The following is a 57,671-nucleotide window of genomic DNA, read 5'->3' as shown; positions in this document are numbered from 1 at the left end:
CCCGGTCTCCTGGCGCAGCGCGTCGCGCAGCTCCAGCGCGGTCAGCGAGTCGAAGCCCAGCTCCAGGAAGTCCCGGTCGGCCTCGATCGCCCCGGGCGAGGCGTGCCCGAGCACGGTCGCCACGTGGGCCCGGACCAGGTCGAGCAGGATCCGGTGCCGGTCGCCGACCGCGCTCGCGACGAGCCGGTCCCGCAGCAGCCGCGCCGGGTCGACGACCGGCTCGCCGGCCGGCGTCTCCTCGGCGGCGTCGGACGCCGGTCGGGGCGCGAGGTGCAGCACCGGCGGCTCCGGCCAGTACCGCTCGTGGTGGAACGCGTAGGTGGGCAGGTCCACCCGGGCGGCGTCGGTGCCGGCGAAGGGCGCGGCCCAGTCGACGCCCGCCCCGCGCAGGTCGACGGCGGCGAGCGCGGCGAGCAGGGTGGCCGCCTCCGGCTGGTCCCGGCGGCCGACGGGCGCGAACGCCGCCGCGTCGGCGTCCGGCAGGCACTCCCGGCCCAGGGCGGTGAGCGCGCCGTCGGGGCCCAGCTCCAGGAAGGTGCCGGCCCCGGCGGCGGCGAGGGTGGCCAGGCCGGCGTGGAAGCGGACGGTGTCCCGGACGTGGTCGACCCAGTAGCCGGGGTCGGTGGCCTCGGCGGCGCTCAGCGGGGCCCCGGTGCGGTCGGAGACCAGCGGCACGGCCGGCGGATGCCAGGTGACCTTCTCGGCGACCACCCGGAAGTCGGCCAGCATCGCGTCCATCCGGGCGGAGTGGAAGGCGTGGCTGACCCGCAGCGGGCGGGTCCGGTGGCCCTGCGCGGCGAGCCGTTCGCCGGCCGCCGCCACCGCGTCGGCGTCGCCGGAGAGCACCACCGACGCGGGGCCGTTCACGGCGGCCAGGGCGACCCGGCCGTCGAGCAGCGGGGCCACCTCGGCCTCGGACGCCCGCACCGCCAGCATCGCCCCGCCGTCGGGCAGGGCCTGCATGAGCCGGCCCCGGGCGGCCACCAGCGCGGCGGCGTCGGCCAGCGACAGCACCCCGGCGACGTGCGCGGCGGCCAGCCCGCCGACGGAGTGCCCGAGGAGCTGCTGCGGGCGCAGCCCCCACGCGGTGACCAGCCGGTACGCGGCCACCTCGTACGCGAACAGCGCCGGCTGGGTGAACTCGGTGCGGTCCAGCAGGGCCGCCTCGGGGGTGCCCGGCGCGGCGAAGACGACCTCGCGCAGCGGGCGGGGCAGGTGCCGGTCGAGTTCGGCGGCCACCTCGTCGAACGCGGCGGCGAAGACGGGGAACCGGCGGTGCAGCTCCGCGCCCATGCCAGGGCGCTGCGCGCCCTGCCCGGTGAACAGGAAGGCGAGCTTGCCGGCGGGGCGGGCCACGCCGCGTACCACGTGGGGGGCCGGCCGGTCCTCGGCGACGGCGCGCAGGCCGGCGCGCAGCGCGTCGGCGTCGTCGCCGGTGACGGCGGCCCGGTGCGGCAGGGCGGCCCGGGTGGTGACCAGCGAGTACGCCACGTCGGCCGGGGCCAGGTCGGGGTGGGCGGCGAGGTGGTCGAGCAGCCGGCGGGCCTGCCCGGCGAGGGCCGGGGCGGAGCGGGCGGAGACGATCCACGGCACCGGCGGGGCGGGCGGCCCGGCCGGCCGGGTGGGCTCGGCGTCGGCGGGGTCGGCCTGCTCGACGATGGTGTGCGCGTTGGTGCCGCTGACCCCGAACGCGGACACCCCGGCGCGGCGGGGCCGGCCGGTGTCCGGCCACGGGGTGGTCTCGGTCAGCAGGGTCACCGCCCCGGCGGACCAGTCGACGTGCGGGGTGGGCTCGTCGACGTGCAGGGTGGGCGGCAGCACCCCGTGCCGCATGGCGAGCACCATCTTGATCACCCCGGCGACGCCGGCTGCGGCCTGGGTGTGGCCGATGTTGGACTTCACCGAGCCGAGCAGCAGCGGCGCGGCGTCGCCCCGATCCTTGCCGTACGTGGCGAGCAGCGCCTGCGCCTCGATCGGGTCGCCGAGGGTGGTGCCGGTGCCGTGCGCCTCGACGACGTCGACGTCGGCGGCGGTGAGCCCGGCGTTGGCGAGGGCCTGGCGGATGACCCGGCGCTGCGAGGGGCCGTTGGGGGCGGTGAGGCCGCTGCTGGCCCCGTCCTGGTTGACGGCGCTGCCCCGGATCACGGCGAGGACCCGGTGGCCGTTGCGGCGGGCGTCGGAGAGCCGCTCGACGAGCAGCATGCCGACGCCCTCGGACCAGCCGGTGCCGTCGGCGGCGGCGGCGAACGACTTGCACCGCCCGTCGGTGGACAGGCCCCGCTGGCGGGAGAACTCCACGAAGACCGTCGGGGTGGCCATCACCGACACCCCGCCGGCCAGGGCGAGGGTGCACTCGCCGAGCCGCAGCGCCTGGCAGGCCAGGTGCAGCGCCACCAGCGACGACGAGCAGGCCGTGTCGACGGTGATGGCCGGGCCCTCCAGGCCGAGGGCGTACGAGATGCGGCCGCTGGCCACGGCGGCGGCGCTGCCGGTGCCGAGGTAGCCCTCGACGCCGCCGCCGACCCCGGACAGCAGGGCCGCGTAGTCGCCCTGGCTGCTGGTGGCCGCGTACACGCCGGTGGGCGCGCCGCGCAGCGTCGTCGGGTCGATCCCGGCCCGCTCGAACGTCTCCCACGCGGCCTCCAGCAGCAGCCGCTGCTGCGGGTCCATGGCGAGGGCCTCGCGGGGGCTGATGCCGAAGAACGCGGCGTCGAAGTCCCCGGCGTCGTAGAGGAACCCGCCGTCGCGCACGTACGAGGTGCCCCGGCTGGCCGGGTCGGCGTCGTAGAGCGCGTCCATGTTCCAGCCCCGGTCGCCGGGGAACGGGGCCATGGCGTCGGTGCCGGCGGCGACGAGGTCCCACAGCCGCTCCGGCGAGTCGACCCCGCCGGGGAACCGGCAGCTCATCCCGATGATCGCCACCGGTTCGCCGAGCGTGGCGGCGAGCTGCTGGTTCTGCTGGCGCAGCTTCTGGTTGTCGAGCAGGGACGCGCGCAGCGCGCTGACGACCTCGTCCAGCGAGACGCTCATTCGGGGCTCCTTGGGGCGGGCCGGGTCACGAGTCGGTGCCTTCCAGGGCCATCCGGACCAGGCCGGCGACGTCGAGTTCGCGGATCTCCGTCTCGGGGGCGGCCGGGGCGGCCGGCGCGGCCGGGCCGGTGACCGTGTGCGCGAGCTGGAGGAGCTGTTCGAGCAGGCCGGCCTGGCGCAGCTGGTCCAGCGGGATCGCGGCGAGGACCCGCCGCACCTGCTCCTCGTCGCCGGTGCCGCCCACGGCGGGGCCGGCGTCCGGCCCGGCCTCGGCGCCGAACAGCTCCTCGTGCAGGTGGTCGGCGAGGCCCGCCGGGGTCGGGTAGTCGAAGACGACCGTGGTGGGCAGGTCGTGGCCGGTCGCGGCGGTGAGCAGGTTGCGCAGCTCCACGGCGGTCAGCGAGTCGAAGCCGAGGTCGAGGAAGCCCCGGTCGGTTTCGATCGCGTCGGCGGAGGAGTGGCCGAGGACCTTCGCCGCGTCCACCCGCACCATCTCCAGCAGCGCGGCCCGCCGCTCCTGGCCGGGCAGCGACCGCAGCCCGGCGAGCAGGTCCCGGCCGGCGGGCGCGGCCGGGTCCGGCGCGGCGGCCGGGGCGGCGGTCAGCGCGTGCACGGCCGGCAGGTCGGCCAGCAGCGGGCTGGGCCGCAGCGCGGTGAACAGCGGGTGGAAGGTGGCCCAGTCGACGTCGGCGACGGTGACGCAGGTGTCCCCGGCGGCGAGGGCGTGCCGCAGCCCGGCCAGCGCCACGCCCGGCGGCATGACCCGCAGGCCCCGGCGGCGCAGCTGCTCCGGCGCGCCGTCGGAGAACATGCCCGACTCGGTCCACGGCCCCCACGCCACCGACGTGGCGGGCAGGCCCCGGCCGCGGCGGGCCTCGGCGAGCGCGTCGAGGTGGGCGTTGCCGGCGGCGTACGCGCCCTGCCCGCCGCTGCCCCACACCGCCGCGATGGACGAGAACAGCACGAACGCGTCCAGCTCGACGCCGTCGAGCAGCTCGTCGAGCAGCTCCGCGCCGACGAGCTTCGGGGCGATGACGTACGCGAGGTCCTCCAGCGTCGTGTCGGTCAGCGGCACCACCTCGCTGACCCCGGCGGCGTGCACCACGGCGCGCAGCGGCGGCCCGTCGCGGCGCAGGTCGGCGATCAGGTCGGTCATGCCGGCCCGGTCGGCGGCGTCGCACCGGGCGACCCGGCAGTCGACGCCGAGGGCGGTCAGCTCGGCCAGCAGCTCCGCCGCGCCGGGGGTGTCGGTGCCGCGGCGGCTGGTCAGCACCACCCGCTGCGCGCCGGCGGCGGCCACCCAGCGGGCCACGTGCCCGCCGAGCGCGCCGGTGCCGCCGGTGATCAGCACGGTGCCCCGGGGCTGCCACGGCTCGGGTTCCCCGGCGGTGCCGGCCGGGGCGAGGCGGCGTACCAGCACGTCGGACTCGCGGACGGCGAGCTGGTCCTCGGCGACGCCGCCGGTGAGGACGTTGCCGAGCCGCATCGCGGCCCAGCTGTCGATCGTGGCGGGCAGGTCGACCAGTCCGCCCCAGCGGGCCGGCTGCTCCAGCGCCGCCACCCGGCCCAGGCCCCACAGCGTCGCCTGCCGGGGGTTGGCGGGCGCGTCGCCGTCGCCGGTGCCGACGGCACCCTGGGTGACGCACCACAGTCGGGCCGCCGCGTCGCGGTCGGCGAGCTCCTGGAGCAGCTGGACGGTCGCGGCGAGGCCGCGCGGCAGCGCCGGGTGCTCGGCGTGCGGGGCGTCGTCCAGGCCGAGGAAGGACAGCACCGACAGGGTCCCCTCGGCGGCGTCGAGGGCCTCGCCGAGCACGTCGGCGAGCTGCCCGCCCAGCTCGTCGGGGTCGGCGGCGAGGTCGACGCCGACGGTGGTCACGTCGGTGCCGAGGGTCCAGGTGCAGGAGTCCAGGACGGGGTCGTCGACCCGGTCGGCGGGCAGCAGCACCAGCCAGTGGCCGGGCTCCTGCGGCTCCGGGGTGGCCGCGAGGGGCTCCCAGACCGCCCGGTAGCGGGCGGCGTCCACGAGGGACCGTTCCCGGCCGCGCCGCCGCCACGCCGACAGGGCCGGCAGCACCGCCCCGAACGGCTGGTCGCGGTCGACGTCCAGCTCGCGGGCCAGGGAGTCGAGGTCCTCGGCGTCGACGGCCGCCCAGAACCGGCGCTCCACCTCGGTGTCGTCGGCGTCGCCGTCGCCCGCGGCGGGGCCGGCGGTGGCCCACGGCGGCGGCTCCGGCCAGTACCGCTGCCGGTCGAACACGTACGTGGGCAGGTCGACGCGCTGCGCGCCGGTCTCGGCGTACAGGGTGGGCCAGTCGGGGCTGACGCCGTGGGTGTGCAGGGCGGCGACGGCCCGCAGCAGGGCCGCCGGCTCGGGGCGGTCCCGGCGCAGGGTCGGCGCGACCAGCGGGGCCCGCCCGCCGGCCGGGGCGCCCTCGGCGAGGACGGCCTGGGTGAGCGCGGTGAGCACCCCGTCGGGGCCGATCTCGACGTACGCGGTGGTGCCCTGCCCGCGCAGGGCCGCGACGGCGTCGGCGAAGCGTACGGCGTCGCGGGCGTGCCGCGCCCAGTACGCCGGGTCGGCCAGCTCGTCCGCGCCGACGGGCGCGCCGGTGACCGTGGAGACCATCGGCACGGTCGGTGCCTGCCAGTCCAGCCGCCCGGCGACGGCGGCGAGGTCGGCGAGCACCGGCTCCATCAGCGGGCTGTGGAAGGCGTGGCTGACGGCGAGCCGCCGCACCCGTACGCCCCGGGCGGCCCACTCGGCGGCCAGCTCCTCGACGGCGTCGCCGGCGCCGGAGAGCACCACGGCGGCGGGGCCGTTGACGGCGGCGACGGAGACCCGGTCGGCGCGGTCGCCGAGCGAGGCGAGCACGTCGGCCTCGGCGGCGGCGACGGCGAGCATCGCCCCGCCGTCGGGCAGGGCCTGCATGAGCCGGCCCCGGGCGGCGACCAGCGCGGCGGCGTCGGCCAGCGACAGCACCCCGGCGGCGTGGGCGGCGGCGAACTCGCCGATGGAGTGCCCGGCGACCGCGTCGGGCCGCAGCCCCCACGCGTCGAGGAGCCGGAACAGGGCCACCTCGACGGCGAACAGCGCGGGCTGGGTGTATTCGGTGCGGTCGAGCAGCGCCGCGTCGGCGGTGCCGGGCTCGGCGAACAGCACCGGCCGCAGCGGCCCGGGCAGGTGCGGGTCGCAGGCGGCGCAGACCTCGTCGAGGGCGGCGGCGAAGACGGGGAACGCCTCGGCCAGCTCGCGGCCCATCCCGGCCCGCTGCGCGCCCTGCCCGGAGAACAGGTACGCCACCTTCGGGCGGGGCGCGACGGCCCCGGTGACCAGCAGCGGCGAGTCGTCGCCGGTGGCGAGGGCGCGCAGCCCGGTGCGCAGGGCGATCCGGTCGGCGGCCAGGACGACGGCCCGGTGGTCCAGGTCGGCCCGGGACACCGCCGACGACCAGCCGACGTCGACCATCGGCGGGGCCTCCGGCCCGGTGAGCTGGTCGGCCCACGGCCCGGCCTGGGCGGCGAGGGCCGCCGGGGTACGCGCCGACAGCAGCACCGGCACCACCGGCAGCCGGCCCGGGTCGCCGGCCGGCGCGACCGGGGCGGGCTCGTCGGGGGCCTGCTCCAGGATGGTGTGCGCGTTGGTGCCGCTGATGCCGAAGGAGGAGACTGCGGCCCGGCGCGGGTGGCCGGTGACCGGCCAGGGCCGGCCCTCGGTGAGCAGCTCGACCGCGCCGACGCTCCAGTCCACCTGGTCGGTGGGCTCGTCGACGTGCAGGGTCGCCGGCAGGAAGCCGTAGCGCAGCGCGAGGACCATCTTGATGATGCCGGCGACCCCGGCGGCGGCCTGGGTGTGGCCGATGTTCGACTTGATCGAGCCGAGCCACAGCGGCTGGTCGGCGGGGCGCTCCCGCCCGTACGTGGCGAGCAGCGCCTGCGCCTCGATCGGGTCGCCCAGCTTCGTGCCGGTGCCGTGCGCCTCGACGGCGTCCACGTCGGCGGCGGTGAGCCCGGCGTTGGCCAGGGCCTGCCGGATGACCCGCTGCTGCGACGGCCCGTTCGGGGCGGTCAGCCCGTTGGACGCGCCGTCCTGGTTGACGGCGGAGCCCCGGATCACCGCGAGCACGGGGTGGCCGTTGCGGCGGGCGTCGGACAGCCGCTCCACCAGCAGCACGCCCAGCCCCTCGCCCCAGCTCGTGCCGTCGGCGGCCGACGCGAACGCCTTGACCCGGCTGTCCGGGGCCAGTCCCCGCTGCCGGCTGAAGCCGACGAACACGCCGGGGGTGGACATGACGGTGACGCCGCCGACGAGGGCCATGGAGCACTCCGCCTGGCGCAGCGCCTGGCAGGCCCAGTGCAGGGCGACCAGCGACGACGAGCAGGCCGTGTCGACCGACACGGCGGGCCCCTCCAACCCGAGGGTGTACGACACCCGGCCGGAGAGCACGCTGCCGGCGTTGCCGGTCATCAGGTGCCCCTCGGCGCCCTCGGCGCTGAACATCAGGTTGCGGTAGTCCTGGTAGTTGGTGCCGACGAACACGCCGGTGGGGGTGCCCCGCAGGGCCTGCGGGTCGATGCCGGCCCGCTCGATGGCCTCCCAGGACGCCTCCAGCAGCAGCCGCTGCTGCGGGTCCATGGCGAGGGCCTCGCGGGGGCTGATGCCGAAGAAGACGGGGTCGAAGTCGGCGACGCCGGTGACGAAGCCGCCCTCCCGGGCGTAGCTGGTGCCCTCGTTCTCCGGGTCGGAGTCGAACAGCCGGTCGAGGTCCCAGCCCCGGTCGGTGGGGAACTCGCCGATCGCGTCGCCGCCGGCCGCGAGGAGCTGCCACAGCTGCTCCGGGTTGTCCGCGCCGCCGGGCAGCCGGCAGCTCATCGCGACGATCGCGATGGGCTCGTCGTCCACGGGCGCGGCGGCCGGCGCGGGGGCCGCCGGCTCGGGGTCGGCGCCGGTGAGCAGCTCCGCCAGGTGCGCGGCGAGCACCGTCGGATTCGGGTAGTCGAACGCGAGCGTGGCGGGCAGCCGCAGGTCGGTGGCGGTGGCCAGGAAGTTGCGCATGTCCACGGCCGTCAGCGAGTCCAGCCCCAGGTCCCGGAACGGGCGGGTGGCCGGCACGTCGTCGGCCGAGCCGTAGCCCAGCGCGGTCGCCGCGCACTGGCGGACCAGCTCCAGCAGCGCCTCGGCGCGGTCGGCCCGGGACAGCCCGGCGAGCCGGCGGGCGAGCGCACCCGACGGCGCGTCCGCCTCCTCCTCGGCGTCCGGCGCGGCGGCCGGCCGGGCCGCCTCGACCACCTCGGGCAGGTCGCCGATCAGGGGGCTGGGCCGGACCAGGGTGAATGCGGGCGCGAACCGGGCCCAGTCGATGTCGGCGATCAGCGTCGTCGTCTCGCCCCGGCGCAGCGCGCGGGCGAGGGCCTCGACGGCCAGGTCGGGGTCCATGCCGACCATGCCGCCCCGGCGCAGCCGCTGCTGGGCGCGCTCGTTGTCGGCGGGCAGTCCGGCCCCGCTCCACGCCCCCCACGCCACGGACAGGGCGGGCCGGCCCTGCGCGCGTCGCCGCTCGGCGAGGGCGTCGAGGTAGGCGTTCGCCGCCCCGTACGCGCCCTGGCCGGCGTTGCCGGTGGTGCCGGCGACGGAGGAGAACAGCACGAACGCGTCGAGGTCGAGGTCGCGGGTCAGCTCGTCGAGGTGGTCGGCGGCGACGCACTTGGGCGCGGCGACGGTGTGCAGGCGCAGCGGGGTGGCCGTGTCGACGATGCCGTCGTCGAGGACGGCGGCGGTGTGCAGCACGGCGCTCAGCGGCGCGTCGGCCGGTGCGGCGGCGAGCAGGGTGGCGAGCTGGGCGCGGTCGGTGACGTCGCAGGCGGCGACGGTGACCCGTACGCCGAGGTCGGTCAGCTCGGCCTCCAGCTCGGCCGCGCCCGGGGCGTCGGGGCCACGCCGGCTGGCCAGCAGCAGGTGCGCCGCGCCGTGGCGGGCGGCCCAGCGGGCGAGGTGCCCGCCGAGGCCGCCGGTGCCGCCGGTGATCAGCACGGTGCCGCGCATCCGCCAACCGCCGTCGGCGGCGTGCCGGGCCGCGTCGGGGGCGGAGGAGGCGTCGCCGGCCGAGTCGGAGCTGACGGCTGCGGCCGTCTCGGCGTCGCCGGCCCTCTCGGAGCGGACCGGGTCGCCGGGGGTGGCCGGCTCGGGGTCGGTGATCCGGGTGAGCCGGCGGGCGTACACCCCGGAGTCGCGGACGGCGAGCTGGTCCTCGCCGCCGGTGTCGCCGAGCGCCGCGCAGAGCAGGGCACCGGCGTGCGCGTCGAGGCTGTCGGGCAGGTCGATCAGGCCGCCCCAGCGGCCGGGGTGTTCCAGGGCGACGGCGCGGCCGAGGCCCCAGACGGCGGCGGCCGTGGGGTGCGGCGGCTGGTCGTCGGCGGCGACGGCGACGGCCCCCCGGGTCGCGCACCACAGCGGGGCCTCGACGCCGAGCGTCCCGAGCGCCTGCACCAGCGCGACCGTCCCGGTGACGCCGAGCGGGGTGGCCGGGTGGTCGGGGTGCGCCCGCCCGTCGAGGCCGAGCAGGGACAGCACGGCCGCCGGACCGTCCGCCGGCAGCGCGGCGCGCAGCCCGTCGGCGAGGGTCGCGGCGTCGGCGGCGGCGTCCACCTCGACGGGTACGACGTCCGCGCCGAAGTTGCCGAGCGCGCCGAGCACCCCGGCGACCAGCGGGTCGTCGGCCGTGCCGGCGGGCAGGGGCACCAGCCACGTCCCGGCGAGCCAGGTCAGCGGCAGGTCGGGCAGGGCGGGCCAGGTGATCCGGTACCGCCACCGGTCGATGTCGGGCGCGGCCTCGCCCTGGGTGAGGAACAGCGGCGGGGCGGGCCAGTACCGGTGGTGGTCGAACGCGTACGTGGGCAGGTCGACGGTCGCCGTCTCGGCGAGCACGGTGCGCAGGTCGACGGGCAGGCCGATCGCGTGCGCGGTGGCCAGGTTGGTCAGCAGCCGCGTCGGGTCGTCGTCACCCCGCCGCAGGCTGCCCAGGGTGTGGCCGGTGACCCCGACGTCGTCGAGGATCGCCGTCACCGGCATCGTCAACACCGGATGCGGACTGATCTCCACGAACGTGGTGTGCCCGGCGGCGATAGCGACGCGGACGGCGGCGTCGAACTGGACGGTCTGCCGCAGGTTGTCGTACCAGTAGTCCGCCGTCATGCTCTCCGGCTCGACCCAGTCGCCGGTGAGCGTCGACACGAGCCGGACCCGGCCCGGCTGGGGGGCGACGTCGGCCAGATCGGCGCGCAGCCGCTCGGCGACGTCCTGCACCGACGGGGAATGCGACGCGTAGTCCACCGGGATCAGCCGCGCCCGGATCCCCTCGGCCTGGCAGGCGTCCACCAGGTCCGCGACCGGCTGCGGCGGACCCGACACCACCACCGTGCCAGGACCGTTCACGGCGGCCACACCCACACCCGGGAACGCGGGGAGACGTTCGGCCACCGCGTCGGCGGACAGATCCACCGACGCCATCGCACCCGTCCCCCGCAACACCGCCAGGGCCCGCGACCGCAACGCGACGGTCTTCGCCGCGTCGTCGAGGGACAGGATCCCTGCGACACAGGCAGCGCCGATCTCACCTTGGGAGTGGCCGACCACCGCCTGCGGGCTAACGCCCGCGTGCTCCCAGACGGCGGCCAGGGCGATGCCCACGGCCCACAGGACCGGCTGCACCACCTCCACCCGCTCCAACCACGACTCGTCGTCCCCCGTCAACACCGACACGAGATCCACGTCGAGATGCGGGGCGAGGGCCCGCTGACACTCGGCCAGCTTCCCGTCGAAGACGGGCGTGCGACCCACCAGGCCGGCCGCCATGCGTGCCGACTGCGCACCCTGACCCGGGAACACGAACACCGGACCCGCACCCGGCGAGGCGGCCACACCGGACACCATGTTGCCCGCCGGCACACCACTCGCCAGGGCGTCCAGACCGGCGAGCAACTCCTCGACACCCGCGCCGACCACGGCGGCCCGCTGGTCGAACGTCGACCGCGTCGTGGCAAGGGACCAACCGACCGCCGCGGTGTCCAGCACGCCGTGCTCCCGCACGTACGCGGCCAGCCGCTCGGCCTGACCAGCCAGGGCCACCTTCGACCGGGCCGACACCGACCACACCGTCACGTCCGCGTCGACCAGCCCCGGCGAGCGGGCCCCGGCCGACGCGTCGGCGGACTCGTCGGGCTGTTCGAGGATGACGTGGGCGTTGGTGCCGGAGATGCCGAACGACGACACCGCCGACCGCCGCGTACGACCCGTCTGCGGCCACGGCGTCGCCTCGGTGACCAACTCCACCGCACCCGCAGACCAGTCGATGTGCGGCGACGGGGCGTCCACGTGCAGCGTCGCCGGGACGACGCCGTGCCGCATCGCGAGGACCATCTTGATCACGCCGGCCACGCCGGCCGCCGCCTGGGCGTGCCCGATGTTCGACTTCACCGAGCCGAGCAGCAGCGGCGCGGCGTCGCCCCGGTCCTGCCCGTACGTGGCCAGGAGCGCCTGCGCCTCGATCGGGTCGCCGAGAGTGGTGCCCGTGCCGTGTGCCTCCACCACGTCCACGTCGGCGATGGACAGGCGGGCCGAGGCGAGGGCCTGGCTGATCACCCGCTGCTGCGCGGGCCCGTTCGGGGCGGTGAGGCCGTTGGACGCGCCGTCCTGGTTGACGGCGGAGCCGCGTACGACGGCGAGGACCTGGTGGCCGTGACGCCGCGCGTCCGACAGTCGCTCGACCAGCAGCCAGCCGACGCCCTCGGAGAAGCCGGCGCCGTCGGCGGCGGCGGCGAACGACTTGCACCGCCCGTCCGGGGAGAGGGCGCGTTGCCGGCTGGACCCGATGTAGAGGCCGGGGGTGGCCATGACGGTCACGCCGCCGGCCAGGGCGAGGTCGCACTCCCCCGCCCGCAGCGCCTGCACGGCGAGGTGCAGCGCGACCAGCGACGACGAGCAGGCCGTGTCGATGGAGACGGCCGGCCCTTCGAGGCCGAGGGTGTACGACACCCGGCCGGACGCGACGGCCGCCGCGCCGCCGGTCATCGAGTGGCCCTCGTCGCCGTCGGGCGACATCATCAGCAGGGTCCCGTAGTCCTGCCCGTTGGTGCCGACGAACACGCCGGTGCGGCTGCCGCGCAGCGAGGCGGGGTCGATGCCGGCGGCCTCGACGGCCTCCCAGGACGTCTCCAGCAGCAGCCGCTGCTGCGGGTCCATGGTCAACGCCTCGCGGGGCGAGATGCCGAAGAACGCGGAGTCGAAGTCGCCGGCGCCGTCGATGAACCCACCCTCGCGGGCGTACGAGGTGCCCGGGTGGTCGGGGTCGGGGTGGTAGAGCCGTTCGACGTCCCAGCCCCGGTCGGCGGGGAACGGGGCGACGGCGTCCCGGCCCTGGCTCAGCAGCTCCCACAGGTCGTCGGGGTTGCGCACCCCGCCGGGCAGGCGGCAGCTCATCGCCACGATCGCGACCGGCTCCAGTTCCTGGGACTGCGCCTCACTGAGCCGGCGGCGGGTGTCGTGGAGATCAGCCATGACCCGCTTGAGGTAGTCGCGGAGCTTGTCTTCATTGGCCATCGGGGTGCCGCTTCCTCGCAAGGGACGGGGGTGAGCCGGGCGGATCAGGAGATGCCGAGGTCCTTGTCCACCATCGCGAACAGTTCGTCGTCGGTGGCGTCGTCGAGGTGCCGGCCGATGTCGGCGCCGCCGCCGGCCTGGCCGAGGCGGGAGAGCATCGCCTGGAGGCGTACGGTGGCCCGCACCCGGGCGGCCTCGTCGCGCGCCACGACGTCGAGGCTGTCGGCGATCCGGTCGAGGTCGTCGAGGAGGACCGTCGGGGTGACCACGTCGTCGTGGGCGACCTCGGCGAAGAGGTATTCCGCCAGCGTCGTCGGCGTCGGGTAGTCGAAGACGAGGGTGACGGGCAGGGCGACGCCGGTGGCGGAGCCGAGCCGGTTGCGCAGCTCGACGGCGGTGACGGAGTCGAAGCCCAGCTCGCGGAACGCCCGGTGCTCGTCGACCGACTCGGCGGACGGGTAGTTGAGCACGGCGGCGACCTGGCCGCGGACGAGGCCGAGGAGCACGGCGAGCCGGTCGGCGGCGGGCAGCCCGGCGAGCCGCTCCTGGAGCGAGTCGGGGCCGTCGCCGGTCTCCACGGTGGCGATCCGCTCGGTCGCCTGGAGCCGCCGCACGTCCGGCAGGTCGCTGATCAGCGGGCCGGGCCGGGTGGCGGTGAAGGCGACGGAGAACCGCTCCCAGGCGATGTCGGCGATGGTGAGGAACGCCTCGCCGTGGTCGACGGCCTGGTGCAGGGCGGCGATGGCCGCGTCGGGGGCCATTTCGGGTACGCCGTGGCGGTGCAGCAGCTCGCCGAGCGGCCCGTCGGCCATGCCGCCGCCGGCCCACGCGCCCCAGGCGATGGAGGTGGCGGGCAGGCCGAGGCCCCGCCGGTGCTGGGCGAGGGCGTCGAGGAACGCGTTGCTGGGCGCGTAGTTGCCGACGCCGGAGCTGGCGACGCTGCCGGCGAAGGAGGAGAACATGACGAACGCGGACAGGTCCAGGTCGAGCGTCAGCTCGTGCAGGTGGTACGCGACGTCGACCTTGGCCTGGAGGACCCGTTCGATCTGGTCCAGCCGGATGTCGTTGATCATGGCGTCGTCGAGGACGGCGGAGGCGTGCACGACCGTGGTGAGGGGATACTCGGCCGGGATCGACTCGATCAGCGCGGCGAGGGCGTCGCGGTCGGCGGCGTCGCACTCGACGACGCTGGCCTGCGCGCCTAGCGCGGTGAGGTCGTCGACGAGCTGCTGCGCGCCGGGCGCGTTCATGCCGCGGCGGCTGGCGACGACGATGTTCTGCACGCCGCTGCGGGCCAGCCAGCGGGCGGCGTGCCCGCCGAGGGCGCCGGTGCCGCCGGTGACGAGCGCCGTCCCGTAGGGCTCCCACGGGTTGGCGGGCTGGCTGTCGCCGAGCGGCACGCGGGTGAGCCGGCGGGCGAGGAGGCCGCCGGGGCGTACCGCAATCTGGTCCTCGTCTCCGGCGGCGGTGAGGGCCGCGACCAGCAGGCCTGCGCAGCGCTCGTCGACGGCCTCGGGCAGGTCGACGAGGCCGCCCCAGCGCTGCGGGTGTTCCAGGGCGGCGACCCGGCCGAAGCCCCAGACGAGGGCCTGCGTCGGGGAGCGCAGCAGGTCGGCGCGGCCGACGGAGGCGGCGCCGGAGGTGACGGCCCACATGGGGGCGCGCAGGCCGATGTCGCCGAGGGCCTGGAACAGCGCGACGGTGGCGGCGAAGCCGCCGGGCACGGACGGGTGCAGCGGGTGGACCAGCTCGTCGAAGGCGAGCAGCGACACCACGCCGGTCACGTCGGCGGGCTCGTCGGTGCCGCCGCCGCTGGCGGCGAGGGCCTCGCGCAGCAGCTTGCCGAGCAGGTCGCGGTCGGCGTCGGTGGTGGAGACGGGCACGGCGACGACGGTCGCGCCGGCCGCCGTGACGGCCTCGACGCAGGCGTCCTGCCAGGGCTCGACGATGTCGCCGGTGGGCAGGACCACGACCCAGGTGCCGCTCATGCCCCGGTTGGCGATGCCGGTCAGCGGCTTCCAGGTGTCCTGGTAGCGCCAGCTGTCGATGTCGGACTGCCGGCGGCGCTTGCGCCGCCAGGAGGTGAGCAGCGGCAGGGCGGGGCCGAGCGCGTCGAGGGCCTCGTAGGCGGGGGTGTCGTCGGTGGCGACGGCCTCGGCGAGGGCGGTGAGGTCGCCGCGTTCCACGGCGGCCCAGAAGCCGGCGTCGTCGGGGTTGGCCGCGCCCTGGAGCAGCGCCTCCAGGTCGACGCCGCCGCTGCCGTCGAGCCAGAACCGCTGATGGTCGAACGCGTACGTGGGCAGCGGCACCACCTCGGCCTCGGCGAGGACCCTGGTGAGGTCGACGGGCAGGCCGATCGCGTGCGCGGTGGCCAGGTTGGTCAGCAGCCGGGTCGGGTCGTCGTCGCCCCGGCGCAGGCTGCCCAGGGTGTGGCCGGTGACCCCGGCGTCGTCGAGGATCGCGGTGACCGGCATGGTGAGCACCGGGTGCGGGCTGATCTCCACGAACGTGGAGTGCCCAGCCGCCACGGCGACGCGGACGGCCGCGTCGAACTGGACGGTCTGCCGCAGGTTGTCGTACCAGTAGTCGGCAGTCATCGACGCCGGGTCGACCCAGTCGCCGGTGAGCGTCGACACGAGCCGGGTGTGGCCGGGCTGCGGGGTGACGTCGGCCAGGTCGGCGCGCAGCCGCTCGGCCACGTCCTGCACGGCGGCGGAGTGCGACGCGTAGTCCACCGGGATCAGGCGCGCCCGGATGCCGTCGGCCTGGCAGGCGTCCACCAGGTCCGCGACGGGCTGCGGCGGGCCGGACACGACCACCGTCGACGGGCCGTTCACGGCGGCCACACCCACGCCCGGGAACGCGGCGAGGCGTTCGGTGACCGCGTCGGCGGACAGGTCCACCGACGCCATGGTGCCGGTGCCCCGCAGCACGGCGAGGGCCCGCGACCGCAGGGCGACGGTCTTCGCCGCGTCGTCCAGGGACAGGATCCCCGCCACACACGCGGCACCGATCTCGCCCTGCGAGTGGCCGACGACCGCGTCCGGCACGACGCCGGCCGCCCGCCACACGGCGGCGAGGGCGACGCCGACGGCCCACAGCACCGGCTGCACGACCTCGACCCGCTCCAGCCACGACTCGTCGTCGCCGGTCAGCACCGACACCAGGTCGACGTCCAGGTGGGGGGCGAGGGCCCGCTGGCACTCGGCCAGCTTCGCGTCGAACACGGGCGTGCGGCCGACCAGGCCGGCGGCCATCCGCGCCGACTGCGCGCCCTGGCCGGGGAAGACGAAGACGGGTCCCGCGCCGGAACCGGTGACCGTGCCGGTGACCAGGTTGCCGGCCGGCTGGCCGGCGGCCAGGGCGTCGAGCCCGGCCAGCAGCTCCCCGGCGTCCGCGCCGACGACGGCGGCGCGGTGGTCGAACGTGGACCGGGTGGTGGCCAGGGACCAGCCGACCGCCGCCGGGGCGAGGTCGCCGTGCTGCCGCACGTGGGCGGCGAGCCGGGCGGCCTGGCCGGCGAGGGCCGCCTTCGACCGGGCGGACACGGGCCACACCGTCACGTCCGAGTCGACGAGCGCGGCGGCGGCAGTCTCCGCCTCGGCGGCCTCCGTGTCGACGGCCTCCCCGGCGTCCGGGGCGGCGGCCTGCGGCCGGTACTCCTCCAGGATCACGTGGGCGTTGGTGCCGCTGACGCCGAACGAGGAGACGCCGCCGCGCCGGGGGCGGTCCAGCTCGGGCCACGGCTTACGCTCGGTGAGCAGGGACACCGCCCCGGCGGACCAGTCGACGTGCTTCGACGGCTCGTCGATGTGCAGGGTCTCCGGCATGACGCCGTTGCGCAGCGCCATCACCATCTTGACCATCCCGGCGACGCCGGCGGCGCTCTGGGTGTGGCCGATGTTCGACTTGACCGAGCCGAGCCACAGCGGCCGGTCGGCGGGGCGGTCCTGGCCGTACGTGGCGATGAGCGCCTGCGCCTCGATGGGGTCGCCGAGGGTGGTGCCGGTGCCGTGCGCCTCGACCATGTCGACGTCGGCGGTGCCGAGCCGGGCGTTGGCGAGGGCGGCCCGGATGACCCGCTGCTGGGAGGGGCCGTTGGGGGCGGTGAGGCCGTTGGACGCGCCGTCCTGGTTGAGGGCGCTGCCCCGGATCACGGCGAGCACGGGGTGGCCGTTGCGCTCGGCGTCGGCGAGCCGTTCGACGACGAGCACGCCGCCGCCCTCGCCCCAGCCGGTGCCGTCCGCCCCCTCCGCGAACGCCTTGCACCGGCCGTCGACGGACATGCCGCGCTGCCGGGAGAAGACGACGAAGACGCCGGGGGTGGCCATGACGGTGACGCCACCGGCGATGGCGAGGTCGCACTCGCCCCGGCGCAGCGCGTTCACGGCGAGGTGCAGGGCGACCAGCGACGACGAGCAGGCGGTGTCGACGGTGACGGCCGGGCCGTTGAGGCCGAGGGTGAACGAGATCCGGCCGGACGCGACGCTGGTGGTGTTGCCGGTGCCGAGGTACATGTCGACGCCCTCGGGGACGTTCGGCAGGCCCATGCCGTAGTTGGAGGTGCTCACGCCGACGAAGACGCCGGTGGAGCTGCCCCGCAGCGACAGGGGGTCGATGCCGGCCCGCTCGACGGCCTCCCACGACGTCTCCAGCAGCAGCCGCTGCTGCGGGTCCATGGCGAGGGCCTCGCGCGGCGAGATGCCGAACAGGGTCGGGTCGAACGCCCCGGCGTCGTCGAGGAACCCGCCGACGCGGGTGTAGCTCTTGCCCGGCTTGTTCGGGTCCGGGTCGTAGAGGGCCTCCAGGTCCCAGCCCCGGTCGGCCGGGAACTCGGTGAGGGCGTCCCGGCCGTCGGCGACGATCTCCCAGAGGTCCTCGGGTGACCGGACGCCGCCGGGGAAGCGGCAGCTCATCGAAACGATGGCGAGGGGCTCGGTGTCGCGGGCCTCGACGGTCTGCAGCTTGCGCTTCGTGTCGTGCAGGTCGGCGGTCACCCGCTTGAGGAAGTACCGCAGCTTGTCGTCGCTCATCGGGTCGCACCTGCCTCGATCCGGAAGTCGGTCATCTCAGGAGATTCCAAACTCTTTGCTGATGAAGTCGAAGATCTCGTCGTCGCTGGCCGCGTCGAGATCGGGCCGGTCCTGCTCCGCGGCGGGGCCGGCGGCGAGGTCGGTCGCCTTGGCGAGCAGGTCCCGCACGCGGGCGGTGAACCGGTCCCGGGCCGCCGGGTCGAGCGGGATGGTGGTGAGCAGGCTCTCCACGGTGTCGATGCCGGAGAAGATGGGCTGGGTGGACGGGGCCGCGTCGGCGGCGATGTCGCCGGCCAGCCGCTCGGCGAGCGCGGCCGGCGTCGGGTAGTCGAACACCAGCGTCGCCGGCAGCCGCAGCCCGGACAGGGCGTTGAGCCGGTTGCGCAGGTCGACGGCGGTGAGCGAGTCGAAGCCCAGGTCGGTGAAGAGCCGGCCCGGGTCGACGGCGTCGGCGCTGGCGTGACCGAGGACGGCGGCGATGTTGGCCCGGACCACGTCGAGCACGACCTTGAGCCGTTCGGGGCCGGCCAGGCCGGCGAGCCGCTGGGTCAGCGGCACCCCGCCGGTGCGGGTGCCGGCGTCGACCGAGCGCCGCATCGGCGCCCGGACCAGGGCCCGCAGCAGCGGCGCGAGGGCACCGGCCTCGGCTTGGGCGCGCAGCGCCGACACGTCCAGGCGCATCGGCACGACGGCCGCCGCGTCGAGCCGCCACGCCGCGTCGAAGAGGTCCAGGGCCTGCCCGGTGGCCAGGCCCGCCGCGCCCTGCTCGGCGATGCGCCGCACGTCGGCGTCGCCGAGGTGGCCGGTCATGCCGCTGGCCTGCTCCCACAGGCCCCAGGCGAGGGAGATGCCGGGCAGCCCCCGGGCCCGCCGGTGCGCGGCGAGCGCGTCGAGGAACGCGTTGGCCGCCGCGTAGTTGGCCTGGCCGGCGCTGCCCAGCGTGGCCGCCGCCGAGGAGAACAGCACGAATGCGGCGAGGTCCAGGCCGGCGGTGAGCCGGTGCAGGTGCCACGCCGCGTCGATCTTCGGCACGGCCACCGCGTCGACGCGTTCGGGGGTCAACGACTCCAGCACGCCGTCGTCGAGGACACCGGCGGCGTGCACGACGGCGGTGAGCGGGTGCGCGGCGGGCACCCCGGCCAGCAGCGCCGCGAGCGCGTCCGGGTCGGCGGCGTCGCAGGCGGCGACGGTCACCCGCGTGCCGGCCTCGGCCAGCTCGGCGACGAGGTCGCCGATGCCGTCGGCCGCCGCGCCGCGCCGCCCGGCCAGCAGCAGGTGCCGCACGCCGTGGGTGGTGGCGAGGTGCCGGGCCAGGATCCGGCCCAGCACGCCGGTGCCGCCGGTGATCAGCACGGTGCCGTCGGGGTCGACTTCGCCGGGCAGCGGCTCCACCCCCGCCGGGACCCGGCCGAGGCGCGGCGCACGCACCTGGCCGGCCCGCACCGCGAGCTGCGGTTCGCCGGAGCCGATCGCGGGGGCCAACGCGGCGGCGCTGGCCGGGTCGGCGTCGAGGTCGACCAGCTGCAGCCGGCCCGGGTGTTCGAGCTGCGCGGTGCGCAGCAGGCCCCACACCGGGGCCTGGGCCAGGTTGACCGCCGGCCGCTCCCCCGCCGCGACCGCGTCGCGGGTGACCAGCACCAGCCGGGACCCGGCGAACCGGTCGTCGGCGAGCCAGGTCCGCACCGCCGCGAGGGTACGGTGCGTCGTGGCCCGCGCCTGCGCGGCGAGCCCCGGGTCCGCGTCGTCGTTCCCGCCGCCACCGACCCCGACGATCACGGCCTCGGGCGCGGGTTCGCCCCCGGCGAGCAGGTCGCCGAGCGAGTCCAGGTCGACGTCGCTGCGCACCCGCGCGCCCGCCGACTCGCAGGCTGCGCTGAGGGTCAGGTCGTCGCCGCCGAGCACCGCCCAGCGGGTGGCCGCCGGCACCGGGCCGGTCGGCACGGGCAGCGCCGGCCAGTCCACCTGGAACAGCGACTCGTGCCGGCCGGAGCGGGCCGCGCCGAGGGAGTCACCGGAGACCCGGCGCATGATCAGGGACTCGGCGTGCAGCACCGGCGCGCCGGTGGCGTCGGCCACCTGGAAGGCGACCCCGACCTCGCCTGCCGCGCTGACCCGCACCCGCAGGGCGGTGGCCCCGGCGGCGAGCAGGGACACCCCGGTCCAGGCGAACGGCAGCCGGGGCACGGTGGCGTCGCCGCCGTCGCCCATCCGGCCGAGGAAGCCGCCGATCGACATGGCCTGCAACGCGCCATCGAGCAGCGCCGGGTGCACCCCGAACCGGCCCGCCTCGGCGTGGTGGTCGGCGGGCAGCTCCACCTCGGCGAAGACCTCGTCGCCCCGGGTCCACGCGGCGCGCAGGCCGCGGAACGCCGGCCCGTACCCGAAGACGGTCGCCTCGATGCCGGAGTAGAAGTCGTCGTTCTCGACGGGGGTCGCGCCGGGCGGCGGCCACACCCCGAGGTCGAAGGCGGGCGGGTCGGCCGGGGCCGGGGCGAGCAGGCCGGTGGCGTGGCAGGTCCAGGCCACGTCGGCGAGGATCTCGTCGGAGCCGTCCCGGTACGGGCGGGAGTGCAGCTGCACGGCCCGGCGACCGTCGTCGTCGCGTTCGGCGACGGTGAGCTGCACCTGGAGGGAGCCCAGCGCGGGCAGGACGAGCGGGGCGAGCAGGGTCAGCTCGTCCACCCTCGGGCAGCCGGCCTGCTCGCCCGCGTACGTCGCCAGCTCCACGAACGCGGTGCCGGGCAGCAGGATGTTGTCCATCACCCGGTGCTCCCCGAGCCACGGGTGGGTACGCACCGACAGCCGGCCGGTGAACACCATCCGCTCGCTGTCGGGGAAGGTGAGAGTGGCGCTGAGCAGCGGGTGTCCGGCGTCCTGGAGGCCGGCGGAGGCGACGTCCTGCGCCCGGTGCGCGGGCGGCTCCACCCAGAACCGCTGGTGCTCGAACGCGTACGTGGGCAGGTCGACGGTCGCCGTCTCGGCGAGCACGGTGCGCAGGTCGACGGGCAGGCCGATCGCGTGCGCGGTGGCCAGGTTGGTCAGGAGTCGAGTCGGGTCGTCGTCACCCCGCCGCAGGCTGCCCAGGGTGTGGCCGGTGACCCCGGCGTCGTCGAGGATCGCCGTCACCGGCATCGTCAACACCGGATGCGGGGAGATCTCCACGAACGTGGAGTGCCCGGCGGCGATAGCGACCCGGACGGCGGCATCGAACTGGACGGTCTGCCGCAGGTTGTCATACCAGTAGTCCGCCGTCATCGACGCCGGATCCACCCAGTCACCCGTCAGCGTCGACACGAGCCGAACCCGACCCGGCTGCGGGGCGACGTCGGCCAGGTCGGCGCGCAGCCGCTCGGCGACGTCCTGCACGGACGGGGAATGCGACGCGTAGTCCACCGGAATCAGCCGCGCCCGGATCCCCTCGGCCTGGCAGGCGTCCACCAGATCCGCGACGGGCTGCGGCGGCCCGGACACGACCACCGTGCCGGGCCCGTTCACGGCGGCCACACCCACACCCGGGAACGCGGGGAGGCGCTCGGCCACCGCGTCGGCGGACAGATCCACCGACGCCATCGCCCCAGTCCCGCGCAACACCGCCAGGGCACGCGACCGCAACGCCACCGTCTTCGCCGCATCCTCCAGGGACAGGATCCCCGCGACACAGGCAGCGCCGATCTCGCCCTGCGAGTGACCCACCACCGCCTGCGGGGACACGCCCGCGTGCTCCCACACGGCGGCCAGGGCGATGCCCACGGCCCACAGGACCGGCTGCACCACCTCCACCCGCTCCAACCACGACTCGTCATCCCCGGTCAACACCGACACGAGATCCACGTCCAGGAACGGGGCGAGGGCACGCTGGCACTCCGCCAGGCGCGCGTCGAACACCGGCGTACGACCGACCAGGCCGGCGGCCATGCGTGCCGACTGCGCGCCCTGACCCGGGAACACGAACACCGGACCCGCACCGTGACCCGACGCCACACCGGCCACCACATTGCCCGCCGGAGCGCCTGCGGCGAGCGCGTCCAGACCAGAGAGGAACTCCTCCACACCCGCGCCGACCACGGCGGCCCGCTGGTCGAACGTCGACCGGGTCGTCGCCAGAGACCAACCGACCGCCGCGGTGTCCAGCACGCCGTGCTCCCGCACGTACGCGGCCAGCCGCTCGGCCTGACCGGCCAGGGCCGCCTTCGACCGGGCCGACACCGGCCACACCGTCACATCGGCGGCCAGCAGCCCGGGGACGCCGGTGACGGCCGGGGCCACAGGCTCGTCGCCCTGCTCGACGATGACGTGCGCGTTGGTGCCGGAGATGCCGAACGACGACACCGCCGCCCGACGGGGCCGGTCCACCGCCGGCCACGGCCGCGCCTCGGTGACCAGGTCCACCGCGCCCGCAGACCAGTCGATGTGCGGCGACGGCTCGTCCACGTGCAGGCTCGCCGGCACCACACCGTGGCGCATCGCCTGCACCACCTTGATCACACCCGCCACACCCGCCGCCGCCTGCGCATGACCGATGTTCGACTTGATCGACCCGAGCAGCAGCGGCCGGTCGCCGGGACGGTCACGCCCGTAGGTCGCGAGGAGCGCCTGCGCCTCGATCGGGTCACCCAACGTGGTGCCGGTGCCGTGCGCCTCCACCACGTCCACATCCGACGTGGACAACCGGGCGTTCGCCAGGGCCTGCCGGATCACCCGCTGCTGCGACGGACCATTCGGCGCGGTGAGACCGTTCGACGCGCCGTCGGAGTTGATCGCGGTGCCGCGTACCACGGCGAGGACGTGCCGGCCCTGCCGGCGAGCGTCGGAGAGCCGCTGCACGAGGAGCATGCCGACGCCCTCGGACCAGCCCGTCCCGTCGGCCGACGCCGCGAACGACTTGCACCGCCCGTCGGCGGCGAGGCCGCGCTGGCGGGAGAACTCGACGAAGGCGGTGGGGGTGGCCATGACCATCACGCCGCCGGCCAGAGCGAGGTCGCACTCGCCGGCACGCAGCGCCTGCCCGGCCCAGTGCAGGGCGACCAGCGACGACGAGCAGGCCGTGTCGAGGGAGACCGCCGGCCCTTCGAGGCCGAACGTGTACGCCACCCGGCCGGAGATGACGCTGCTGGTCATCCCGGTCAGCATGTAGCCCTCGGCGGCCTCCGGCGAATACGCGAGCAGGCTGCCGTAGTCCTGGCCGCTGGTGCCGACGAACACGCCGGTGCTGCTGCCCCGCAGCGTGGCCGGGTCGATGCCGGCGCTTTCGAAGGTCTCCCAGGTGGTCTCCAGCAGCAGCCGCTGCTGCGGGTCCATGGCGAGGGCCTCGCGGGGGCTGATGCCGAAGAAGCCGGGGTCGAACCGGTCGACGCCGCGCAGGAAGCCGCCGCCGCGGGCGTAGAAGGTGCCGCTGGCGTCGGGGTCGGGGCTGTAGAGGCTGTCGAGGTCCCAGCCCCGGTCGGTGGGCAGGTCGGTGATCGCGTCGACGCCGTCGGCGACGAGCCGCCACAGGTCGTCGGGGGACCACACGCCGCCAGGGAGCCGGCACGCCATGCCGACGATGGCGAGGGGCTCGTCGTCACCGACTGCGACGCTGGTGGTGGCGGTCCGGACGGGCACCGGCGTGCCGGCGATCTCCGTGCCGAGGTGGGCGGCGAGGTCGGCCGGGGTGGGGTAGTCGAAGACGAGGGTGGCGGGCAGCCGCATCCCGAACGCGTTGTTGAGGCGGTTGCGCATCTCGACGGCGGTGAGCGAGTCGAAGCCGAACTCGCTGAACGCCCGGCGCGGCTCGATGGCGGCCGGGTCGGGGTAGCCGAGCACTGCGGCGGCCTGCCCCCGGACGATCTCCACGAGGGCGGCGACCCGGTCGGCGTCGCCGAGCGCGGCGAGCTGCTGGACCAGGGACGCGCCGGTGGTCGCGGCGGCGGCGCGGGCGGGGGTGCGGATCAGGGCCCGGTACAGCGGCGGGATGCTGCCCCCGGCGAACTGCACCTTCATCGCGGCGAGGTCGAGGCGGGCGGGCACGAGGGCGGCGTCGCTGCGGCGGCAGGCGGCGTCGAAGAGGGCCAGCCCCTCCTCGGCCTCCATGGCGGCGACGCCGGAGCGGGAGATCCGGTTGAGGTGGACGTCGTCCAGTTCGGTGGTCATGCCGCTGCGGTCGGCCCACAGGCCCCAGGCGAGGGTGAGGGCGGCGAGGCCGCGTGCCCGGCGGTGCTGGGCGAGGCCGTCGAGGAACGCGTTGGCGGCGGCGTAGTTGCCCTGGCCGGGGCCGCCGGCGGTGGCGGCGAGCGACGAGTACGAGACGAACGCCTTCAGGTCGAGGTGGGCGGTCAGCTCGTGCAGGTGCCAGGCGGCGTCGACCTTGGGCCGCAGCACGCCGTCCATCCGCTCGGGGGTGAGGGAGGAGACGACGCCGTCGTCGCGTACCCCGGCGGCGTGGACGACGGCGGTGAGCGGGTGCGCGGCGGGGATGGCGGCGAGCAGCTCGGCGACGGCGTCGCGGTCGGCGACGTCGCAGGCGGCGGCGGTGACGGTCGCACCGAGTTCGGCGAGTTCGGCGCAGAGTTCGGGGATGCCGGCGGCGGCCCGGCCGCGCCGGCTGGCCAGGACGAGATGCCGGACGCCGTGGACGGTGACGAGGTGCCGGGCCATGAGCTGCCCGAGGGTGCCGGTGGCGCCGGTGACGAGCACGGTCCCGTCGCCGTCGAACGGGGCGGCGGGCGGCTCGGCGGGGGCCGGCACGCGGGTGAGCCGGGCCCCGGCGGCGACGCCGGCCCGGATGACCACCTGCGGCTCGTCGGTGTCGACGGCGGCGACGAGGGCGGCGGCGCAGCCGGCCGGGTCGTCGACGTCGACCAGCAGGAACCGGTCGGGGTTCTCCGACTGCGCGGAGCGGACGAGGCCGATGACGGCCGCGCCGGCCAGGTCGGTCAGGTCGGCGTCGGCGGCCGTGGCGACGGCACCCCGGGTGAGCACGACGAGCCGGGAGGTGGCGTACCGGTCGTCGGCGAGGAACCGCTGCAGCACGTCGAGCGCCCGGTGGGTGACCTCGGCGACGGCGCGCGGCACGTCGTCGGTGGCCGGCGGGTCGAGGAACGGCACGACCAGCACGTCGGGGGCGTCCGTGCCGGCGTCCAGCGCGGCGGCCAGGCCCGCCAGGTCGGGGTACGCGGCGACGGCCGTCCCGGTGGCGGCGAGCGCGTCGGCGAGGCCGGCGGCGTCGCCGAGGACCGCCCAGCCAGTGGTCGACGGGCCGGCGGGCAGGGCGAGCGGGGCCCACTCGATGCGGTACAGCGACTCGGTGCCGCCGCCGGAGGCGACGCGGAGCTGGTCGGCGGAGACGGGCCGCAGCACGAGGGAGCCGACGGAGATGATCGGCGCGCCGTCGACGTCGGCGAGGAGCAGGGAGACGCTGTCGGTGCCGGTGTGCGAGACGCGGACCCGGGCCGCCGCCGCGCCGGCCGCGTGCAGGGCGACGTCGTTCCAGGAGAACGGCAGCCGGCCGTAGCCGGGCGGCACGTCCGCGCCGGACGGTTCGCCGGCCGGCGTGGTGAGGCCGAGGGTGTGCAGGGCGGCGTCGAGCAGCGCCGGGTGCAGGCCGTACCCGCCGGCCTCGGCGGCCGGGGTCTCCGGCAGGGCCAGCTCAGCGAAGAGGTCGTCGCCACGCCGCCAGGCGTTACGCAGCGCGATGAAGGACGGGCCGTAGTCGTAGCCCTGGGCGGCGAGGTTGAGGTACAGGTCGTCGGTGGGGACCTCGGTGGCGCCGGGGGGCGGCCAGGCGGTGAGGTCGGACCAGCCGGGCGGGCCGGCGGGGGCGGCCGGGCCTCCGGCGAGTACGCCGCTGGCGTTGCGGGTCCAGCCGCGCTCGCCGCCCTCGGCCGGTTCGCTGTCGACGGCGGAGTGCAGGGAGACGGACCGGCAGCCGGTGTCGTCGGCGGGGCCGATCCAGAGTTGGATGTCGACGCCGCCGGTCTCGGGCAGGATCAGCGGCGCTTCCAGGGTCAGCTCGCGGACGTGGTCCGCGCCGACGTGCGCGCCGGCCTGCAACGCCAGTTCGACGAAGCCGGTGCCGGGCAGCAGCACGGTGTCGAAGACGACGTGGTCGCTGATCCACGGGTGGGTACGCCGGGCGAGCCGCCCGGTGAACAGGAAGCCCTCGGCGTGGGCGACGCCGACGGCCGCGCCGAGCAGGGGGTGCTGGGCGGGGCGCAGGCCGACGGCGGTGACGTCGCCGGTCCACCCGGCGCCGGCCTCGGGCCAGTACCGCTGGTGCTGGAACGCGTACGTGGGCAGGTCGACGCGGGTGGCGTCGGTGCCGGCGAACCACGGCCGCCAGTCCACGGTGGTCCCGTGCACGTGCAGTTCGGCGAGGGCGGCGAGCAGGGCCTCCGCCTCGGGGCGGTCCTTGCGTCCGGCGGCGACGGCGAGCACGCCCTCGGCGTCGGGAAGGATCTCGGCGGTCAGCGCGGTGAGGACGCTCGACGGCCCGATCTCCAGGAACGTGCCCGCCCCGGCGGCGCGCAGGGCGGCGATCCCGTCGGCGTAGCGGACGGCCTCGCGGACGTGCCGCACCCAGTAGTCGGCGGTGCGCAGGTCGTCGGCGTCGGCGAGGGCCCCGGTCAGGTTGGACACGACGGGCAGGACGGGAGCGGCGAAGGTCAGCGTGGCGAGGACCGCCCGGAACTCGGCCAGCATCGGCTCCATCAGCGGGCTGTGGAACGCGTGGCTGACGGTCAGCCGGCGGGTGCGCACGCCCCGGCCCTGCCAGAGCTGCTCGACCTCGTCGAGGGCTTCGACGGCCCCGGAGACCACCACGGAGGTGGGCCCGTTGACGGCGGCGATCCCGACGTCGGCCCGACCGGCGATCGACTCCACCACCTCGGCCTCGGCCGCGTTGACCGCCAGCATCCCGCCCCCGGCCGGCAGCGCCTGCATCAACCGGCCCCGGGCGGCCACGAGCTGGCAGGCGTCGGCCAGGGACAGCACCCCCGCCACGTGCGCGGCGGTGATCTCACCGACCGAGTGGCCCCCGACGAAGTCAGGCACCACCCCGAACGACTCCACGAGCCGGAACAACGCCACCTCGACGGCGAACAACCCGGCCTGCGTGAACACGGTCTGGTCGAGCAACGCCGCCTCGGCGGAGCCCTCCGGCGCGAACAGCACCTCCCGCAACGGCTGCGGCAGCAGCGGATCCAGGTGACCACACACCTCGTCCAACGCCGACGCGAACACCGGGAACGCCGCGTACAACTCCCGGCCCATGCCGGCGCGCTGCGCGCCCTGACCGGAGAACAGCACCGCGAGCGGACCCCGGTCGGCGGCCTGGCCGACCACCGCGCCGGACGGGTCCCCGGCGGCGAGGGCCCGCAGCCCGGCGGCGAGGTCGTCGCGGCCGGCGGCGGCGACGACCGCCCGGTGGTCCAGGGTGGAGCGGGTGGCGACCGACGAGAAGGCGACGTCGAGGGGGCGCAGGTCGGCGTCGGCGTCGAGCCGGTCGGCCCAGCGGCCCGCCTGCGCGGCGAGCGCGGCGGCGTCGCGGGCCGACACCACCACCGGTACGACCGGCCGGTCGGCCGGCGGCGCGGCGTCGGCCGGGGCCGGCTCGGCGGTCGGGGCCTGCTCGACGATGACGTGGGCGTTGGTGCCGGACACCCCGAACGACGACACCGCCGACCGGCGGGGCCGCGCGACGGACGGCCATTCGGTGGCCTCGGTGACCAGTTCGACGGCGCCCGCGTCCCAGTCGACCTGGGGGGTGGGGGCGTCGACGTGCAGGGTGGGCGGCACGACGCCGTGCTGCATGGCGAGGACCATCTTGATCACACCGGCGACGCCGGCGGCGGCCTGCGCGTGCCCGATGTTGCTCTTGATCGAGCCGAGCAGCAGCGGCGCGGCGTCGCCCCGGTCCTGCCCGTACGTGGCGAGCAGCGCCTGCGCCTCGATGGGGTCGCCGAGGCGGGTGCCGGTGCCGTGCGCCTCCACCACATCGACGCCGCCGGCGGCGAGGCCGGCGTTGGCGAGGGCCTGCTGGATCACCCGCTGCTGCGACGGCCCGTTGGGGGCGCTCAGCCCGTTGGACGCGCCGTCCTGGTTGACGGCGGAGCCCCGCACCACGGCGAGGATCGGGTGGCCGTTGCGCTGCGCGTCGGAGAGCCGCTCCAGCAGCAGCACGCCGACGCCCTCGGACCACCCCGTCCCGTCGGCGGCGGCGGCGAACGCCTTGCACCGGCCGTCGGCGGCCAGGCCGCGCTGCCGGGAGAACTCGACGAACGCGGCCGGGGTGCACATGGCGGTGACGCCCGCGACGACGGCGAGGGTGCACTCCCGCTGTCGCAGCGCCTGCCCGGCGAGGTGCAGGGCGACCAGCGACGACGAGCAGGCGGTGTCGATCGTGACCGCCGGCCCCTCCAGGCCGAACGTGTAGGAGATCCGGCCCGAGACGACGCTGCCGGCGTTGCCGGTCATCAGGTGCCCCTCCAGGCCCTGCGCGGCGCCCATCAGCACGCCGCCGTAGTCCTGGCCGGTGGAGCCGGCGAAGACGCCGGTGCGGCTGCCCCGCAGCGAGTGCGGGTCGATGCCGGCCCGCTCGAAGACCTCCCACGAGGTCTCCAGCAGCCACCGCTGCTGCGGGTCCATGGCCAGGGCCTCGCGGGGGGAGATCGCGAAGAAGCCCGGGTCGAAGTCCGCCAGGTCGTGGACGAAGCCACCCTGGCGCGTGTACGAGGTGCCGGACTGCTCGCCGTCGGCGTCGTAGAGCGACCCCAGGTCCCAGCCCCGGTCGGCCGGGAAGTCGCCGACCACGTCCCGGCCGGACGCGACGACGTCCCACAGGTCCTCGGGCGAGCGCACGTCGCCGGGGAAGCGGCAGCTCATGGAGACGATGGCGATCGGTTCCTGCTCGCCGGCCTCCACCTCGCGCAGGCGCTGCCGCACCTGGTGCAGGTCGGCGGTGACCCGCTTGAGGTAGTCGAGAAGCTTCGCCTCGTCAGCCATGGACCGCCCACTCCTTGTGTTGACCCGTCGATCCGTGTTGGTCCGTCGCCCCGGCAGCGTTCATGTCAGGACACCCCCAGCTCCCGGTCGATGAAGTCGAAGACCTCGTCGGGGGTGGCGTCCTGGAGCTTCTCGGCGACGGTGTCCCCGCCCGCGCCCGCCGGGGCGTCGTCGGCGTTGAGGGAGGCCAGCAGGGCCCGCAGCCGCTCGGTGATCCGGATCCGGGCGCTGCGGTCCGGTGCCGAGCCGGTGAGCGCCGCCTCCAGCCTGTCCAGCTCCCCGAAGACCGGCGCGACGCCGACCACTCCGCCGTCGACGATCGCCGCCCGCACGTACTCGGCGAGGCCGGCGGCGGTCGGGTAGTCGAAGACGACCGTGGCGGGCAGCCGGACGCCGGTCGCCGCGGTGAGCCGGTTGCGCAGCTCCACGGCGGTCAGCGAGTCGAAGCCGAGTTCCCGGAACGCCCGGTCGGGTTCGACGGCGTCCATCGAGGCGTGCCCGAGCACGGCGGCGGCCTGGCCGCGTACCAGGTCGAGGAGGGTCTTGCGCCGCTCGGCGTCGGTCTGCCCGGCGAGCAGCGCGGCGAGGGACTCGGCGTTCGTGCCGGCGTCGTCGGCCCGCGCGGCGGCGGCCTGCTGCGCCTCGGCGATGCCGGCGAGCAGCGGGCTGGGCCGGACGGCGACGAAGCCGGGCACGTACCGGGCCCAGTCGATGCCGGCCACCAGCGTCGCCGGCTCGCGCCGGGCCACGCAGTGGGCGAGCACGGCGAGCGCGGGGCCGGTGTCGAGGCGGGCGACGCCGGTGCGGCGGCGGCGCTCCTCCACCGCCGGGTCGGCGGCGGCCATCCCGCCGGCCGCCCACGGTCCCCAGGCGATCGACGTGGCCGGCAGGCCCTGCCGGTGCCGCTGCTCGGCCAGCGCGTCGAGGTACGCGTTCGCGGCGGCGTAGCTGCCCTGCCCGGCCGCGCCGAGCTGCCCGGCCATGGCGGAGAACAGCACGAACGCGCGCAGCTCCCGGCCGACGGTCAGCTCGTGCAGGTGCAACGCGCCGAGCACCTTGGGCCGCAGCACGGTGGCGATCCGGTCGGCGGTGAGCCCGTCGAGGACCCCGTCGTCGAGGACGCCCGCCGCGTGCACGACGGCGGTCAGCGGCGCGTCGGCCGGCACCTCGGCGAGCAGCTTCGCCAGGGCGGCCCGGTCGGCGACGTCGCAGGCGGCGACGGTGACCCGCGTGCCCGCCCCGGTCAGCTCCCGGACCAGCTCGGCGGCGCCCGGGGCGTCGGCGCCCCGGCGGCTCACCAGCAGCAGGTGCTCGGCGCCCCGGGCGGCCAGCCAGCGGGCCACCTCCGCGCCGAGGGCCCCGGTGCCGCCGGTGACGAGGGTGGTGCCCCGGTGGTCGGGCTCGTCGGCGGCGGGGGTCCCGCCGGGGGCCCGGACCAGCCGGCGGACGAGGATCGTGGCCCCGTCGACCGCGACCTGGTCCTCGCCGTCGAGGCCGGCGAGGGCGGCGCAGAGCAGGTCCCAGCCGTGGTCGTCGAGGGTGGCCGGCACGTCGACCAGGCCGCCCCACCGCTCGGGGTGTTCCAGGGCGACGACCCGGCCGAGGCCCCACAGCAGCGACTGCTCCGGCCGGTCCACCGTCCCGCCCCGGGTGGTGCCGGCCGCGCCCCGGGTGACGCACCACAGCGGTGCGGCCACGTCGAGGTCGCCGAGGGCCTGGACCAGGGCGAGGGACCGGGCGAGGAACGGCGGCACCGGCTGGGTGTCGTCGACCGCGCCGTCGGCGAGGGCGAGCAGCGACAGCACCCCGTCGGCGGGGACCCGCCCGCCGTCGCCGTCACCGGTCGCGGAGGCCAGGTGGGCGGCGACGGCGGCCCGGTCGGTCAGCTCCTCGGGCAGCAGCACCAGCCGCACGTCGGCGCCCCGGCGGGTCAGCTCGGCGACGGCCGCCTCGCCCTCCCCCGCGTGGCGCTCGTCGGCGACGATCCACCAGTCGCCGGAGAGGAAGCTGACGGGCGTGCCGGTGTACGGCTGCCAGACGGGGCGGTAGCGCAGGTCGTCCAGGGTGGAACGCTCGCGTTGCTGCCGTCGCCAGGAGGCGAGCACCGGCAGGGCCGCGCCGAGCCGTTCGAGGGAGTCGGTGGCGTCCTGCGCGGTGAGTTCCGCGAGCGCGGCCAGGTCCTCCCGCTCGACGGCCGCCCAGAACGCGGAGTCGACGCCGCTCGGGGCCTCCTCCGCGCCGGCCAGCTCGGCCTTCGTGGGCCAGTACCGGCCCCGGTCGAACGCGTACGTGGGCAGCGGCACGGTGCCGGCCTCGGCGAGCACCCGGGTCAGGTCGACGGGCAGGCCGATCGCGTGAGCGGTGGCGAGGTTGGTCAGGAGTCGCGTCGGGTCGTCGTCACCCCGCCGCAGGCTGCCCAGCGTGTAACCGGTCGCCCCGGCGTCGTCGAGAATCGCCGTCACCGGCATGGTGAGCACCGGATGCGGGGAGATCTCCACGAACGTGGAGTGCCCGGCGGCGATAGCGACCCGGACGGCCGCGTCGAACTGGACGGTCTGCCGCAGGTTGTCATACCAGTAGTCGGCCGTCATGGTCGCCGGGTCAACCCAGTCGCCGGTCAGCGTCGACACGAGCCGAACCCGGCCCGGCTGCGGGGCGACGTCGGCCAGGTCGGCGCGCAGCCGCTCGGCGACGTCCTGCACGGACGGGGAGTGCGACGCGTAGTCCACCGGGATCAGCCGCGCCCGAATGCCCTCGTCCTGACACGCCTGCACCAGATCGGCGACAGGCTGAGGCGGCCCGGACACCACCACCGTGCCGGGCCCGTTCACGGCGGCCACACCCACACCCGGGAACGCGGCCAGGCGGGCGGTCACCGCGTCGGCGGACAGATCCACCGACGCCATCGCCCCGGTCCCCCGCAACACCGCAAGTGCCCGGGACCGCAACGCGACGGTCTTCGCCGCGTCGTCCAGGGACAGGATCCCCGCCACACACGCCGCACCGATCTCACCCTGCGAATGCCCGACCACCGCCTGCGGCGAAACGCCCGCGTGCTCCCACACGGCGGCCAGGGCGATGCCCACGGCCCACAGGACCGGCTGCACCACCTCCACCCGCTCCAGCCACGACTCGTCGTCGCCGGTCAGCACGGAGATGAGATCCACGTCCAGGAACGGGGCGAGGGCCCGCTGACACTCGGCCAGCTTCGCGTCGAACACCGGCGTACGACCGACCAGGCCGGCGGCCATGCGTGCCGACTGCGCGCCCTGACCGGGGAACACGAACACCGGCCCGGAGCCGTGACCCGACGCCACACCGCTGACCACATTGCCCGCCGGCTGACCGGACGCCAGGGCGTCCAGACCGGCGAGCAGGTCGGCCACACCCGAGCCGACCACGGCGGCCCGCTGGTCGAACGTCGACCGCGTCGTCGCCAGGGACCAACCGACCGCCGCCGGCTCCACGTCGCCGTGCTCGCGCAGGTGCCAGGCGAGGCGGGCCGCCTGACCGGCGAGGGCCGCCTTCGACCGGGCCGACACCGGCCACACCGTCACCCCGGCGGCGACCAGGCCCGGACCGCCCGCGCCGTCGCTGCCGGGGCCGGTGTCGGTGGCCTCGGCGGCGGGCAGGTCGTCGGGCAGTTCGAGGATGACGTGGGCGTTGGTGCCGGAAATGCCGAACGACGACACCGCCGACCGCCGCGCACGACCCGTCTGCGGCCACGGCGTCGCCTCGGTGGCCAACTCCACCGCGCCGGCGGACCAGTCGATGTGCGGCGACGGCTCGTCCACGTGCAGCGTCGCCGGGACGACGCCCTCTTGCATGGCGAGGACCATCTTGATGATCCCGGCGACGCCGGCCGCAGCCTGCGTGTGGCCGATGTTCGACTTGACCGACCCGAGCAGCAGCGGCGTCTCCCGCCCCTGCCCATAGGTCGCCAGCAGCGCCTGCGCCTCGATCGGGTCGCCCAGGGTGGTGCCCGTCCCGTGCGCCTCCACCACGTCCACCTCGGCCGGCGACAGCCCCGCCGACGCCAGGGCCTGCCGGATCACCCGCTGCTGCGACGGACCATTCGGCGCGGTAAGACCGTTCGACGCGCCGTCCTGGTTAACGGCGGAGCCACGAACGACCGCGAGCACCCGGTGACCGTTACGCCGGGCGTCCGACAGCCGCTCCACGAGAAGCACCCCGACGCCCTCACCCCAACCGGTGCCGTCCGCGCCGGCCGCGAACGCCTTGCAGCGGCCGTCGGCGGCCAGCCCGCGCTGCCGGGAGAACTCCACGAACAGCCCCGGCGTCGCCATCACGGTGACGCCGCCGGCCAGCGCGAGATCGCACTCGCCGCGCCGCAGCGCCTGCACCGCCAGGTGCAACGCCACCAGCGACGACGAACACGCCGTGTCCACCGACACCGCCGGCCCCTCCAACCCCAACGCGTACGCCACCCGACCCGACACCACGCTCGCGGCATTCCCCGTGCCCGCGAAGCCCTCCACCTCGTCCACGGCCACCATGAGCAGGGCCCCATAGTCCTGGCCATTCGTGCCGACGAACACCCCTGTTCGCGAACCCCGCAACCCCGCCGGATCAACCCCTGCCCGCTCCACCGCCTCCCACGACGCCTCCAGCAGCAACCGCTGCTGCGGGTCCATCGCCATCGCCTCACGGGGCGAAATGCCGAAGAAAGCCGCATCGAAGTCGGCCGCCTCGTAGAGGAAGGCGCCGCTGCGGACGTAGGAGGTGCCGGAGGAATAGGGGTCGGGGTCGTACAGCCGGTCGATGTCCCAGCCCCGGTCGCCGGGCAGGTCGGACACGGCGTCGCGGCCGGCGTGCAGCATCTGCCAGAACCGTTCGGGGTCGACGGCTCCGCCGGGGAACCGGCAGGACATGGCGACGATGGCGACGGGCTCGTCGTCGGTGAGCGACACGGGGGCGGTCTGCGTGACCGCTTCGGCCCCGCCGCCGAGTTCCTCGTGCAGGTGCCGGGCGAGGACGGTGGGGGTGGGGTAGTCGAAGACGAGGGTCACCGGCAGGCGCAGCCCGGTGGCGGTGGCGAGCCGGTTGCGCAGCTCCACGGCGGTCACCGAGTCGAAGCCGAGGTCCCGGAACGCGTGGTGCGGGTCGACGGCGTCGCCGCCGGCGTACTTGAGGACGGTGGCCGCCTGGCCGCGCACCAGGTCGAGCAGCGCGGCGCGGCGCTCGTCGGCGCTCATCCGGCCGAACGCGGCGGCGGGGCCGGCCTCGTCGGTCTCCTTCGCCTCGGCGAGGCCCTTGCTGGCGGCGAGCTGCTGCGCCTCGGGGATCTCGGCGATCAGCGGGCCGGGCCGGGTGGCAGTGAACGCGACGTAGAACCGGTCCCAGGCGATGTGGGAGATGGTCAGGTACGTCTCGTCGTGCTCGACGGCCTGGTGCAGCGCGGCGACGGCGAGCCGGGGGTGCATCTCGGGCGCGCCGTGGCGGTGCAGCATCCGGCCGAAGTCACCCTCGGCCATGCCGCCGCCGCCCCAGGCGCCCCAGCCGATGGAGGTGGCGGGCAGGCCGAGGCCGCGGCGGTGCTCGGCGAGGGCGTTGAGGAACGCGTTGCCGGGGGCGTAGTTGCCGACGCCGGAGCTGCCGACGGTGCCGGCCATGGAGGAGAACAGCACGAACGCGTCGAGGTCGTGGTCGCGGGTCAGCTCGTGGAGGTTGAGCGCGGCGGTGACCTTGGCGCTGAGGGCGTAGTCGACCTGGTCGAGGGTGAGCGAGCTGATGACCGAGTCGTCGAGGACGGCGGCGGTGTGCACCACGGCGGTGAGCGGGTGTTCGGCGGGCAGGTCGGCGATGACGGCGGCGAGGGCGTCGCGGTCGGCGGCGTCGCAGGCGGCCACGGTGACCCGCGCGCCGAGCCCGGTCAGTTCGGCCTCCAGCTCGGCGATGCCGTCGGCCTGCCGGCCGCGCCGGCTGAGCAGCACCAGGTGGGACGCGCCGTTGGCGGCGAGCCAGCGGGCCATGTGCCCGCCGAGGGCGCCGGTGCCGCCGGTGACGAGGGCGGTGCCGGAGGGCCGCCAGGTGCGGGTGGCGGGGGCGTCGCCGAGCGGGGCGCGCAGCAGCCGCCGGCCGAACGCGCCGGCCCGGCGCAGGGCCACCTGGTCCTCGCCGTCGGCTCCGGCGAGGATGCGGGCGAGGCGGCGGCCGGTGGTGTCGTCCGGGTCGGCGGGCAGGTCGACGAGGCCGCCCCAGCGGTCGGGATGTTCGAGGGCGGCGACCCGGCCGAAGCCCCAGGCGAGCTGCTGCCCGGGGTGCGGCAGCGGGTCGGCGGGGTCGGTGGAGACCGCGCCGCTGGTCAGCGCCCACAGCGGGGCGCGGACGCCCGCGTCGCCGAGGGCCTGGGTGAGGGTGACGGTGGCGGCGAAGCCGACGGGCACGTGGGGGTGGGCGGGCGTGGGCGTCTCGTCGGGGGCGAGCAGGGAGACGATCCCGGCGGCGGGGTGGGTGGCGGCGAGGTCGCGCAGCCGGGCCGCGAGGGCGTCGCGGTCGGTGCGGTCGGCGGCCAGGGCCACGGGTACGACGGTCGCGCCGCGCCGGGCGAGGGCGTCGCGGGTGAACGCGGCCAGCCCGGCGCGGGCCTGCTGCTGTCCGGCGGCGCTGCCGTCGGTGCCGGTGCCGGTGTCGGTGCCGGTGCCGGTGCCGTCCGGGCCGGTGACCAGCCACCAGGTGCCGGTGAGGGCGGGCTCGTCGCCGCCGTCCGCGGCGACGGGCAGCCACGCGTCGCGGTACCGCCACGAGTCGATGGTGGCCTGGTCGCGGTGCCGGCGTCGCCAGGCGGTGAGGGCGGGCAGCACGTCGGCGAACGCCGCCTCGGGCACGGTGCCGCCGTCGGTGGCGTCGGCGAGTTCGGCGGTGAGCGCGGCCAGGTCGCCGTTCTCGACAGCGGCCCAGAACCGGGCGTCGGACTCGCCCTCGGTGGCGGGGCCGGCGGCCGGGGCGGTGGTGGTGGCGGGCCGCGGCCAGTAGAGCTGCCGCTGGAACGGGTACGTGGGCAGGTCGCGACGGCGCGCGGGCAGCCCGGCGTACGCGGGTCGCCAGTCGACGGGCGTACCCCCGGTGAAGACCTCGGCGACGGCCCGGTGGAACCGGCCGAGGTCGCCCTCGTTGCGCCGCAGGGTGCCGGTGACGGTGACCGCGCCCGGGTCGGCGGCGGCCAGCTCGACGCTCTCCTGCACGGCCATGGTGAGCACCGGGTGGGCGCTGACCTCGACGAACGTCTGGTAGCCGGCGGCGACGAGGCTGCGCACCGCCTCGTCGAAGCGGACGGTCTGGCGCAGGTTGCGGTACCAGTAGTCGGCGTCGAGGCCGGCGGTGTCGAGCCAGTCGCCCGTCACCGTGGACCAGAACCGGATCTCGCCGGTGCGGGGGGCCAGCCCGGCGAGCAGGTCGACCAGCTGCTCGCGCAGCGGCTCGACGTGCGCGGAGTGCGAGGCGTAGTCGACGGGCACCCGGCGGACCCGGGTCTCGCGGGCCTCGTAGTGGGCGACGAGTTCGTCGAGGGCGGCGGAGTCGCCGGAGACGACGACGGAGGTGGGGCCGTTGACGGCGGCGAGCGCGACGCGGCCGTCCCAGCGGGCGATGGTGGCGGTGGCCTCGTCGGCGGTGGTGGCGACGGAGACCATGCCGCCGTCCCCGGCGATGCCGGCGATGATCCGGCTGCGCAGGGCGACCACGGCCGCCGCGTCGTCGAGGGTGAGGGCCCCGGCGACGTACGCGGCGGCGATCTCGCCCTGCGAGTGGCCGACGACGGCGGCGGGGCGGACCCCGTACGACTGCCAGAGGGCGGCGAGGGAGACGCCGACGGCGAACAGGGTGGGCTGGACGACGTCGACGCGCTCCAGGGACGGTGCGTCGGGTGCGCCGCGTACCACGTCGACGGGCGACCAGTCGACGTACGGGCGCAGGGCCTCGGCGCAGGCGGCGAACGTGTCGGCGAAGACGGGGGCGGTGTCGAGGAGTTCGGCGGCCATGCCGACCCACTGGGAGCCCTGGCCGGGGAAGACGAAGGCGACCTCGCCGGGCGTACCGGTGCCGGTGACGGTATCCGGGGCGGGCCCGGCGGCGGCGAGCGCGCCCAGCGCGGCGGTCAGGCCGGCGCGGTCAGCGGCGAGGACGACGGCCCGGTGGTCGTGGGCGGCGCGGGTGTCCACGAGGGACCAGCCGACGTCGGCGAGGGCGTCGTCGGCGACGGTGTCGAGGTGGTCGGCGAGGTCACGGGCGCGGGCGGCGAGGGCGTCGGCGGTGCGCCCGGACAGCACCCAGGGCAGTTCCCGGGCCGGCGCGGCGGCCTGCTCCTCGGGGGCCTCCTCCTCGGGGGCCTGTTCGAGGATGGTGTGCACGTTGGTGCCGCTGATGCCGAACGAGGAGACCCCGGCGCGGCGGACGCCGTCGGCGGGCTCCCACGGGCGGGCCTCGGTGAGCAGCGCGACGTGCCCGGCGGACCAGTCGACGTGCGGGGTGGGCTCGTCGACGTGCAGGGTCGGCGGCAGCACCCCGTGCCGCATCGCGAGCACCATCTTGATCACCCCGGCGACGCCGGCGGCGGCCTGGGTGTGGCCGACGTTCGACTTGATGGAGCCGAGCCACAGGGGCCGGTCGGCGGGCCGGTCCTGCCCGTAGGTGGCGAGCAGCGCCTGGGCCTCGATCGGGTCGCCGAGGGTGGTGCCGGTGCCGTGCGCCTCCACGGCGTCGACCTGGTCGGCGGTGAGCCCGGCGTTGGCCAGGGCCTGCCGGATGACCCGCTGCTGGGCGGGTCCGTTGGGGGCGGTCAGCCCGTTGGACGCGCCGTCCTGGTTGACGGCGCTGCCCCGCACGATCGCGAGGACGGGGTTGCCGTCGCGGCGGGCGTCGGAGAGCCGCTGGAGCACCAGCAGGCCGACGCCCTCGCCCCAGCCGGTGCCGTCGGCGGCCCCGGCGAACGGCTTGCACCGGCCGTCGGCGGCCAGCCCGCGCTGGCGGGAGAAGCCAACGAAGATGCCGGGGGTGGCCATGACGGTGGCGCCGCCGGCGAGGGCGAGGTCGCACTCCCCCGCCTGGAGGGCCTGCGCGGCGAGGTGCAGGGCGACCAGCGACGACGAGCAGGCCGTGTCGACGGTGACGGCCGGGCCGTGCAGCCCGAAGGTGTACGACAGCCGCCCCGAGATGACGCTCGCGGAGGTGCCGGTGGCGAGGTAGTTCTCGTCGACGTCCCCGGCGGCCATCAGCAGCGAGCCGTAGTCCTGGCCGTTGGTGCCGACGTACACGCCGGTGCGGCTGCCGCGCAGCGCGGTCGGGTCGATCCGGGCCCGCTCGAACGCCTCCCAGGTGGCCTCCAGCAGCAGCCGCTGCTGCGGGTCCATGGCGAGGGCCTCGCGGGGGCTGATGCCGAAGAAGGCGGGGTCGAACTCGCCGGCCCCGGCGACGAAGCCGCCCTCCCGCACGTAGCTGGTGCCGAGGTGTTCGGGGTCGGGGTGGTACAGCTCGGCGATGTTCCAGCCGCGCTCGCCGGGCATCAGGGTCATCGCGTCGGTGCCGTCGGCGAGGAGGTCCCACAGCTGCTCCGGCGAGCTGACCCCGCCGGGGAACCGGCAGCTCATGCTGACGATGGCGACGGGTTCGCGGTGGGTGTCGGTGCCGGCGGCGACGACGTCGCCGGGGGTGTCGCCGGGCAGCCGGTTGGTCAGCCCGTGCAGGTGGGCGGCCAGCTCGGCGACGGTGGGGTGGTCGAAGACGAGGGTGGCGGGCAGGGTCATGCCCGTCTCGGCGGTGAGCCGGTTGCGCAGCTCGACGGCGGTCAGCGAGTCGAAGCCGAGGTCCCGGAAGGTGCGCTCGGGCAGCGGCCTACCGGCCGGGTAGCCGAGCACCACGGCGGCCTGGGTGCGCACCAGTTCGGTGAGCTGCGGCAGGGACCGGCCGACGACGACGGCCCGGACGGGGCCGGTCGCCACGGCGGGCACCCCGGGCAGGGCCGCGATCAGCGGGTTCGGCCGCCCCCAGGACGCGGCGAGGCGTCCCCAGTCGACGTCGGCCACGGTGACGGCCGGCCCGGCGGCGTTGACGACCCGGCCGAGGGCGGTGACGGCCTCCGCGGCGGGCAGCGGGTTGATGCCGCCCCGGGTGAGCCGGGCGGTGAGCGCGGCGGTGGCGGCGGCCATCCCGTCGGCGGCCCAGGCGCCCCAGGCGACGGCGGTGGCGGGCAGCCCCTGGGCGTGCCGCCACGCGGCGAACGCGTCGAGGTAGGCGTTGGCCGCCGCGTAGTTGCCCTGCCCGGCGCTGCCGACGACCCCGGCGAGGGAGGAGAACAGCACGAACGCGTCGAGGTCCCGGCCGGCGGTGGCGTCGTGCAGCACCCGGGCGGCGGTGGCCTTGCCGGCGAGGACGGCCTGCATCCGGTCGACGTCGAGGCCGTCGAGAACGCCGTCGTCGACGATCCCGGCGGTGTGCACGACGGCGGTGAGCGCGGGCAGCCCGGCGACCAACGCATCGACGGCAGCGGCGTCGGTGACGTCGCAGGCGACGACCCGCACCGCCCCGGTCCCCCGCAGCTCCTCGATCAACTCGGCGGCACCGGGAGCCTCCGGGCCGCGCCGGGACGCGAGCACCACCTCGGCCGCCCCGTTGGCCAGCAACCACCGCGCCGTGTGCCGACCCAACGCACCCGTACCACCGGTGACCAGCACCGTCCCCGACGGACGCCACCCCGACCCGACCGGCGGCGCGGCGGGCACCAGCCGCCGACCGAGGACGCCCTGCGGGCGGATCGCCACCTGGTCGTGGCCGGCGTCGGCGAGGACGGCGAGCAGGGCGTCCCCGCCCGCCCGGTCGAGCCGGCCGTCGCCGCTGTCGCTGCCGGGCAGGTCGACGCCGGTGCCGGCGTCGGTGCTGGTGCGGATGCCGCTGCCGGGCAGGTCGACGAGGCCGCCCCAGCGGTCGGGCTGTTCGAGGGCGATCACCCGGCCGAGGCCCCAGGCCGCCGCGGCCGACGGGTCGGCGATCCGCTCGCCGCCGCCGACGGAGACCGCGCCCCGGGTGAGGCACCACAGCCGGCCGGGCAGGCCGGTGTCGGCGAGCGCCTGGGCGAGGGTGAGCAGCAGCGCGGTGCCGGCGGGCACGGCGGGGGCGTCCGGCAGCGGCGCGTCCCGCTCGGGCAGCAGGCAGACCACCCCGGCCCACCCCGTCTCCCCGCCCGCGACCTGCCCGCCCGGTCCCCCGGCGTCTCCCCGCTCCCCCGCAGCCCCTCGCTCCGCGCCGGCGTCCTGTCCTGTTGCCGCACCGGACTCCCCGAGCCGCCGCAGCGCCTCCCCCAACTCGCCCCGCCCGACGCCACCGCGAACGCCGAGCACCTCGACCCGGGCCCCGCCCCGGCGCAGCGCCCCCACCACTCCGCGATCGTGCAGTTCCGGCCCCGACAAAAGCCGCGTTCCACCCGTTTCGGGGGCCGCAACTGCAAGATCGGCGGGGAGGGTGGGGGTGACGACCAGCCAGCGGCCCGGCAGGGGCCGGGTGGGGGCCGAGGCAGGGTGCACGGCTTCCCAGGCGACGCGGTAGGTCCAGGCGTCCAGCGCGGCGTCGCGCTGGCGGGCCCGCCGCCACGACGACAGCACCGGTACGGCGGGGGCGAGCGCCTCGATCGCGGCGGGATCGTCCTGCACGGCCAGGTGGGACGCCACCTCGGTCAGGTCGCCGCGCTCGACGGCGGCCCAGAAGTCGCCCTCGGTGCCGGCGGCGTGGACGGCCTGCGCGGCGGCGACCGCGCCGGCCTCGGGCCAGTACCGCTGGTGCTGGAACGCGTACGTGGGCAGGTCCACCCGGGACGCGCCGGTGTCGGCGAACCACGGCCGCCAACCCACCGGCACCCCGTTGACGTGCAGCTCCGCCAGGGCGGCCAGCAGGCCGGAGACCTCCGGCCGGTCCCGACGCTGGGCGGCCACCGCGAGCACGGAAGCCTCGGGCAGCGCCTCGGCCGTCAACGCCGTCAGGACGCTCTGCGGGCCGACCTCCAGGAACGTGTCCACCCCCGCCGACCGCAACGCCGCCACCCCGTCGGCGAACCGCACCGCCTCGCGGACATGCCGCACCCAGTAGTCGACGCCACGGATCTCGTCAGGATCGGCCAACGCCCCGGTCACGTTCGACACGACGGGCAACTCGGGCGCGGCGAAGGTCAGCCGCGACAGCACCGCCCGGAACTTCGCGAGCATCGGCTCCATCAACGGGCTGTGGAACGCGTGACTCACCGCCAGCCGACGGGTCCGCACCCCCCGCCCCCGCCACGCCTGCTCCACCACGTCCAGGGCATCCACCGCACCCGACACGACGACGGAGGCCGGACCGTTGACGGCGGCGATCCCGACCCGGTCGGACAGCCCGTCGCGCGAGGCCAGCCCGTCCAGCGACGCCAACACGTCCGACTCGGCCGCGTTGACCGCCAACATCCCACCACCGGCCGGCAACGCCTGCATCAACCGACCCCGCGCCGCGACGAGGGCACACGCATGCTCCAGCGACAACACCCCCGCCACATGCGCGGCCACGATCTCACCGACCGAATGCCCACCCACGAAGTCCGGCACCACACCGAACGACTCGACCAGACGGAACAGGGCCACCTCGACCGCGAACAACCCCGCCTGCGTGAACACCGTCGAGTCCAGCAGCGAAGCCTCGGCCGAACCGGGGCCGGCGAACAGCACCGGCTTCAGCGGCTGCGGCAGCGCCCGGTCCAGGTGCCCGCACACCTCGTCCAGCACCGACGCGAACACCGGGAACGACGCGTACAACTCCCGACCCATGCCCGCCCGCTGCGCGCCCTGACCGGAGAACAGCACGGCGAGCTGGCCGCGCGAGGTGGCCGTACCGGCGGAGACGTTGCCGGCCGGGGTGCCGGCGGCGAGGGCGCGCAACCCGGCGAGGAGGTCCTCGCGGCCCGTCGCCGCGACCACCGCTCGGCTGTCCAGGGCGGCGCGGGCGGTGACCGACGACCACGCCACGTCCACGGGACGCGCGTCGGCGTCGGCGTCGAGCCGGGCGGCCCAGCGGCCCGCCTGCGCGGCGAGGGCGGCGTCGGTGCGGGCGGACAGCAGCACCGGCACGGCGGGCAGCGCCCGCCCGGGGGCGACGGTCTCGACGGTGGCCTCGGGCTCGGGGGCCTGCTCGATGATGGTGTGCGCGTTGGTGCCGGAGACGCCGAACGACGACACGGCGGCCCGACGCGGCCGGTCCACGGCCGGCCACGGCCGCGCCTCGGTGGCGAGTTCCACGGCACCGGCGGACCAGTCGATGTGCTGCGACGGCGCGTCGACGTGCAGGGTGGGCGGCACGACGCCGTGCCGGATGGCCTGCACCATCTTGATCACACCGGCGACGCCGGCGGCGGCCTGGGTGTGGCCGATGTTCGACTTGACCGACCCCAGCAGCAGCGGCGTGTCCCGCCCCTGCCCGTACGTGGCGAGCAGCGCCTGCGCCTCGATCGGGTCGCCGAGCCGGGTGCCGGTGCCGTGCGCCTCCACGACGTCCACGTCCACCGGCGACAGGCGCGCCGAGGCGAGGGCGTGGCGGATGACGCGCACCTGGGAGGGGCCGTGCGGGGCGGACAGGCCGTTGGACGCGCCGTCGGAGTTGACGGCGCTGCCCCGCACGACGGCGAGGATCGGGTAGCCGTGGCATTGGGCGTCGGAGAGCCGGGCGAGCAGCAGCATGCCGACGCCCTCGGACCAGGAGGTGCCGTCGGCGGCGGCGGCGAACGCCTTGCACCGGCCGTCGGCGGCCAGCCCGCGCTGCCGGCTGAAGCCGACGAAGACCGCCGGGGTGGGCATGACGGTGACGCCGCCGGCCAGGGCCAGCTCGCAGTCGCCGTTGCGCAGCCCTTGCGCGGCGAGGTGGATCGCGACGAGCGACGAGGAGCAGGCGGTGTCGACGGTGACGGCCGGCCCTTCGAGGCCGAGCGTGTACGCGACGCGGCCGGAGATGACGCTGGTGGCGTTGCCGGTGAGCAGGTGCCCCTCGCCGTTCTCGGCCTGCGCCATGATCCCGTCGTAGCCGTGCGAGGCCGCGCCGACGAACACGCCGGTGCGGCTGCCCCGCATGGTGGCCACGGGCAGGCCGGCCCGCTCGAACGACTCCCACGCGGTCTCCAGCAGCAGCCGCTGCTGCGGGTCCATGGCGAGGGCCTCGCGGGGGCTGATGCCGAACAGGTCGGCGTCGAAGTCGGCGGCGTCGTAGACGAAGCCGCCCTCGGAGACGTAGCTGGTGCCGGGGTGGTCGGGGTCGGGGTGGAACAGCCGGTCCAGGTCCCAGCCCCGGTCTGCGGGGAACGGGCCGATGCCGTCCCCGCCGTCGCGGACGAGGTCCCACAGCTGCTCGGGCGAGGCGACGCCGCCCGGGTAGCGGCAGCTCATGGCGACGATGGCGATGGGTTCGCCGTCGCGGGCCTCCAGCTCCCGCAGCCGACGCCGGGTGCGCCGCAGCTCCGAGGTCGTACGCTTCAGGTACTCGACGTACTTCTCGTCCTCGTTGCTCACCGTGGACCCACCTCACTCGGCATGCCGTGGTCGTTGCGGCTGGTCACGACGTCTCCAGCTCGCGGTCGATCAGGTCGAAGATGTTCTCGGCGGTGGCCGACTCCAGGTCGTCGTCGCCGCCCGCGTCGGACTGCCGCTCGGCCAGCCGGTCCAGCAGGCCGTGCAGCCGGTCGGTGATGCGGCGGAACTCGTCGTCGGCCGGGTCGAGGCCGGCGAGGGCCGCCTCGATGCGGTCGAGGTCCAGGCTGGCCCCCGTCGCCGAGCCGCCCGCCGAATCGGCTGAACCGCCCCCCGACCCACCCGCCGGGGCGAGCTGCTCGGCGAGGTGCGCGGCGAGCGCCGCCGGCGTCGGGTTGTCGAAGACGAGGGTGGCGGGCAGCCGCAGCCCGGTGGCCGCGCCGAGCCGGTTGCGCAGCTCCACGGCGGTCAGCGAGTCGAAGCCGAGTTCGCGGAAGGCGCGGGTCGGCTCGATGCCGGCCGGGTCGCCGTGGCCGAGGACGACGGCGACGTTCGACAGCACCAGGTCGCGCAGGGCGCGTACCCGCTTGTCGGCGGTGAGGCCGGCGAGCCGCGCCGCGTACGCCTGCCCGTCGGTGGCCTCACCGGCGGCGGCCCGGCGGCCGGCGGCGCGGACCAGCCCGGTCAGCAGCGGGTGCACGGGCGCGCCCGGCGCGGCGACCCCGGTGCTGATCTTCGCGGGCATCTGCACGGCCCGCTCGGACCGCCAGGCGGCGTCGAACAGGGCGAGGGCCTCGTCGTTGGACAGGGCGGCCATGCCGCCCCGGTCGAGGCGGCGGATGTCGGCGGCGTCGAGGTGCCCGGTCATGCCGCTGGCCTGCGCCCACCGGCCCCAGGTGAGGGAGACCGCCGGCAGCCCGAGGGCCCGCCGGTGCTCGGCGAGGGCGTCGAGGAACGCGTTGCCGGCGGCGTAGTTGCCCTGCCCCGGGCCGCCGAAGACCCCGGCGGCGGCGGAGAACAGCACGAACGCGGTCAGCTCGTGGCCGACCGTGGCGCGGTGCAGGTTCCAGGCGGCGTCGACCTTCGGCCGCAGCACGGCGGCGAGCCGGTCGGGGGTCATCGACTCCAGCACCCCGTCGTCGAGGACGCCGGCCGCGTGCACGACGGCCCGCAGCGGATGCCGGGCGTCCACCATGGACAGCACGTCGGCGACGGCGTCCGGGTCGGCCAGGTCGGCGGCGACGATCGACACGTCCGCGCCGAGCGCCTTGAGGTCGGCCAGCAGCGCGTCGGCGCCCTCGGCGTCGGGGCCGCGCCGGCTGACCAGCAGGAGCTGCCGGGCGTCGTGTGCGGTGACCAGGTGCCGGCAGAGCAGCGCGCCGAGGGTGCCGGTCGCGCCGGAGACGAGGACGGTGCCGTCGAGGCGGGGCGCCTGCGGGATGCTCAGGGCGAGCTTGCCGACGTGCCGGGCCTGGCTGAGGAAGCGGAACGCCTCCGGGGCGCGCCGGACGTCCCAGTCGCGGCGGGGCAGCGGCCGCAGCGCGCCGGTGGCGAACAGCGCCACCAGCTCGGCGAGCATCTCGCCGATCTTGTCCTGGCCGGCCTCGATGAGGTCGAACACCTGGTAGCTGACGCCGGGATGGTCGGCGGCGACCCGCTGCGGGTCCCGCTTGTCGGTCTTGCCCATCTCGACGAACCGGCCGCCGGGGGCGAGCAGCCGCAGCGACGCGTCGACGAACTCCCCGCTGAGCGCGTTGAGCACGACGTCCACGCCGCGCCCGCCGGTGCGGTCGCGGAACGCGTCGACGAAGTCGAGGCTGCGGGAGGAGGCGACGTGCGCGTCGTCGAAGCCGGTGGCGCGCAGCGCCGGCCACTTGCCGGGGCTGGCCGTGCCGTAGACCTCCGCGCCGAGGTGGCGGGCGATCTGCACGGCGGCCATGCCGACGCCGCCGGCCGCCGCGTGCACCAGCACGGACTCGCCCGCGTCGAGGCGGGCCAGCTCGACCAGGCCGTACCAGGCGGTGAGGAAGACCACCGGCACGGCGGCGGCCTCCGCGTACGACCAGCCGTCGGGGATGCGGGTGACGAGGCGGTGGTCGGTGACGGCGACGCTGGCGAACGAGCCGGAGAACAGGCCCATCACCCGGTCGCCGGGGGCCACACCGGTGACGCCGGGGCCGACGTCGAGCACCACGCCCGCGCCCTCGTTGCCGAGCACCTCCTGGTCGGGGACCATGCCGAGGGTCAGCACCACGTCCCGGAAGTTGAGGCCGGAGGCGCGCATCGCAACGCGTACCTGCCCGGCCGGCAGCGCCTCGGTGACCTCGGGGCAGGGCAGCACGGCCAGGTTCTCCAGGGTGCCCTTCTCGGTGACGTCGAGCCGCCACGGCACGTCGTCACCGGGCAGGGCCAGCGTGCCGGCGTCGCGGGCCCGCACCAGCCGGGGCACGAGCAGCGCGCCGTCGCGCACGGCGACCTGCGGCTCGCCGCAGGCGACGGCCGCCGGGACGGCCGCGAGGCAGCCGGCGTCGTCGTCGGCGTCCAGCAGCGTGAACCGGCCGGGGTGCTCGGCCTGCGCCGAGCGGACCAGCCCCCACAGGGCGGCCCGCGCCAGGTCGCGGGGGGCCTCGCCGGGGGCCGCGCCGACCGCCCCGGCGGTGCGCAGCACCAGGCGGGACCGCTCCAGGCCGGGTTCGGCGAGCCAGCCCTGCACGAGCGCGAGGGCGTCCCGGGCCGCGTCGTGCGCGGCGTCGCCGGCCCGCGCCGGGTCCGCGCCGACCCACTGCGCGACCACCACATCGGGTACGTCGCCGCCGCGCTCGACCTCGGCGGCGAGGGCGGCCAGGTCGGCGTGGGCGGTCACGGGGTGCCCGGCGGCGGCCAGCGCGGCGGCGAGGCCGGCCGGGTCGTCGCCGAGCAGCGCCCAGCGGGTGCCGCCCGTGGCATCGGTGCCGCCCACCGCGTCGGCCCGTTCCGGCAGCGGTGCCGGGTCCAGCGGCGTCCGGTCCGGCGAAGCCCCGCCCAGCGGCGTCCAGTTGAGGTGGAACAGACAGTTGCGGCGCAGGGCGGCGGCCTCGTCGGCCCGACCGGCGGCGACCGGGCGGAACGTCAGCGACTCGACGGTGGCGACGGGCTGCCCGGCGGTGTCGGCGAGCGTGACGGCGAGGGTGTCGGTGCCGAGGGGGCGCAGCCGCACCCGCAGCCGGGTCGCCCCGTGGGCGTGCAGGCCGACGGCGCGGAACGCGAACGGCATCCAGCCCGTGCCGGCGGTATCGCCGTCGGCGTTGCCGTCGCCGAGCAGCCCGGTGAGGCCGCTGGCCTGGAGCGCCGCGTCGAACAGGGCGGGGTGCAGGCCGAAGCGGGGCGCGTCGGCGGCCACCGCGTCGGGCAGGGCCACCTCGGCGTACGCCTCGTCGACGCCGCGCCACACCCGGCGCAGGCCCCGGAAGGCCGGGCCGTAGCCGAGGCCGCCGCCGGCCATGTCGGCGTACCAGGCGTCGAGGTCCGCGTCGACCTCGACGGCGTCGGCGGGCGGCCACTCCCCCGGCACGACCAGCGGGGCGGGGAGCTGCGGCAGCAGCAGGCCCTCGGCGTGCCGGGTCCACTCGCCGTCGCCGTCGCCCTCGGTGCGGGAGTGCACGGTGACGGTCCGCTCGCCGGTGTCGCTGGGCGCGCCGACGCGTACCTGCACCTGCACGGCCCCGGCCGGCGGGACGACGAGCGGGCTGATCAGGGTGAGGTCGCCGACCTGGCCGGCGTCGACCTCGTCGCCGGCCCGCACGACCATGTCGACGATCCCGGTCCCGGGGACGACCACCGTCCCGCCGACGCCGTGGTCCGCGAGCCACGGGTGGGTACGCACCGACAGCCGGCCGGTGAGCACGACCGTCTGGTCGTCGGCGACCGGGATCGCGGCGCTGAGCAGGGGGTGCCCGGCGTCCTGGAGGCCGGCGGCACCGACGTCCCGGACCTGGTGCGCGGGCGGCTCCAGCCAGTACCGGCCCCGGTCGAACGCGTACGTGGGCAGCGGCACGGTGCCGGCCTCGGCGAGGACCCGGGTCAGGTCGACGGGCAGGCCGATCGCGTGGGCGGTGGCCAGGTTGGTCAGGAGTCGGGTCGGGTCGTCGTCGCCCCGCCGCAGGCTGCCCAGGGTGTGGCCGGTGACGCCCGCGTCGTCGAGGATCGCCGTCACCGGCATCGTCAACACCGGATGCGGGGAGATCTCCACGAACGTGGTGTGCCCGGCGGCGATGGCGACCCGGACGGCGGCGTCGAACTGGACGGTCTGCCGCAGGTTGTCGTACCAGTAGTCCGCCGTCATGCTCTCCGGCTCGACCCAGTCGCCGGTGAGCGTCGACACGAGCCGGATGCGGCCCGGCTGGGGGGTGACGTCCGCCAGGTCGGCGCGCAGCCGCTCCGCGACGTCCTGCACCGACGGGGAATGCGACGCGTAGTCCACCGGGATCAGCCGCGCCCGGATCCCGTCGGCCTGGCAGGCATCCACCAGGTCCGCGACGGGCTGCGGCGGACCCGAGACGACCACCGTCGACGGCCCGTTCACCGCCGCCACGCCCACGCCCGGGAACGCGGGGAGGCGGGCGGTCACCGCGTCGGCGGACAGATCCACCGACGCCATCGCACCCGTCCCCCGCAACACCGCCAGGGCCCGCGACCGCAGGGCGACGGTCCTCGCCGCATCCTCCAGGGACAGGATCCCTGCGACACACGCCGCACCGATCTCACCCTGCGAATGCCCGACCACCGCCTGCGGCGAAACGCCCGCGTGCTCCCACACCGCGGCCAAGGCGATGCCCACCGCCCACAGGACCGGCTGCACCACCTCCACCCGCTCCAACCACGACTCGTCATCCCCCGTCAACACCGACACGAGATCCACGTCGAGATGCGGGGCGAGGGCCCGCTGACACTCCGCCAACCGCGCGTCGAACACCGGCGCACGACCGACCAGCCCGGCGGCCATGCGTGCCGACTGCGCACCCTGACCCGGGAACACGAACACCGGACCCGCACCCGGCGAGGCGGCCACACCGGACACCATGTTGCCCGCCGGCACACCACTCGCCAGGGCGTCCAGACCGGCGAGCAACTCCTCGACCCCCGCGCCGACCACGGCGGCCCGCTGGTCGAACGTCGACCGCGTCGTCGCCAGAGACCAACCGACCGCCGCGGTGTCCAGCACGCCGTGCTCCCGCACGTACGCGGCCAGCCGCTCGGCCTGACCAGCCAGGGCCACCTTCGACCGGGCCGACACCGACCACACCGTCACGTCGGCGTCGACCAGCCCGGGGACGCCGGTGACGGCCGGGGCAGCAGGCTCGTCGCCCTGCTCGACGATGACGTGGGCGTTGGTGCCGGACATGCCGAACGACGACACCGCCGACCGCCGCGGTCGGCCCGTCCCGGGCCACGGGGTGGCCTCGGTGACCAGCTCGACGGCTCCGGCCGTCCAGTCGATGTGCCCCGACGGGGCGTCCACGTGCAGGGTGGCGGGCACGGTCCCGTGCCGCATCGCGAGGACCATCTTGATGATCCCGGCGACGCCGGCCGCCGCCTGCGTGTGGCCGATGTTCGACTTGATCGACCCGAGTAGCAGCGGCGCGGCGTCGCCCCGGTCCTGCCCGTACGTCGCCAGGAGCGCCTGCGCCTCGATCGGGTCGCCGAGAGTGGTGCCCGTCCCGTGCGCCTCCACCACGTCCACGTCCACCGTCGACAACCCCGCCGACGCGAGGGCCTGCCGGATCACCCGCTGCTGCGACGGACCGTTCGGCGCGGTCAACCCGTTCGACGCACCGTCCTGATTCACCGCAGAGCCGCGCACCACGGCGAGAACCGTGTGACCGTTACGCCGCGCGTCCGACAGCCGCTCCACGAGGAGCACCCCGACACCCTCACCCCACCCGGTGCCGTCCGCCGCCTCGGCGAACGCCTTGCACCGGCCGTCGGCGGCGAGGGCCCGCTGGCGGGAGAACTCGGCGAAGGTGGCGGGGGTGGTCATCACGGTGACGCCGCCGGCCAGCGCCAGGTCGCACTCGCCGCGCCGCAGCGCCTGCACCGCCAGGTGCAGTGCGACGAGGGACGACGAACACGCCGTGTCCACCGACACCGCCGGCCCCTCCAACCCCAACGCGTACGCCACCCGACCCGACACCACGCTCGCCGCGTTGCCGGTGCCCGCGAAGCCCTCCGCAGCATCGGCGGACATCATCAACAGGGCCCCATAGTCCTGGCCGTTGGTGCCGACGAACACCCCTGTTCGCGAACCCCGCAACCCCGCCGGATCAACCCCTGCCCGCTCCACCGCCTCCCACGACGCCTCCAGCAGCAACCGCTGCTGCGGGTCCATGGCGAGGGCCTCACGGGGCGAAATGCCGAAGAAGGCCGCGTCGAAGTCGGCGGCGTCGTGGAGGAAGCCGCCCTGGTCGGCGTAGCTGGTGCCGGGGGTGGCGGGGTCGGGGTCGAAGAGCCGGTCGAGGTCCCAGCCCCGGTTGGTGGGGAAGTCGCCGATGGCGTCGGCGCCGTCGGCGACGAGCCGCCAGAGCTGGTCGGGGTCGGCGATGCCGCCGGGGTAGCGGCAGGCCATGCCGACGATGGCGACCGGGTCGTCGCCGTCCACGGTGGGCGCGGCGGCGGCCGGGGCGGGGTCGGTGGCGTCGCCGAGAAGGCCGCCGAGCAGGAAGCGGGCCAGCACGATCGGGCTGGGGTGGTCGAAGACGAGGGTGGTGGGCAGGGCCTGCCCGGTGGCGGCGGCGAGCCGGTTGCGCAGCTCCACGGCGGTGAGCGAGTCGAAGCCGAGGTCCCGGAACGCGGTGGTGGCGCCGATGGCGGCGGGTCCGCCGTCGTGGCCGAGCACGTCGGCGGCGTGGTCGCGGATCAGGTCGGCGAGGGTCTCCTCGCGGCGGGCCGGCGTGAGCCCGGCGAGGCGGCGGCGCAGGGTCGCGGCGGGGCCGTCGTCGCCGTCGTCGGTGGGTGCGCCGCCGTCGAGGGCGGCCTTCGCCTCGGGTACGCCCTCCAGCAGGGGCCGCCGCCGGGCGGAGGCGTACGCGGGGGCGAACCGGGTCCAGTCGACGTCGGCGACGGTGAGGGTGACGTCGTCGTGGTCGAGGGCCTGCGCGAGCGCGCCCATGGCGACGGCGGGGTCCATGGCGGGTACGCCCCGGCGGCGCAGCTGCTGGTCGGAGTCGGCCCCGTGCATGCCGCCGTCGGCCCAGGGGCCCCAGGCGAGGGCGGTGCCGGCGTGCCCGTCGGCGCGGCGCTGCTGCACGAGCGCGTCGAGGTAGGCGTTGCCGGCGGCGTATCCGGCCTGGCCGGCGCTGCCCCAGGTGGCGGCGATGGACGAGTAGACGACGAAGGCGTCGAGGTCCCGGTCGGCGAGCAGGTCGTGCAGGTGGGTCGCGCCGGTGGTCTTGCCGCCGGTCACCTCGGCCAGTTCGGCGGCGGTGACCTCGGCGAGGGGGGTGGTCTGGGCGACGCCGGCGGTGTGCACGACGGTGCGTACGGGCGGGCCGTCGGCTTCGACGCGGCGCAGCAGGTCGGCGAGGGCGGCCCGGTCGGTGATGTCGCAGGCGGCGACGGTGACCCGGGTGCCGAGGGCGGTGAGTTCGGCTTCGAGGTCGGCGGCGCCGGGGGCGGCGGGGCCGCGCCGGCTGACGAGGACGACGTGTTCGGCTCCGGCGGCGGCGAGCCAGCGGGCGGCGCGCGCGCCGAGGCCGCCGGTGCCGCCGGTGATGAGGGCGGTGCCGGTGGGCGTGTAGCGGCGGGCCGGGGGGCGGTCGCCGAGGGCGGCGCGGACGAGGCGGCGGGCGAAGACGCCGGGGCCGCGTACGGCGAGCTGGTCCTCGCCGGTCGTGCCGGTGAGGATCGCGGCGAGCCGGCCGGCGGCGCGGGCGTCGGGTCGGGTGGGCAGGTCGACGAGGCCGCCCCAGCGGTGCGGGGCCTCGACGCTGACGACCCGGCCGAGGCCCCAGGTGGCGGCCTGGGCGGGGTCGGCGAGCCGGTCGTACGCGGCGGCGGCGACGGCGCCCCGGGTGACCAGCCACAGCGGGGCGTCGTGGCCGGCGTCGCCGAGGGCCTGGGTGAGGGCGAGGGTGGCGGCGAGGCCGGGCAGGGTGGCGTCGGTGGTCGGGGGTGCCCAGGCGAGCAGGGAGACGACCCCGGCGAGCGGGGTGTCGCCGAGGGCGGCGGCGAGGGCGGCGCGGTCGACGTCGGGTTCGACGGTCAGCGGCAGCGGGTCGGCCCCGGCGTCGGTGAGCGCGGCGCGGACGGCTGCCACGGCCGGGTCGTCGGCGAGGCCGGCGGGGAGCGCGAGGAGCCAGGCGCCGGCGAGCCGGCCGGGGGCGGGTTCGGCGGTGACCTGCCATTCGGCGCGGTACCGCCAGCCGTCGAGGACGGTGTGTTCCTGCCGCTGCCGCCGCCAGTCGGCGAGGGCGGGCAGCAGGGCGCGCAGGGAGTCGGCGGTGGCGTCGTCGATGTGGAGGGTGTCGCGCAGGGCGTCGAGGTCGGCGCGTTCGACGGCGTCCCAGAACCGGTGGTCGAGCGCGCCGGTGCCGGTGGCGGGGTCGGTGGGGGCCTCGGCGGGCACCCAGTAGTGCTGCCGCTCGAACGGGTAGGTGGGCAGGTCGACGAGGCGGCCGGGCCGGTCGGCGAGGACGTCGGCCCAGCGGACGGCGGTGCCGGCGACGTGCAGGTGGGCGAGCGCGGCGAGCAGTGCGCGGCGTTCGGGGCGGTCGCGGCGCAGGGCGGGCACGACGGCGGCGGTGGCGACGTCGGGGGCGGCGGCGACGGTGGCGACGGTCTCCTCGGCGGCGGCGGCGAGGACGGCGTCGGGGCCGACCTCGACGAAGGTGCCGACGCCGTGGGCGCGCAGGGCACGTACGCCGTCGGCGAAGCGGACGGCCTCGCGGACGTGCCGCACCCAGTAGTCCGGGGTGCGGATCGCCTCCGGGTCGGCGAGGTCACCGGTCAGGTTGGACACGATCGGCAGGGCCGGCGCGCGCAGGTCCAGCCCGGCGACGACGGCGGCGAACCCGGCGAGCATGGGCTCCATCAACGGGCTGTGGAACGCGTGACTGACCTTCAGCCGCCGCGTCTTCACCCCACGCGCGGCCCACAGCCCGGCCACCTCGTCCACGGCGGACGCCGCGCCCGACACCACGACGGACGTCGGGCCGTTGACGGCGGCGATCCCGACCGGGCCGGTCACCCCGGCGAGGGACTCGACCACCTCCGCCTCGGACGCCGCGACCGCCAGCATCGCCCCGCCGGGCGGCAACGCCTGCATCAGCCGCCCCCGCGCCGCGACGAGCGCGCAGGCGTCGGCGAGGGTGAACACCCCGGCGACGTGCGCGGCGACGACCTCCCCGATGGAGTGGCCCGCGACGAGGTCCGGGGCGATCCCGAACGAGCCGAGGAGCCGGTGCAGGGCCACCTCCACGGCGAACAGGCCGGCCTGGGTGAACACGGTCTGGTCGAGCAGCGCGGCCTCGGGCGTGCCGGCGGCGGCGAACAGCACCTCCCGCAGCGGCCGGGGCAGGTGCGGGTCGAGGGCGGCGCACACCTCGTCGAGGGCCTGCGCGAAGACGGGGAACGCGGCGGCCAGTTCCCGCCCCATGCCGGCGCGCTGGGCGCCCTGCCCGGAGTAGAGGAACGCGACGGCACCGCGTTCGGCGGCGGCACCGGTGACGAGGCCGGGGGCGGGCCGGTCGTCGGCGAGGGCGGTCAGGGCGGCGAGCAGCCCGTCGGTGTCGTCGGCGAGGACGACGGCCCGGTGTTCCAGGGGGCTGCGGGAGGTCACCGAGGACCAGGCGACGTCGGCGGGGTGGGGGGCGGCGTCGGCGACGTACCGGGACCACTGCTCGGCCTGGCGGCGCAGCGCGGCGCGCGTGCGGCCGGTGAGCAGCACGGGCGCGGGCGGCTCGGGCCGGTCGGCGTCGGTCGCGGCGTCGGCGGCCTCGGGCTGTTCGAGGATGAGGTGGGTGTTGGTGCCGCTCATGCCGAACGAGGAGACGGCGGCCCGGCGGGGCCGGTCCACGGCCGGCCACGGGGTGGGCTCGGTGACGAGGGTGACGGCTCCGGCGGCCCAGTCGACGTGCGGGGTGGGCGCGTCGACGTGCAGGGTGGCGGGCACGGTGCCGTGCCGCATCGCCATGACCATCTTGATGATGCCGGCGATGCCGGCGGCGGCCTGGCTGTGGCCGAGGTTGGACTTGATCGAGCCGAGCAGCAGCGGCGCGGCGTCGCCCCGGTCCTGGCCGTAGGTGGCGAGCAGGGCCTGGGCCTCGATGGGGTCGCCGAGGGTGGTGCCGGTGCCGTGGGCCTCGACGACGTCGACGAGGTCGGGGGTGAGCTTCGCGCCGGCCAGGGCCTGCCGGATGACCCGCTGCTGGGCGGGGCCGTTGGGGGCGGTGAGCCCGTTGGACGCGCCGTCGGAGTTGACGGCGGAGCTGCGGATGATCCCGAGGACGGGGTGGCCGTTGCGGCGGGCGTCGCTGAGGCGTTCGAGCAGGAGCATGCCGACGCCCTCGGACCAGCCGGTGCCGTCGGCGGCGGCGGCGAACGACTTGCACCGGCCGTCGGCGGCGAGCCCGCGCTGGCGGGAGAACTCGACGAACGGGCCGGGGGTGGCCAGCACGGTCGCGCCGCCGGCGAGGGCGAGGCCGCACTCGCGCTGGCGCAGGGCCTGGCAGGCGAGGTGGACGGCGACCGACGACGACGAGCAGGCGGTGTCGACGGTGACGGTGGGCCCCTCCAGGCCGAAGGTGTAGGCGAGCCGGCCGGAGACGACGCTGGCGGCGGAGCCGGTGAGGACGTAGCCCTCGACGCCGGGGGCGCGGTGCAGCACGGCGGCGTAGTCCTGGCCGGAGGTGCCGACGAACGCGCCGGTGCGGCTGCCGCGCAGGGACAGCGGGGCGATGCCGGCGCGTTCGAACAGCTCCCAGGTGACCTCCAGCAGCAGCCGTTGCTGCGGGTCCATGGCGAGGGCCTCGCGGGGGGAGATGCCGAACAGGGCGGCGTCGAAGCGCCCGGCGTCGTAGAGGAACCCCCCGGCGGCGGTGTACGAGGTGCCGGGGTTGTCGGGGTCGGGGTGGTGCAGCCGGTCGAGGTCCCAGCCCCGGTCGGTGGGGAACTCGCCGATGGCGTCGCCGCCGGTGGAGACGAAGTCCCACAGCGCCTCGGGTGAGGTGATGCCGCCGGGGTAGCGGCAGCTCATCGCGACGATGGCGACCGGCTCGGACTCCTCGGCGGTGACCTCGCGCAGCCGCTGGCGGGTCTGGTGCAGCTCGGCGATGACCCGCGTGAGGTACTCGCGCAGCCTCTCTTCGTCCGCCATGGTTGATCTCGCTCCCTCGTGTGGCACCGGTACGTGTCGCGTGACTCAGGAAAGCCCGAGGTCCCGGTCGACAAGATCGAAAAGCTCCTGGTTGCTGGCGACGCGCAGCCGGTCGGCCACCTCGGCGGCCTCGTCGGGCCGCTCCCCCGCGCCCCGGTCGGCGGCGCCGAGGCGTTCCAGCAGCCGGTGCAGCCGCATGGTGACCCGGACCCGGCCGAGGTCGTCGGTGTCGCGCCGGACGAGGGCGGCCTCCAGCTCGTCGAGTTCCTCGACGGTCGGCAGCTCCTGCACGGACGCCTCGCTGACCAGCTCGCCGCGCAGGTGCTCGGCGAGGGCCTGCGGGGTCGGGTAGTCGAACACCACCGAACTGGCCGGGCTGAGGCCGGTCTCCCGCGCGAGCCGGCCGCGCAGCTCCACGGCGGTCAGCGAGTCGAAGCCGAGGTCCCGGAACGGCCGGTCGGCCTCCAGGGCGTACGGGCTGTCGTGGCCGATGACCGCGGCGGCGGCGGTGCGGATCAGGTCGACCAGCAGCCGGTTCTGCTCGGCGGCGGTGAGGTCGGCGAGCCGCTTGCGCAGCCCGGTGCGGACCTCGTCGCCGCCGTCGGCGGCCGGGTCGGTGCCGGCGCGCTGGGCCGCCACCTCGGGCAGGTCGCCGATCAGGGGCCGGGGCCGGGCGGAGGCGAAGACGGGGGCGAAGCGGGCCCAGTCGACGTCGGCGACGGTGAGCACGGTGCCGTCGCCGGTGATCGCGGCGCGCAGGGCGGCCATCGCGGGTTCCCGGTCGAGCAGGGACACGCCGCGCCGGCTCATCGCCACGGCGTGGTCGTCGCTGACCATGCCGCCGCCGGCCCACGGTCCCCAGTTGACGGAGACGACCCGGGCCCGGCCGGCGGGCCGGGACTGCGCCCACGCGTCGAGGAAGGCGTTGCCGGCGGCGTACGCGCCGTGGTCGCCGACGCCCCACGCGGCGGCGATCGACGAGAAGTAGACGACCAGCTCCAGGTCGTCGGGGTCGAGGAACTCGTCGAGGTGGCGGGCCCCGGCGGTCTTGCCGGCGACGACGTCGGCGAGTTCGTCGGTGCCGACGACGCTGACCGGGTTGAGCCGGCCGACGCCGGCGGCGTGCACGACGGCGCGTACGGTCTCGCCGTCGCGGCGCAGGCCGGCGACGAGGGCGGCGACGGCGTCGCGGTCGGCCAGGTCGCAGGCCACGGCGCGGGCGTGCGCGCCGAGGTCGGCCAGCTCGGCGAGGGTGGCGGCGACGCCGGGCGCGTCGGGGCCGCGCCGGCTGACCAGGATGAGCCGGCGAGCGCCGTGCCGGGCCAGCCAGGCGGCGGCGTACGAGCCGATCGCGCCGGTGCCGCCGGTGATCAGCACGGTGTCCGGCGGCTGCCAGGCGGGGGCGTCGGGCCGCTCGGCGCGGGCGGCGCGGGCGAGGCGGCGCAGGTGGATGCCGAGGGGACGCACGGCGAGCTGGTCCTCGGCGTCGGTGTTGGTGAGCGCCCGCAGCAGGTGGTCCCCGGCGGCCGGGTCCAGCTCGGCGGGCAGGTCGAGCAGGCCACCCCAGTGGGCGGGGTGTTCCAGGGCGGTGACCAGGCCGAGGCCCCAGGTGGTCGCCTGGGCGGGGTGGGCGATGGGGTCGCCGGGGCCGGTGCTGACGGCCTGCCGGGTGAGCAGCCACAGCGGCCCGGCGGGGGCGGCGTCGGTGACGGCCTGGACGAGGGCGAGGTTGCCGGTGAGCCCGGCGGGCACGGCCGGGTGGTCGGGGTGGGGCCGCTCGTCGAGGGCGAGCAGCGACACGGTACGGGTGGCCGCGCCGGCCGCCAGCAGCGCGGCCAGTTCGGCGCGGGTGGCCGTGGCGGGGTCGACGGCGAGGGTACGCACGGTGCCGCCGTGCGCGGCGACCAGCGCGCCGATCCGGTCGGCGACGTCGGCGGCCGACTCGGTGGTGCCGGTGCCCCGGTCGGCGGCACCGGTGCCCTGGTCAGCGGTGCCGGCGGCGGTACCGGGCTGGCCGGCGGGGACGACCAGCAGCCACTCCCCGGTGGCGGGGCCGGCGGTGAGGCGGCGCTGCGGCCAGGTGATCCGGTAGCGCCAGCCGTCGACGAGCGCGTCGGTCTGCCGCTGCCGGTGCCAGTGGGCGAGGGTGGGCAGCTGGTCGCGCAGCGGCCGGTCCGGGTCGACGCCGAAGCGGGTGGCGAGGGCGTCGCCGTCGGCGTCGGCCACGGCCTGCCAGAACGCCTCGTCGGCGGTGCCGGCGGCGGGGGCGGCCGGCTCGGCGGTGCGCAGCACGTCGCCGTCGCCGACGGGCCAGAACCGCTGGTGCCGGAAGGCGTACGTGGGCGGGGTGACCGGGTCGGCGGCGGGCAGCAGCGCCGCCCAGTCGACCCGTACGCCGTGGCAGTGCAGCCGGGCCAGCGCGCCGAGCAGCGCCTCGGCCTCGCCCCGGCCGGGCCGCTGGACGCCGGTGACGAGGGTGCGGCCGGCGTCGGGCAGCGCGTCGGCGGCCAGGGCGGTGAGCACCGTGTCGGGGCCGACCTCCAGCAGCGTGGCGACGCCGAGGGAGTGCAGGTGGTCGACGGTGTCGGCGAACCGGACGGCGTCGCGCACGTGCCGCACCCAGTAGTCGGGGGTGCAGATCAGCTCGGGGTCGGCGGCCCGGCCGGTCAGGTTGGACACGAGCGGGACGGTCGGCGGGGCGTAGTCGAGGCCGGCGGCGACGGCGGCGAACTCGGCGAGCATCGGCTCCATCAGCGGGCTGTGGAACGCGTGGCTGACGGTGAGCCGCTTGGTGCGTACGCCGAGGGCGGTGAAGTGGTCGGCCAGGTCGGTGAGGGCGTCGCCGTCGCCGGAGACGACCACGGCGGCCGGGCCGTTGACGGCGGCGACGGCGACCCGGCCGGCGTACGGGACGAGGGTGGCCTCGACGTCGGCCTCGGGCGCGGCGACGGCGAGCATTCCGCCGCCGGCCGGGAGGGCCTGCATGAGCCGGCCCCGGTTGCCGACGAGCGCGCAGGCGTCGGGGAGGCTGAGCACCCCGGCGACGTGGGCGGCGGTGATCTCGCCGACGGAGTGCCCGGCGACGAGGTCGGGGACGATCCCCCAGCCGGCGAGGAGCCGGTGCAGGGCCACCTCGACGGCGAACAGGCCGGCCTGGGTGAAGACGGTCTGGTGGATCAGGTCGGCCTCGGCGCTGCCGTCGGCGG

General features: G+C 76.5%; 7 protein-coding genes (2 of these 7 running past the window's edge). All 7 read right to left on the bottom strand.

Annotated features, from left to right (window positions below):
- Nucleotides 1-3,030, bottom strand: the 5' portion of a protein-coding gene (locus TK50_RS11445; RefSeq protein ID WP_043962723.1) for a type I polyketide synthase. 954 nt of this gene lie to the left of the window's left edge; the window shows 3,030 of its 3,984 coding nt (coding positions 1-3,030); its start codon is at nucleotides 3,028-3,030; its stop codon lies off the left edge, out of view.
- 25 nt (nucleotides 3,031-3,055) lie between these two features.
- Nucleotides 3,056-12,622 (bottom strand): type I polyketide synthase, encoded by a 9,567-nt coding sequence (locus TK50_RS11440; RefSeq protein ID WP_043962722.1) that lies wholly within the window; start codon nucleotides 12,620-12,622, stop codon nucleotides 3,056-3,058.
- A 44-nt stretch (nucleotides 12,623-12,666) separates the two neighbouring features.
- The gene (locus tag TK50_RS11435; RefSeq protein WP_043962721.1) at nucleotides 12,667-17,655 is read right to left on the bottom strand and encodes a type I polyketide synthase; all 4,989 of its coding nucleotides are present in this window, start codon (nucleotides 17,653-17,655) and stop codon (nucleotides 12,667-12,669) included.
- A gap of 36 nt (nucleotides 17,656-17,691) precedes the next feature.
- On the bottom strand, nucleotides 17,692-28,632 hold the full coding sequence (locus TK50_RS11430) for a type I polyketide synthase (RefSeq protein WP_043962720.1): 10,941 nt from the start codon (nucleotides 28,630-28,632) through the stop codon (nucleotides 17,692-17,694).
- Between the two features lie 65 nt (nucleotides 28,633-28,697).
- Entirely contained in the window at nucleotides 28,698-43,160 is a 14,463-nt protein-coding gene (locus TK50_RS11425; protein WP_043962719.1) for a type I polyketide synthase, read from the bottom strand.
- A gap of 43 nt (nucleotides 43,161-43,203) precedes the next feature.
- Nucleotides 43,204-54,465: a type I polyketide synthase gene (locus TK50_RS11420; protein ID WP_043962718.1), complete on the bottom strand. Its 11,262-nt coding sequence runs from the start codon at nucleotides 54,463-54,465 to the stop codon at nucleotides 43,204-43,206.
- 45 nt (nucleotides 54,466-54,510) lie between these two features.
- On the bottom strand, nucleotides 54,511-57,671 hold the final stretch of the coding sequence (locus tag TK50_RS11415) for a type I polyketide synthase (protein ID WP_043962717.1). The gene runs 11,836 nt beyond the window's last position; the window shows 3,161 of its 14,997 coding nt (coding positions 11,837-14,997); its start codon lies beyond the right edge, outside the window — the gene reads right to left on this strand; its stop codon occupies nucleotides 54,511-54,513.

The sequence above is a fragment of the Micromonospora haikouensis genome (assembly GCF_000876225.1).
GTDB lineage: Bacteria > Actinomycetota > Actinomycetes > Mycobacteriales > Micromonosporaceae > Micromonospora > Micromonospora haikouensis.
Note: the sequence above shows the minus strand (reverse complement) of the source record. Positions and strands in the feature narration are given on the sequence as shown.

Excerpts from the sequence above, each read along its gene's own strand:
- TK50_RS11435 (WP_043962721.1), bottom strand. The coding sequence starts at position 17,655 with ATGAGCGACGACAAGCTGCGGTACTTCCTCAAGCGGGTGACCGCCGAC.
- TK50_RS11430 (WP_043962720.1), bottom strand. The coding sequence starts at position 28,632 with ATGGCTGACGAGGCGAAGCTTCTCGACTACCTCAAGCGGGTCACCGCC.
- TK50_RS11440 (WP_043962722.1), bottom strand. The coding sequence starts at position 12,622 with ATGGCCAATGAAGACAAGCTCCGCGACTACCTCAAGCGGGTCATGGCT.
- TK50_RS11420 (WP_043962718.1), bottom strand. The coding sequence starts at position 54,465 with ATGGCGGACGAAGAGAGGCTGCGCGAGTACCTCACGCGGGTCATCGCC.